The sequence below is a fragment of the Flagellimonas aequoris genome (assembly GCF_003584165.1).
Taxonomy (GTDB): domain Bacteria; phylum Bacteroidota; class Bacteroidia; order Flavobacteriales; family Flavobacteriaceae; genus Flagellimonas; species Flagellimonas aequoris.
In genome coordinates, this window is record NZ_QXFJ01000030.1 from 633541 (window position 1) to 690047 (window position 56507).

Genomic DNA, 56507 nt, shown 5'->3' on the forward strand with positions numbered 1-56507 from the left:
AAGAATATTTAATGTCAATTATGAAATATTTAATGTTGATTTTTCTTCAACCTGTTTCTATTCCTATTTCAAAAGGTATCTATATGGAGTGTGTTTTGAGGTAATTTTAAGCCTTAATTTTGCTGGGCATTATTATCGTATTACAAAATCACCTCTTTTATGTTTTTCCCCAGAGTAAAGGGTACCCTATAAAAAACCCCCACCCTCTTGTCTCGTTTTTCCCCTACCCCACCACATTTTACATGTGTAGATTTTCTGAGAACACAAACGGATTCTTACGATTTTTGATTAATATTTTAAAGGGTCTGCAGTGTACGCAAGAAAAAACTTCTAACTATAAGACCCACTACGGACTAAAATTAAAATCAATTCCCACTAAAAGCTTGAACAGCTTAATTTCTAATAAGTGTAAGCAAGAATTCGCTATTAGGTTATAAATTGAGCTAATTAAATAGCTTAAATACCGAAATCTAATTTATGTGGTATAATACAAGGGCGAAGGCGAATGCCTGAGCATATAAGCTTAAAAACCTTAACGAAATTGAGGCAATATAAAATATGTAAGGGATGGATACAGAAAGCCCCTAGGGACACCCCCAAAGTTTTGCGGTCAAACCGCTGCTCACGAAGAATTTAGTCCCGAAAGACGGGCAGTGGTCAATAAATCTCCTTTTTCGGGAACACCTAAGCTTTCATCTTCGTAAATCGCTTCCGCTTCGGCTATCTTACCTTCCAACTTGAATTATATCGCACCTCCTCCCTTTTACTCACTTGCTTTCACCTGAATCGTTTATCTCACCTTGCGGCAATTGTCCCGTTCCATACACTCTACCAGTGCGGTTAAGGTGGGTTAGCTAAATACCCACTAGACAGATCTTATGGCAAGCTTCTTTTTTCCGTGGATTTAACCTCATTCCCTATGTTAGATTGGGAACTACATACCCACCACATTCCGACCCTTTATACCTTATAAGTAATCGGATAGAGTGAAGCCCATTTAGCTGGACTTGGATTCTTAGTTGACCTTAATTGGATGTGTTACCTGTTATAAGGTGGTCTTTCTGGCAGGGACAACCAACCCTCGCTCTTGCGCTTATTCTTTGAAGAAGTGCAAAAGTACTAATTTTTAATGAAAAAAACAAATTTATTTACGGTAATTTCATTATAGAACACAATGCTGACACAATTTTACATCTGTTGAGATATTCCATATATTTGATTTATGTGCTTCTCAACCTCACTAAGAAAGGAAAAGCGGGTCATTGAAATGGTCAGGGCCACGGAGATCCAGTTCCACATTGAGTTCAAACCTTTCTTCCGTGCCAATGGCTTTGCCCATCCAAACCTTTGGATAGTGAAGCAGGATGAGCAGAACAAATTGTACCCAGCAACATGGGGATACGTTCCGCCGTTCGCATCCGATGACCCAAAGGGTTTTTATGCCAAATACAACACGTTAAACGCCAAGAGCGAGACGATCTTCACCTCAAACACATACAAGCACTCAATTTACGACAAACGCTGTCTGATCCTCGCTGATGGCTTCCACGAGCCTCATAAGGTCAAGAACGTTTCCTACCCTTACTTCTGCCGCTACTTCGATGATTCAATCTTTTGTTTCGCTGGGCTATATTCAGAACTGGATGACGGTAGCCTCACCTGTACCATCATAACGATGAATGCCAACGAGCAGTTTGGGAAGATCCACAACGTGAAGAAGCGGCAGCCGCTGATCCTGCAGTCAAACTTGGAGGATGACTGGCTGGATGACATACATGAGCCACACCTGAAGGATTTGATGAAGGAAGGTTTTACGACCAAGCCAATAGAGGCATACTCTGTGTCAAGGGACATTTACAAGAGGGACGTGGATTCAAATAACCACCTTGCGATTGACAGGGTGGACTACCCAGAACTGAATGAGCAAGCTGGCCTATTTTGATGAAGCATTCTCCAAAACCTCAGCTATCATCATGATAATTCCAGCCGCAACAAATAAAATGGACGCTATTATCTTTAGAATATTTACTGTTTGCATGACTTTTAGTTTATCGTTACATCGCAATATAAATTTGTGACCTATCCTTTTAGTCCAAAAAAATGGCATGTTATCAACAAATTAGTTAACAAAATTGAATTTTTTATGGAATATATCCTAATTTTGGGATTATATCCAAATATATGTACGCACTTATCGATTGCAACAATTTCTATGCTTCCTGTGAGAGGGTTTTCGACCCCTCGCTCAATGGTAGACCAGTAGTGGTTCTCTCCAACAATGACGGGTGTGTCATAGCCAGATCTAACGAGGCCAAGGCAATCGGAGTGGCAATGGGCGCACCATATTTCCATTTCAAAAAGCTTTTTAAACAATACAATGTCAAGGTGCTTTCCTCCAACTACGCACTCTATGGTGACATGTCATCTAGGGTGATGTCGATACTTGCGAGGTTCACGCCCGAAATCGAGGTCTATTCGATTGATGAGGCATTCCTTAAGTTCAACGGTTTCCACAGGTACGACCTCCACAGTTACGGATCAGAGATCAAGAGAACCGTGGAACGGTCTACGGGGATCCCGATCAGCATCGGTATGGCCCCTACCAAGGCACTGGCGAAGGTCTCCAACAAGATCGCAAAGAAGTTCCCCGTGCAAACCAAAGGTGTTTATGTGATGGAAGATGAGGGCAAGCGGCAAAAGGCCCTGAAATGGCTCCAAATCGATGATGTCTGGGGCATAGGAAGGCAGTACGGCAAAATGCTCCAATCCAACAATGTAAAGAACGCTTTGGACTTCACCAACCTACCCAATGAATTTGTCATGGAAAGGATGAGCGTGGTCGGCCTGAGGCTCAAACGTGACTTGGAGGGATTGGAGACATTGGCACTGGAACAGCCCGAAAACAAAAAGGCCATTGCATGCACCCGTTCCTTCGATACGATGTACACGGAGCTTGGTGATCTACAGGAGCGTATCAGTACGTTTGCCTCTGTGTGCGGGCGCAAGCTCAGGAACCAGAAAAGCAATTGCGAGCTTATCCAAGTCTTCATCAGTTCCAACCAGTTCAGGGAGGATCTGCCCCAATACCATGGCAGTATTTCGGTAAGGCTCTCCTACCCCACCAATTCCACCATACACCTGACCAAGGCTTCCCTTGTCGGTCTGGAAAGGATATTCAGAAAGGGCCACCACTACAAAAGGGCTGGGATAATGGTCATGGGCCTGACACCAGACACAGGGAGACAGCTGAACATTTTCAGGCCAATAGACCATAGACAGGGGCCGCTGATGAAGGCCATTGACAGGTTGAACCTTATGAACGGGTATGACCTAGTGCGCTTCGGCGGTATGGATCTGGAAAGGAAATGGAAGATGAACCGAAACCACCTATCGCCCAATTACACCACAAGAATAGATGACATCATTAAAGCTACTTCCTAACATCAACTGCGGCTTCCCCTCCCCAGCGGAGGACTTCACCGAAATGCGGATCTCACTCGATGAACATTTCATCAGGGACAGGGAGGCCACGTTCTTTGTCAGGGCCAACGGGCATTCAATGGAACAGGACGGAATCTCTGACGGCGACCTGCTAATAGTTGACCGTAGCATAGAACCTTTTGACGGATGTGTTGCAGTGTGCTATGTGGACAGTGAGTTCACCGTGAAGCGTGTGGTGAAGAAAGCTGATAAGGTATTGTTGGTGGGTAACAGGACTATCGAACTTGACGAGGGATCGGAGTTGTTTATATGGGGTATCGTTACCTATGCTATCAAGAAAATTAGCTGACAGGAAAATCAGCTATATTTGGATATGGGAGTAAAATTCATCAAGATCTTTATCGATGAAATGGTCACTTTGGAAAAAGTGGACGGCGAAAGTATCCAAGGCATTATCCAATCCTCTAAAAATGACATTCAACAAATAGAGGAGCTTTCAACTGACTTGCAGGATTTACATGAGATACTTTTCACCGTCAAGTTGGAGGGAAAGGGAAGGCTTGATTTGCCCATAAAATTGAAAGACATCCACTCCATTGAAAGAATGGATTAATTTGAAATAGAATCAGATACTTGGGTTTCCAACATCATTTCGGCCCTGTAAAGCTCTTCCTTCAGCTGACCGTTCTCTTTTTCCAATTGCTGAGTTCTGGTTTTGTCCTCCATGATCTTGACATCATAAGGTGGTACGGGGGATTTGCTGAAAGCAACCAAATCAATTATGATACTGAACAAACCAACGGCTGCACTGACCACAATGGCCCAAACGGCAAGTCTTATCGATTTAGATGCTTTCCGATTTGCCTCTCTGGAAGCTTCACGGGCATCTTGGGCCATCTGTCTGGATTCAACCAATTCTTGGTAATCGAGATATTGTTTTGCAGCGTGTCCGTCTAACCTATAAGGTTTATTAAGAATTGCCATCAGGGCTTTATATTTTCCAAATTCAGGATCTATATCATTGATTTCCTTGTCCTCCAAATAGCGCAAAATATCCCTCTTGAAATGGCTCATATTTAGTTTGCCTATGCCACTGCTGAAGTTGTCAATAAACCATTCAAAAAAGGAACTCTCTGCGCCTAGGCTAAACTCATATCCTAATTGAGCCTCAATTTGATTCAATAATTCAAAATAGCTTATCCCCTCCTTTTCATGAGCCAGACCTATTTCCATTGCCTTTATGTACCTGTTCATTTTATGGTGTCTTTGGTTGTTTTCAATGACTCCAATACGTTTTGGAGGGAATCCCTTTCCTTATCAAACTTTTCATCCATCTGTTCCTTGGTCACATATTCTTTAGGAGTAAATATCTGGTATATGGAGTATCCGCCACCAAAAATGCCCAGTAAGAACAAGGGCCAAAAAGTATATACTTGCCATTTTGCAAGCCTCGCTTCATACCTGTTCTTTTTTCTTTGAGTTACAATATCTTTAACTTCTTCCTGCTGCTTAATATTCAACTCATGAATCCTAGCTTGTTTATGTTTGTAAAGTGTCACAAATCCACCGTCATCAAGAAATTCTTGGGTAAATTCATTGGAACTAATAAAAATTGAACCACCAATACCTCTAGCACTTGACTCATCAATGTATTTTGGTGCAATAACAAGCATTTCTTCAACCAATTCCTTAAAATGCGCTTTAGATTTTAAGTCGTTATTTATAGTCTTATACAATTCATTTGTATCATAAATCATCCTTTTGGATATAATGAATTTTAATATCTCATTTTGCAACTTAGCTCTTTCCAATCCTTCCATTGAATTAACTTTTTATTATTCAGCAAGATAATCCATTTTACAGATTGTGGGAAAAGTTCCATACAGTGGTTGGTTACTGTAGCTATTTATGACCAATTATCATATATTTATGACCTCCCCCGATAAAATGAATGACCCTTTGGTAAAGCTAAAATCCAATTATGAAACAAACTATTACCCTATTGGCCTGTCTATGTTTTGTCTGTTGTGGAGTGCAGCAGAACCTGAAGGTATCTTATAAACTATCTTCAGGGATGACCAAGGCAGAGGTAGAAAACATTATGGGCGCACCTGCCAAGAGCGACTTCAAACAGAATGTTGAGGAATGGCACTATTGTAGAACTGGATTCAATTCAGATGAATTCCTAGCCCTGTTCTTCTATGAAGGTAAGCTTGTCGAAAAGTTGAACTATACGGTAACGTTGGCAGATACTAGGGGTGCTACTGGCTCTTGCTCAAAGTTCATTAAAATGGGTAATTATAGGGAGCCTGACAGGATAATCGAATTGAGAATGAGATAGAGTACCAAGTACGCCACCATTATGAACAAGTTTATTATTATTCCACCTAGGCATATTGGCTTAAACGATTGGTCTGATTTTAGCCCTGATTACTTTAACCACACTTTGATTTTGAAGGAAGATAAGAGATGTCCCATTCGGCATCAATGGATTGACTGGTCTAAAGGCTATGATGAAGAAAAGGATAAGGCAGGTGGTTTGTCAGGCCATTATCTAAAACCTCGTAGATGTAGTTTCGTGGAGTTTGATAAGTTCCAAGAAGCAAGGGAATTGGCCGATGTATTTGATGCTGAGTACAACGAATACAAGAAGGGAAATATCAAGTGGGCAGCGTTGAGTTTTAATAGTAATGGCAAACAATGGGTAAGCTGTTTCTAAGGTATGAGTAAATGCCCATTGTCCACCCAACATCAATAAATTCAATAACTAGATAATAAGAACATGTCAACCCCTTTGGACAACTTGGACTTTGAAACGGTAAAGCAACTCCGTAAGAGCTTGTTGATTACCTCCGTTATCGGTATTGCGATTTCATACATGATTGAGTACAGTACGGGTTGCGTTTCCTTTTTCGGATTTACTTTTGCAACATCAGGGAAAGTATCAATAATATCAAAGTTGTTGGGATGTATTGTGTTTTATTTTTGGATTTCGTTCATTATCAAGTTCTGGAAAGATGAGCTTCCCAAGATATACAAGAAGCGAATCAACAAGGAACTCGATGATTGGTTTGGATATGGGAATAATCCTGACAAAGAAAACTTAAAAAAGGAAATAGAGGAAAAGGTCAAGAAGGATATGAGGCACCATTTTAAATCAAGTGAACGGCTGATAAAAACAATTGATATTTACTTCCCCATAGCCCTAGGCATATATTCTATGGTTGTCTGTTTTAGAGGTGCAATAGTACTGTTTTAGAATACCCCAAAATACCCATCCTCCACCTTCCAATCTGTAACCAGATCCCCGATTTTAACATCATACGTTCACATTGGCCCTCCCCCTCCATTCACTTACTATTGATAACCAGTGGTTTAAGTTTCTACTTTACATAATAAATGTTATAGCACCAGTACAATTGGTCATTGAAAGATACTCAAAGAAATGGCTGTTTCATTGACAAGGCACGGGCAAAATCCCGTGGTTTTATCGATTCGGGATGAGGATAATGCAACAAAAACCTGATTTGGTTGAGGATCATAAAAAAGCCCCCTAAGTATGACCTAGAGGGCAGTCATCAAATTGTAAATTACCAGTTTTCAAACGATGACACTGGCAATATAATGAATTTGTAGGGGATTTCCTCCCGTGTGTGCGTTAGAGAGATCGGGATGGGGCCTCTACCTTTATCAAATCCCCCACTAACTTTGAATCAAAGTACTGATCGCTATTCCCCTATCCTATTGAGGATCAAGTTAAACGGGGGCCAGAATGGTTCCCCTAGCACTTTCTGCCCATAGATCCTTAGACCAAAGTCCTTGCTGTCCATCTCTGTCATTATATATCCCCCAAATGAGAGGTTTGGGTTGGAAATGTCCAGTTCTTCTGATTTTGATTTCCTGTATACGTCAAAGTGGAGGGTGAAGGGTTGGACATCATCCTTTAAAGATATTACTATGTCCTTGCTCTTGTCGATCTTGTTGTGGATGGGGAGTTTGTCGATCTGAACTGGTGCGCATACCATTACCAGCCTTGAAACCTCTATTTCATCGAAATTGATTCCCTTATTGCCATCGACCAGTTTATTGCCCTTTTTGTCCTTGGAGTGTATGGCCCCGCTGTGGTGGTGTGATAGGTGGTCACGTTTGAATTCCGAAATCTGATAGTCGTTGAAGTCTATTTTGCCGTCCCCCCTCTCCTGTAACGGGGTATTTGGGATTCGGACTGGTTCTTAGGCATCGCTGTAAAAATGGAAGTAGAAAGAATTGTCCCCCTCTGTATTGCTTATGGAGAAGTTCATGTACTTGTAGTACTTTCCCTTGTATTCAAATATTATCCTTGTGTAGTGTCTCTTCACTTATGGTTAGGGGTTGTCATTGAAAAGCTTTTAAGGTTTAGCCGCCCGATTATCAGTTTTTCATGTGGCTTGGTCTGTATTATCTCCCTTTTTCTGGTTGTCCTTATCCTCTGCAATGGCTGATATTGCCTTCAGCTTCAGTTCCCTCTCATGACGGTGTATATACCATTCCTCAAATAACATTTCTATCAGTTCTATCAAGAGTTTTGCTTCTTTGGGATCTACTTCTATAATTAGGTTGATGTCCTTCTCCATGTGTGCTCCGATATTACCGACCTTCCTTACCGCATCTATTGATTTCCAAGTTATAGGGTCAATTTTATCTTCCAGCGCATTTATCTCATCTACCAACCTCCCCTTTTTGATCTTCCAGAAATCTCTAATAATTCCTTGCAAGCATCTTCTGGACAATGTTGCCGAAGCCTTTGGACTTAGTTCTAGTATTGCACACGCCTCTTCATAGTCATCTATAAGTGGTTTGGGGATATAATCTGGAAAGGATTTTGCAAAGGAATTTGGCAATAAGTTCCATTCTTTTAACTTTTCTCCTAATACCCACCGACCTGTATTTATATTGAGAGACGTATCAAATAACTCAGCCCTTAGATTTATTCTTCCACACTCATCATTTGGACAAACAATCCATTCATGATAAAATTTTCTATTACCCTCGGCATTATTAATGGTAAATAGATCCTCTACCTTTTTATGTTTATCAGTATTAACTGTGGTTTTTGTTCCACAGTAAGGACATGTCCAATTAAACCCCATATCTGTATTGTTTTGAGATTACTAAGATGCCTAAAAACTACTTATGTTCCAAGCAATTAACCCCTGAAAACATCATAATGGATCTTTGGCCCACCAGTGACCGCCTCGAACTTCTTTCTGAACTTATGGTACTTCTTCAATATGTTCTGTCCCGATGGATATGGGCTGTAGTCAATCATTTCCTTTATCGGGAATATGGTCTTTGTTGCCGTGTTACCCGCAAAGTCCTGTAGGTCGTTGATGATATAGGTCTCATTGGGTATGGGGATGTTGAAGGCCACTTCTATTAGGAAGAACTTTCTGGCGTGGTCATATGTCACCTTTATCTGTTTGATGTACTTGCCGATGATTTCCTTCTTCTCTGAAAATGGGATCGAGCTGTCGATTATTTGTTTGTTGCTCTTCAGCTCGGCATTTGCCAGACTGTCCCTCCAAAGCCTTTCATTGTACTGCCTATAGTATTGGTCATTGCTGTCGCCCATCCATTCCTTTGGCAAGGGGATGTCCTTCTTGATCTCGGTGAGGAAGCGTTTTTCGTCATTCAGCAATTGCTGTTCCATTTCAAGGGCCTCCTGTAGCTCCATTTCCATCTGTAGCTTGGATTCCAAGCTGTTCTTTGTAGAGATATAGTTTTCCTTATCCACTAGCTCCTCGATCAGGTTCTGGTAGTTGCTGGTGATCTTCTTCTTGATGTTTTTGATGGATTTTTGGTTCTCTTTAAGCTTTAGGGCATTTGCTTTTGACCTTTCTTCACTGCCGCCCTTTTTAAAGGCTTCCTTGACCCTTTGGTACATTTCGCCGTTCCTGAAGAAATTGTCCCAGACAAAGTTCTCGAAAACCTCTAGGTTCAAGGCCCTGTTTCGGCAATCCTCCAACCTTGATTTTCTGCTGGCACATAGATAGTAGGCCCATTTTGTGTTGCTGTTCTTCCTTCCGAAATAGTTCTTGCCGCATACACCGCATACGATCATACCCTTGTTCAATAGATATTTGTGGTCGACTCCCCTGCCAGAAAAGATCCTGTTCTTCTTAAGGTTGTCGTTTACCTTCTGCCAATAAATCTCATCGAATATTGCGGGTACCTCGTACTCCACCCCGCCCTGAATCCTTACACCTTTATAGTATGGGTTCTTGATGATGTCCAACACAGTGTTGGAGGCCCAGAACTTTTTGTTTCTCTGGGTGGGGATGCCCTCTTCGGAAAGCTCGTTGGCAATTACTTTGGTTCCCTTCCCGTTCAACGAGTCCTTATAGATCCTTTTGATGAGCTTTGACTGCTCTGGATCGATCTCGACCTTGCCGTTCTCCCCTTTTCTATATCCTATTGGTGGTCGCCCCTGAACCATTCCGTTCTTTGCATTACGCTTCAGTACGGTCTTGATCTTCTGAGAGGTAAGTTTTGCGTAGAACTCGTCAAAAGCGGCCTTTTGGGTATAGAACATGTAAGTCTGGGGGTCGGAAAGGTCTATGTTCATACCATTGTCATATAGCACGACCTTGTTGTCCTTCAACATGTCGGCAAAGACAAGCCAGCTTTTTGTGTTCCGTGCGGCCCTAGAGGTTTCCCAAATGAATATTCCTTTGAGCTTGCCCTTTTCGATGTCGGAGATCATTTCCTTGAACTTGGGCCTTTCCGCCGAAATATCGGCTCCTGATACAATCCCCTCATTGTAGATTTCATAGCTTGAACCAAGCCTTTCAGCAAGTTCTATTCCAAGGAGTTCCTGCTCCCTGAGGGACTTCTGTTTGTCGTGGTCAACTGATTTTCTAATGTAGATTCCTAGCATAATTATTTGTTTTATCGTGCGCTTCAAGACGACGATAAATAAAAAATTTGCTGGGAAGATATATAGAAGTTTACCAACAGACAGTTAAGCCTTGGTGCCCCTTGGGTAAAAATTCTTAAGGTCCTGACGGTTCCATTTGGCACAGCCCACATATACATTGGTTTTCCCTCCAGACCCATATTTGGAAAGGACCACAGGCGTATCCGGATGGTCCTTCGGGATGGTAAAATCAATACGTTCGGGATGGTCTACTTTGCCGAATTTCATGCACTTTATAATTTGAGATTTTAAAGATATGAATTAATAAAAGCCTGTTCATAACATCGTTAAAAACTATTGCCGCCCCAAAAATTGTACGGTTTTTGAATATGTAACTTTAATAAAACTTACAGCCATGGATTCACGATCCAAGAGTCTTTTGGACATCCGTCCAGACATTCCACAATCACATTTCAACAACGCAATGGGTTTTGATGAACGTTTCCAGAACCAAACCTTGCGGCCCGTCATCAAGCTCCAGAACTTTTTATTGGTAGAAGCTTTCAAGAACTACATCGCTAAACACAAGGGGGCATTCCACGACCTTTCCCTTGACAAAAAACTGCAGTTCATAGAAGGGGCCATCCAAAAGGACATCAAGTTCAGGAATTCCCTAAAGGGAATGGTCATTGGCCAGTTTACGGTGGAAGAGTACCAAGAGTATATTTCCAATTCATCCGCCCTTAACAAGCGGATGATGAACATGGTCATCGAACGGTTGAAAGATCAGGTCCTGTTGTTGGACCATCAGGCTCTGTTACAGGATTGATTCCCCGTTCAGGTTGGTGGTAAGGACGTCGCTCATAAGATCAAAATAAGGCCTTATGGCGCGATACGATTGGTCCACTTCCTCCAAAAAAGAATCGGAAAGCACTTCCTTGTCGGTCAGGTCCCTGACAAATACATATTGTTTGTGCTTGATCAGGTCAATGTCAGGATGTTCCCTATCAAAACCTTTTGGGGCCGTTTTTACGGTATCACCCTTTAGGTCGCCCCAAATGGATTTCAAGGATTTTTGTCCGATGACCTCCCTAAATTCGGAAGCATCCATTTCCAGTTCTTTGCGTATACGGAAAAGGTCCTCTTTGTTCGGGTCCCAAAATCCGGTAGCCAAAAAAGACCCGCCCGGTTTTAAATGAAGATAATACCCTCCTCTCAAATGACTGCCCAATCGGGAAAAAGATCCTCCAAAGTGGGTCTTGTACGGGGTTTTGTCTTTGGAGAAGCGCACATCCCGATAAATGCGGAACATTTTCATTTTTTCGATTTCGTCGTGATGGTTCAGCTTGTCTTTTACCGCTTCATAAAACCCCTTCACGGCCGTTTCATGCTTTTTGAAAATCTTCTTGTTCGCTTCAAACCACTCTTTATTGTTATTCTTTTCAAGTTGCTTTAAAAAATCAAATACTTCTTTGGAAATCGTGTTGTGGGCCGCCATATACCGATAATATGTTATTTTTAAACTAAAGTTAGCCTTTTCCAATAGGGTATGGTAAGGATTTGTCTAATTTTAAGACAATAAAAGTAGTATGGACAAGGAAAAAATTATCTCAGAGCTGAACAGGCACAAGAAGTTGCCCTATCTGGATTTCAGATTGAAGCAAGAAACAGAAGATTTTACGGATACACTTTTTTATACCTTATTTGATGCCAATACCCCGGTTGCGGTGAATCTGGAGCTGTTGGAAAACAAGTTTAACGGGTTGATCGATATGGCTTGTTGGGAATTGGAACGCCCCAGCACACAATTATGGAACGACTATGTTTCCGAACTTCCAGGGATTTTGGAAAAATTAAACCTGGATGCGGAGGCCATTCTCAATTGCGACCCGGCTTCATTGTCCATACGGGAGATTTACATGGCCTACCCTGGTTTTTATGCCATTGCCATTTACCGATTGGCGCATGAACTTTATGTTCAGGATGTGCCGTTGATTCCAAGGTTGATGACGGAATACGCGCACAGACAGACGGGTGTGGACATTAACCCCGGTGCCAAAATTGGGAAATCGTTTTTTATCGATCACGCTACGGGTGTGGTCATTGGCGAAACCGCTATCATACACGACAATGTAAAAATTTATCAGGGTGTAACGCTTGGGGCGTTATATGTGGCCAAAAATCTAGAAAAGACCAAAAGGCACCCCACGATTATGAGCAATGTTACCATTTACGCCAATGCCACCATTTTGGGGGGCAAGACCGTTATTGGTGAAAATTCCATCATCGGTGGTAACGCCTGGGTGACCGCTTCGGTGCCGCCAAATTCCACAGTTTTCCACACACCTGAAATCAAAATAAAGACAGCTCCAAATGTCTAAAAGCATCCTAGACCTTATTGGCAACACCCCTTTGGTGGAGTCCAAAGTATTGAATCCCAATCCGAACGTCAAAGTACTTTTTAAGCTTGAAGGCAATAATCCTGGCGGAAGCGTAAAGGATCGTCCTGCCTACAATATGATCAAGAGTGGCTTGGAACGTGGTGATTTTACCAAGGCATCCAAATTGATAGAGGCCACCAGCGGAAATACAGGCATTGGTCTAGCCATGATCGCAAGTCTTTTCGGTTTGGATATTGAATTGGTAATGCCCGAAAATTCAACGAAGGAGCGCGTACAGACCATGCGTGCCTATGGAGCGAAAGTTACCTTGACTCCTGCCGATGTGGGTATTGAAGGAGCCCGGGATTATGCTGAATCCAAAGTGAAGAATGAGGGATTCATCATGATGAACCAGTTTTCCAATGATGATAACTGGAAAGCCCATTACAAAACCACTGGTCCGGAAATTTGGAGGGATACCGAAGGGCAGATTACCCATTTTGTATCCAGTATGGGAACCACGGGGACCATTATGGGCACTTCAACCTTTTTGAAGGAGCAAAACCCGAATGTTCAGATTGTTGGGGTACAACCCACCGATGAGTCCAAAATACCTGGTATCCGAAAGTGGCCCCAAGAATACTTACCCAAGATCTTTAATCCCAAAAAAGTGGATAAGGTCATGGAAGTTAGTGAATTGGACGCTACCCTAATGTCCAAAAAACTGGCCAAGGAGGAAGGAATTTTTGCCGGTATGAGCAGTGGTGGCGCCGCTACCGTGGCTTTTAGATTAGCAGAACTATTGGACAGTGGCACCATTGTTTCCATTGTCTGTGATCGAGGTGACCGATATCTTTCTTCGGACCTGTTCGATTAATCAAACCAACTGTTTTAATGACGAATAATTGGGGTTTTATATCAGATTTTTCTGATTATCCAACATTGCCCACTGTTTGTCGATTTGTTTGAAATAATATCATTTTAAACTCCGTTCTTTATATCAAATTAGACTCCCAAATCACAGTTTGATATGAATACAATTTCAAAAATCATCACATGGAAAAGAAACATACTGGCTTCTATGGCCGTTTTGTTGGTTTTGATTGTATTGAGCTTCTATGGCGTGTATACCAATAAGTTCTACTTTCTAAAACCGGACAATTATATATTTCCTATCCTTTCCATGGTGCATTTTTTATACCTGTATGTGGTTTGGTTCAAGATTTCTGAAGAAGAATTACCGGATCCCAAAATGCGGAACATTGAGTATGTGCTCTATGCTATCATGATTGTGTACGTGTTCAAGATTTATGACAGTATGACGGTGCTCAATTCCATTACGGAATATGGAGAGCATGTGATTCCGGCCACCTTTAAACCTGTTGCCACAGTTACCTTGGTGCTTTATAGCATATTGCCCATCCTGACCATTTACACTTTTTGGCTCAGAAAGCGATATGTGGGCATATACAACTTTGAAAACTACAACGACAACCTTAACATCTGGCAATAAAACTAAGGCTATAATCCGCGGATATAGCTGCCATACAGGTCTTTGAACTGAAATCCTTGTTCAAAGCGGTGTTTGCTGAGTTTTTTATGGACCACCAATCCCCAAAGCAACAATTCCTTTAGAAAATAAGAGTCCTCTTTGGAAATTTCGGGTTGGTATTGTTTGATGAGTTGATTGAGCGGGCCAATGGAGTCGAGTTTCGATTTATAGGAAGTTTCGGTTTCATCATCCAAAAGATCAAAGCCTTCACTGTCGAAAAACCAATTGACGAGTTCGTCGTATTCGGTTTCCTGTTCCTTGCGCTGTAGTTTGTCAATCTTTGGGAAAAAGTTGGGAAACAACGACTTGATGGCATCCTCGATCAAAGTTTCGGCCACAAAGCCTGCGCCCTCCTGCTCACCTTCATATACCAATTCTATTTTTCCGGTGATGGATGGGATAACTCCCATAAAATCACTCAAACGAACAGAAGTTTTAGAATCTCCGGCCAATACAGCTCTACGTTCTGCCGTGCTCAACAAATTTTCAAAAGCGGTAATGCTCATCCGTGCACTAACGCCACTTTTGGCATCCACATATTCACTTTTTCGGGCTTCAAAACTGATTTGTTCCAAAAGGTCCATGGCGATTTCTGGCACGTAAATGATATCCGATTGTCTGTTGTCCAATTGGGCCTCTTGTTTGGTGATTTTTTTGGCAATTTCCACACTTTCAGGATAATGCGTAAGAATCTGTGAACCGATTCGGTCCTTCAAAGGAGTCACGATACTTCCCCTGTTCGTATAATCTTCGGGATTTGCCGTAAACACAAATTGAATGTCCAAGTGCAGCCTCAACTTAAAGCCACGGATTTGGATATCCCCTTCCTGCAGGATGTTGAAGAGTGCCACTTGAATCCGAGCTTGCAAATCGGGCAACTCATTGATGACAAAAATGCACCGGTTGGCTCTTGGGATCATCCCAAAATGGATTACCCGATCATCTGCATAGGAAAGACGAAGATTTGCCGCCTTGATGGGGTCCACATCTCCAATCAGATCGGCTACGGTAACATCGGGTGTTGCCAGTTTTTCAAAAAAGCGCTCATCCCGATGAATCCACTCCACTGGGGTATTATCCCCTTTTTCCTTGATGAGCTCTATGGCAAATCGGGAAATGGGGTTCAACGGATCATCATGGATTTCGGAGCCTTCCACAACAGGCATCCACTCGTCCAACAATTGTACCATCAAACGGGCCAATCGGGTCTTGGCTTGTCCACGTAATCCCAATAGATTGATGTTATGTCGGGATAAAATCGCTCGTTCCAATTCAGGGATTACCGAATTTTCATAACCCCAAACCCCTTCAAATACTTCTTCTTTTTTAGATATTTTGGCCAAGAGGTTTTCACGCAACTCATCTTTGATGCTTTTGCTTTGGTATCCAGCTGATTTTAATTCCCCTAGTGTCTTTATTTTGGTATGATCCAATTTCATATGGTCTTTATCCTTTAATTCTTCTTTTCCTGTTTTGTTCATAATCTTCAAAAATCATTTCACCCAATCCCTTCAAACCGGTATAAAAAGCCTTGCCTTTGTTTGCCTTGGTAAATTCTTGCACAAACTTCATCAAGTAAGGGTCTTCGGCAATCATAAAAGTGGTGATGGGAATGTGCAATTTTCTGGCCTGTTGTGCCATGGTGTAGCATTTCTCAACAATATATTCGTCAAGTCCAACACTATTTTTATAATAGTTTCCATCAGGAAGTCGGATGCAGGAAGGCTTCCCGTCCGTGATCATGAAAATCTGCTTGTTGGTGTTCCGTTTTCTGCGAAGCATGTCCATAGCCAACAGTAATCCGGCAACGGTATTGGTATGGTAGGGCCCTACTCTTAAATAAGGCAAATCTTTGATGGGAATGGGCCAGGCATCGTTCCCAAAAACCAAAATATCCAAGGTGTCCTTGGGATACCGGGTAGTTATCAATTCAGCCAATGCCATGGCTACCTTCTTCGCCGGAGTGATTCGGTCTTCACCATACAAAATCATACTATGGCTGATATCGATCATCAGTACGGTGCTCATTTGCGCCTTGTACTGGGTATCCTCCACCACCAAATCTTCTTCGCTCATGGAAAAAGTGTCCAACCCGTGGTTGACTTGGGCATTTTTCAAGCTTTCCGTCATGGAAATATGTTCCAAGGAATCCCCGAAACGATATTCCCTAAACTCTCCGGTATGCTCGTCTCCCCTACCCGATTTTCCGGTGCGATGGTTGCCGGAGCCACTCCGTTTGATCTTACCGAAGATTTGGTCCAAGGCGCGTTGACGCAGCATGCGTTCCAACTTAGCCGTCATGGACAGGCCTCCACCTGCCGGATTTTCATCGCCTTCTTCCCCATCATCGCCGCCCTTTTCGCCATCCATGTCAAATTCTTCACGGATGTAACCCTTGGCCTTCAGGTCTTCTATAAAATCGTCTATGGTGTAATCATCATCGCTAAGTTCGTATTCCTTGTCCAGTTCGCGGAGCCAGTCCAAAGCTTCTTCTACATCACCCGAAGTGTGGGTAATCAGTTCTTGAAAAATCTCGAAGAGTTTTTCAAACGGGGTTTGGTCCGGAGCTTCGTACCTTGTAAAACGAAATCCTTTTCTTGTGTTCATAGCCATTACATAAAATTAAGGCATTTCCCTGTAATGGCTAGGGCTTTAGAAAAAACTTAACGCTACGGACAGGAAAAGCGCCGAGCCCTAGAAACCCGACGCTTGGCATCAAACCAACCTAAACTATTCTTCTACAAAGGTGTAACTCGTTTTTACAACCTGTGTTAACCTGAAGTACCCAAACGCATAGTTATCAGGATTTGTAGTATTGATACAGTTGCCTTTTACGGCTACTGGGGTAGACTCAAAAAGACCAACACCGCCCAATTGGGAGATCAAAATCTTGATATAATCGTAATAGGCCCTTGAAATCCCATACATTTCAATATTCACTACATCGCCGGGTTTAAAAGGTTCTGTATGGGTATCCTCATCCTTCTCAATTTCATACCACCAGTCAATCTCGTTACCGTTCACGAATTCATCCTCCCCTTCTTCCAAATCAGGCAGCAGATCACCTTCCCGCTGAAATTTTAACAGGTAGTTGTTCCCTTCTTCCTCAGGGTCGGTAAACACTACGTGGACTTCCAATACCTCGTCGTCAAATCCATCTTCCCGGTCTTGAAAAACACGGGTGATGTCGGTCACGGGGGTCATGGTTTCGGTTGCGGTATACACCTCCCCATTGTATTCGATCCTAAGGGAATATGTCTGTTCCAGAACGGGTTCAAAATTCGTGGTCAGGTACTCGCCATTGCCCTGATCGGCAAAAATATAGCTGTCACCACTACTATCATTCGTTACCACTACGGAGGCGCCTATGACCCCAGTGTCGGTATCGGTACTAAAAAATGGAGTGGATTCGCGCAAGCGGATGGTCTGAATATTTCCTTCGGTTCCCTTTTCCCAATCCAAGGATGCCTCCACTACCAATCGTTTTGGACCTTCTTGGACTTCAACATCCACTATATCTTCACATGAGGCAAAAGCAATGATAATAATGGCCAATATGATTTTCTTCAATGTTTTCATGATTTAAAATTTAAAGTTGTAGGTCAATGAGGGTACAATGCCAAAAATGGCAGTTCGGGTGGCTTCGTTGGCCCCGGTTTCCAAGTTTTGTCCAAAGGAGATGGATGCCGCATTTTTTCTACTGTACAGATTATAAATACTGAGAACCCATTCTCCTTTGAATCGTTTGTTCTGATATTTTCTTGGTTTGTAATTGACCGAAACATCCAAGCGATGGTAAGCTGGCAAACGATCGGAATTACGGGGGGCATAACTGGCTATGGACAAATCTTCGTATACGTATTGCCCATTGGGATAAGTTACAGGTCTACCCGTTTGAAAAACGAGATTGGTCCCAAAACTCCATTGGTCGTCCAAACGATAGGCTCCCGATACGGATATGTCGTGGGTCCTATCAAAAGATGTATTGTACCACTTGCCATTGTTGATGCCTGGCCCACCAGCCGTTCCCCCCAAGGTCCTTTGTTCCGATTTGGAAAGGGTGTACGCAATCCATCCCGTAAAGTCGCCCTCATTCTTCCGAAGGAGGAGTTCCAATCCGTAGGCCCGCATTTCGCCATTCAAAACTTCGGTCTCAATGGTATTTTGACCGATCAGATCGGAGCCATCTATGTAATCAATTCTATTGTCCACGGTTTTATAGTAAGTCTCTACTTCCAGTGAATACATCTTGTCCGTAAAATTGCGAAAGTACCCCAACGCATATTGGTTGGACAACTGGGGCTTGATAAAGGGGCCGCTGGGAGTCCAAACATCCAAGGGGGTTGCAGACGATGTATTGGACAACAAATGGATGTACTGTGCGGTGCGTGAAAAACCTGCTTTTAGGGACGATTCCTCATCCAGAAGGTAAGCCAATGAAACCCGGGGTTCAAGATTACCAAAGCTTTTGATAACATCACTTTTAGCGAAATGGGTCTCCCCTGTTGCTTCTCCCCTTTCATAAATGCCCAATTCAGGATTGTACACCACGGGCTGATCGTTTGCGTAGGTGTTGATGGGTTGTCCGCCCAATCGAGAGAAAGCACTGTATCGCAATCCGTACTGTACCGTGAGTTTAGGGCTGAGTTTGTGCTCCGCACTTAGATACAACCCACTTTCAAAGGCTTTTTTCTGGTCCAGTTTTAACGGATTCACGGGTGATGTTTCGGCGGTGGGACTTACTTCCCCAGGATTGAAATCATAATAAATACCGTTGATGCCAAAATCCAATTTGAAGGCGTCGCTTAAATAATATTTAAAGTCATACTTGAGGTTATAATTGGTAATGGAAGACACCCAATCAAATTCCTCCTGGGCAAATTCCAAATCGTAGTCATATCGACTTAGGATGGCCGAAAGATTGGAAAACAACCGGTCGTTGAATATGTGGTTCCAACGCAGATTACCCGTGGAATTCCCATAACTACTGTCAAAAGCGTTCCCCAGTTTAAAGGCATCGCGGCCAAAATAACCACTCAAAAAAAGCTTGTTGTTACGATTGATACTGTAATTGGTCTTGAGGTTCAGGTCGTAGAAACTGACGCTGTTTTCTTCTCCTGTGGCTTTGAGCAATAAATCAACATAGGACCGGCGACCGGCGACTAAAAAGGAACCGTTGTCCCCAAAAATAGGCCCTTCTGCCGTCAGTCGGCTCGAAATAACCCCGATACCCCCGTTCAGTTCAAAGTTTTTGCTGTTCCCATCTTTTTGTCTAATGTCCAATACGGAAGATACCCTGCCCCCAAAGCTGGCCGGAATACCTCCTTTGTAGAGTTTCATATCTTTAATGGCATCCGCATTGAAGACCGAGAAGAACCCAAACATATGCGAAGTGTTATAAATAATGGCCTCGTCTAGCAGCACGAGGTTCTGGTCCTGCGCACCGCCCCTTACATGGAACCCTCCAGTACCCTCTCCATTATTGGTAACGCCGGGTAACATTTGAAGGGATTTCAACACATCCAATTCCCCCAATACCACGGGCATTTGTTTAACGGTACCTATATTCATCTTCACCACGCTCATTTCAGGTTTTCGCAATATGGCTCGTTCCGGTTCGTCTGCGGTGACGACCACTTCATCAAGCTCGGTCGAGAATTCGGAAATTTCCACATCGTTTTTAATGTCGCGGTCCAAATGGATCTTCATTCGGATTTCGCTATATCCCATGTATGAAATGCTCAACACATACTCGCCTTCCGGTGCTGTAACGGAATAAAATCCATATTCATTGGTGACCCCACCAATGGTAGTGCCGTCCAAGAACACGGAAGCACCGAATAGGGTCTCCCCATTGCTTTTGTCGGTAATGGTGCCACTAATGGTGTGACTGGTCTGGCCTATGGCTAGGATACAGCCCAAAAAGAAAAACCACAGCAACCAAACGGTACATTTGATTGCTGGGTCCAATTGTGATCTACTGTTCATTTTTTGATGTTTTGATGGTTGTACTTGAAATTTTCACCATCATAGACAGGTCAAAAAAGGAAGGGTTGCATACACGGGCTTTTTTATGGGATCTTTCTTTCCATATTTTACAATCGATAGATTTTTACAAGTTTTTTTTCTTCATGGTGCAACCCTTTACTTTTGTGTTTGTCTTTAGCAAGAGACAAGGCATCAACCTAAACCATTGGAAACCGACATCCGATTTACGCATAAGGCCATAGTGGAGCAATGCAAAGCCGGCAATAGCAACTCACAATACGAGCTGTATTCCTGCTATGTGGATGCTATGTACAACGTGGGGTTCCGCTTTTTGGGCAATGCAGAAGATGCGGAGGATATTGTACAGGACAGCTTTGTGGATGCCTTTAAAAACCTGGACAGCTTTAAGTATGAAAGTAGTTTTGGTTCATGGTTGAAGCGAATTGTCATCAATAAGAGCATCAATCACCTAAAAGCCAAACGTATACCCGTGGTACCGATGGAAGCACATGAGTTCCACTTGACGGATGACGAACCTGTGGAGGCTGAGGCCACGGATATAAACAAAGTAAAGAAGGGTATTGCCCTACTCCCGGATGGTTACCGGGAAATCATCAATCTGTATTTGATTGAAGGATATGACCATGTGGAAATTGGGGAGATTTTGGGTATTTCTACCAGTACTTCAAAATCACAATACCACAGGGCCAAGAAAAAATTATTGGAAATCATCAATGAACTGTAATGGACAATTTTGAAAAGCATATTAGGGACCATGCAGCCCAATTCAACGAACGAAGGGCGGACAAGGACAAAATGTGGGCCAAGATTTCAGAAGAACTGCATCAGAAGAAATCCAAGGTAATCCCTCTCTGGAAAAGACCCGTGTTTCGCGTGGCTGCTTCGGTGTTATTATTGTTGGGCATTGCTTCGTTTTTTGGACTGGCGGTGTTGAACAACAATGCCAACAAAACACAGTACGCCTCCAAAGAATTGATGGAAATAGATATGTATTACAAGGATTTGGTCTCCTACCAAGTGCAGTTGGTAAAGAATAACCAGTCCCTTTCCGAAGAAAACAAAGCAGAGTTTCTGTCCTTTATGGATGAACTCGACGCTGAATATGAAGTCCTTAAGAAGGAAATGCAAAAAAACCTTGACAATGAGCAAGTACTGGAAGCCATTGTGGGCAACTACAAGAAGCGTATCGAGCTCATTGAGAATTTGTTACACCAATTAAACGAATCTAAAAAACCGGATGAAGATGATTATGGATACACGTTATAGAAAGGTCCTATGGATGGCCTTGCTGCTGATTTCGGTGCATTCTGCCAGGGCACAGGAAAAGGTATATAAAACCATTGAGAAGAGTTTCCCGTTCACGAACTCGGGCGAGTTTCAATTGGAGAACAAATATGGGAACATTACGCTTAAAGGATGGGACCAGAACAAAGTTCTGGTGAACATTTCGGTTACGGTAAACCATCGTAAAAAGGAGAATGCAGAGGATTTGTTGGAGCGTATCAACCCAAAGATCAAAACCAGTAATGGCTATATTTCCATTGTTTCGGAAATCGCCAATAAAAATACAGGATGGTTTGCCGATATTTTAAATAAGGCCAACCCCATTGACTTTGATCGCAGTCATGTACAAATAGATTATGAGGTCTATCTTCCTGTAAAAGCCGGGCTCAAGATCACCAATCGTTTTGGGGATGTGGTCATTGAGAATTGTATGGGTACTCTTAATACCTTGATCGAGCATGGTGATTTGTGGATCGGAGAAAATCTGAACAAGGCAGATATTGTTTTGAGATATGGGAAAGTCCGCGCCAAGGATTTGAACTATGCGGATATAGACTTGAAAATAGGGGAATTGAACATGGAAAATTCAAAAAACCTACGCTTGCGAAGTGATGGTACGGAAATCCATATCAATTTGGTGAATTCCTTGGAAGTGTATTCGAACAAGGACCATATCGCTATAAACGAAGCAGGGTCACTATTTGGAAACCTGGAATTCACCACATTCAAATTGGAACGGTTGACGGGTGATGTTGACTTGAATATGAAGATTGCGGATTTTCAAGTGTTTGCCATCACAAACCCATCTGCTGCAATAGGCATACAACAAGAATCTGCGGATATTACCCTAACGGTTACCAATTTCTCCCACCGCTTTACGGCAACCTTGGAGCAAGGTGTGGTGCGCTTGCCCAAATCTTTTGAGAACGTCAGCTCCGAAATGTTGGACAAAGGCCGCAGGCTTCGAAAAATTGATGCCACTTATGGAAAGGAACGTAAAGGGAGTATTTCCATACAAGGGGAAAAGGGAATTGTAACCATAAACAATTAAAAAAACACGAAATGCAACCCTTTGCCAAATACATTGTCTTTAAAACAAAATCAATCAGAAAACCAATAAAAATGAACAATCAAAAAACAACTTCCTTACTTTTTTTCCTATTGCTTGGCATGATGGGGTTCGCCCAAGATGATGACGGCCAATACATTACATTCAATGACCGAAAGAATGTGGTGCACGGTGTCTATCTGGGGTTATCCACCTACTTTGGCGAAATCGAGGGAGAGGATACCTATATCGGAGGATTAAAGGTGGCCTACGTGGCCAACAGACAGTTTGAAGTAGGTTTTATGGCCAACATACTGTATTCTGAACAGAACATCTTCAATCCGAGAACCAACAATAACGATGATATTGTTGCCGTGTACGGAGGGCTGCATTTGGAACCAATATTGTTTGGCAAGAACAGGGTAAGCCTATCCTTTCCCATATTGATCGGTGGCGGTGGTGTGGGCTACGTGGATCATAACGCTGTGGTGAATGATGAGAATGTTGATTTGGACGACGATGATATTGATGCCGTGTTTGTATTGGAACCGGGTATGAATGTGTTGTTCAACATTTCTAGATATGTTCAATTGGAAGCTGGTTTCAGGTATAGAGTCTCCAGTAGAATAGAGTTGGCGCAAAGCCCGGTGGATAGGATCAATGGTTTTTCCGGAGGTATTGGGGTCAAGCTGGGTGTTTTTAATATGGGCCGTAATCGCTACAAAAAACATTTGGACTGATGAAAAAGAAAAATGTAAAAAGAGAACCCATTGAAATCCAACTGGTTTACACCCAAAACAATCAGGTTTTTACAAAAAACGACCAAGAAGAATGGTTGCCGGTTTCATTTCAGTGGGTTACGATTCCATTTTCAAAATGATTGGGCCGACCAATGAGTGTCTCACACTAGTGCCTCCTTTCTAGGACTTGGGCAATATCATCCAATTTGTATCCCTTGGCCTGCAACAAGATCAAATAGTGGAACAATAGGTCGGCACTCTCGTTCAAGAAAAGGTCATCATTGGTGTCTTTGGCCTCAATGACGGTTTCCACGGCTTCCTCCCCTACTTTTTGGGCTATTTTGTTGATGCCTTTTCGGAATAATGAAGCCACATAACTTTCCGGATTTTCCTGATTATTTTTTCGGGATTCGATGATGTTTTCCAAGGTGGACAGAAAGCCATAAGCCTGTGCATTTTCTTCGGCCCAACAGGTATCGGTTCCTTTGTGACAGGTGGGCCCAGCGGGATTCACAGTAACCAAAAGGGTATCGTTGTCGCAATCTACTTTTATATCGACCAGATTCAGGAAGTTTCCACTTTCCTCACCTTTGGTCCAAAGTCGTTGCTTGGATCGACTAAAAAAGGTCACCTTTCTACTCTTTTGCGTTACGTCAAAAGCTTCTTGGTTCATATAGCCCAGCATCAATACGGTTTTGGTCTTCGCATCTTGAATGATGGCAGGCACAAGACCTTCTGGGTTTTTGTCGAAATCTATTTTCATACTTTATTGTTTTTTGATTGTTAAATCTCGATAGCTCCTTCGACTGCGCTCAGGATGACAGCTCGATGTGACCATCAACTATAATCTAACAGGGATCCCTTCTTCCCTTAGTTCGTTCTTTAAATTGTGTATTTCAATTTCCTTAAAATGAAAAACACTGGCCGCCAGGGCAGCATCAGCCTTCCCATCTATGAAGGTATCGGTAAAATGGGAAATGGTTCCGGCACCCCCTGAGGCAATGATGGGAATGTTCACCAATTCGGACAATTGTGCCAAAGCTTTGTTGGCAAACCCATTTTTGGTTCCATCATGATCCATAGAGGTGAACAATATTTCCCCTGCTCCCCTTTCTTCTACTTCTTTGGCCCAATCAAACAAGTTGATTTCAGTTGGCACTTTACCGCCTACCAAATGTACTTTCCAAACACCATCAATCTGTTTGGCATCAATGGCGACCACAATACATTGGGAACCAAATTTGGCCACCAACTCGTTGATGAGTTCCGGTCTTTTTACCGCTGAGGAGTTGATGGACACCTTATCGGCACCGTTCTTAAGCAAGATATCGACATCCTCCACCGAAGAAATGCCCCCGCCCACCGTAAATGGAATGTTGATGGTCTCCGCTACGTGATAGACCAATTCCGCCAAGGTCTTTCGTTTTTCCTCGGTGGCCGAAATATCCAAAAAGACCAATTCGTCCGCCCCTTCTTTAGCATAAATAGCAGCCAATTCTACCGGATCACCAGCATCGCGGAGATCCACAAAATTGACACCTTTCACAGTGCGTCCGTTTTTGATATCCAAACAGGGTATGATTCGTTTTGTAAGCATAATTTGTCGTCACCCTAGCATAATATAGGGATCTTGTTTGATTTTAATTTATGTTATGCGATGCCGAAACAAGTTCGGCATGACGTTTTCTTCGAAAACCATCTTTGAATTTTAATCGTCACCCTGAACTTGTTTCAGGGTCTCATTTTAATAGTCCAGTGCTTCTAATGTTGGATTCTGTTCTTTAATCAAGTTAACTTTCCAGTCGTGGTGCCAGTTTTTCAATTGTTTTTCTCTTGTAATAGCCTGATTAATATCAGAATAAACTTCAAAGTACACCAAATCAATAACATTGTACTTCTCTGTAAATTTTGAGGCAATTCCTTCTTTATGTTCCCCATTCTTTTGGCCAGATCTGAAGTGATTCCAATATAGAATGTTGTTCTGAACTTGTTGGTCAATATGTAAACAAAACTCTGATTCATCATTTATGATGTCCAAACAAGTTCGGCATGACGTTATTCGTTCTTCACATTCAGGTCTACCCCATCATAAAACCCCAAATCTTTATTTTCCAAAAGTTTGGTCCAAAGGGCAATCTGTCCAGTGTGGTACGATAGGTGCTCTGTAACATGGATAATGTTCCCAACCCCTGAAAAATTAAACCCCTGAACGGAACGTTTCCGGAGCAATTCCTGCAACGGAGCCTCATAAAAGGTTCGTTTGGCCTTATCCACGGTATCACTAAGTTTTTTGAACAATTCCTCTTTTGAAAATCCAGAGGTTGCTGAAAATTCCTCGTCTCGTTTGCGATTGTCCTCTTCATTTTTGATGGAAGCAATCCCGTATTGAGTGATATTTCCACATAAATGCAGCATCAAATTTCCAATGCTGTTGCTGGATTCGTTCGGTTTCTGCCAAATTTTGTCTTCGGGTAATTTGTCCAAACAAATTTTGATCATGCGAAGGCTTTCGTTCATCCGATAGCCCACGTTCCAAGTCAGTTCATCCTGAAGTTCTTTTTCCTTATCCATTTTCAAGAATATATTGTTCCAATTGTTTTAAACTGATTCTATTTTCATAAATGGCCTTACCAATAATGGTGCCCTCACAACCAATTTCAGCCAGTTTTGGGAGTTCGTCAAAGGTGGAAATACCTCCACTGGCAATCAATTTCAATCCCGTTGCGGTTTGGGACAGAATCTTTCTGTATAAATCGAAAGAAGGTCCTTGTAACATCCCATCTTTACTGATATCGGTACAAATGACATACTGAATGCCTTCCTTTTGATAAGATTGTATAAAAGGTACTAGATTTTGCTTAGATTCTTCCTGCCATCCTGAAACGGCCACCTTTTCGTTATGGGCATCGGCTCCCAAAATGATTTTTTCTGGACCATAAGCCTTTAACCATCCCAAGAAAGTTTCCTTATCCTTCACAGCAATGCTTCCCCCGGTAATTTGGGAAGCCCCACTTTCAAAGGCAATTTTTAAGTCTTCGTTCGACTTAAGACCTCCGCCAAAATCGATTTTAAGGCTGGTTTGGGAAGCAATGCTTTCCAAAACCTTATGGTTTACGATGTGCTTTGATTTTGCACCATCCAGATCTACTAAATGAAGGTATTGAATGCCGTGTGCCTCAAATTGTTTTGCAACTTCCACGGGATTTTCATTGTATACTTTTTTGGTCCCGTAATCTCCTTTGGAAAGTCGGACACATTTCCCTTCAATGATGTCTATGGCAGGAATCAATCTCATACGTTAATCATATTTGGCGCGGTCAATGGCCAACCACATTTCTGAATTTCCAACTCTTTTAAAACCGAATGCTTCGTAAAAACTATGGGCATCCTTCGTCTTTAAGGCTACCGTTTTAACCGTTAGAATATCGGGTCGTTCCAAGATATGTTTCACCAACATTTTACCCAATCCTCGGCCTTTATACGGGTCAAAGATCACCACATCCATAATGTAGGCGAATATCAAGGAATCTGTCAATAATCTGGCAAAACCAACTTGTTCATCCTTATCGGCGTAAACACCAAAACAGATGCATTTGTCAATGGTCATCAAGGTTTGATCTATGGTCCTGCCACCACCCCAATAGGTGGATGTAACTTCTTGGTGAATCTTTGGAACATCCAATTTACCTTTGTCCTCTGAAATATAGAATTCCATCTAGATAACCGTTAAGAAATTATTCAAAATTATACTTCCAATGTCACTGCTCTTTTCTGGGTGAAACTGAACCCCATAAAAATTATCCTTTTGCAGGGCAGCACTGTATTCCAATCCATATTCGGAAGTAGCAATGGTTTCCTTGCCCTTTGGGGCATAAAAACTGTGTACCAAATAGATGTAGGACTTATCGGGAATACCCTTGAACAAATCTGTTTTTAAATCCGTGATCTGGTTCCAACCGATTTGGGGCACTTTCACCTGATTCGAAAATTTCTTCACATCGAGGTCAAAAATACCAAGTCCACGTGTATTGCCCTCTTCTGATGAATGGCACATAAGCTGCATACCTAGGCAGATTCCCAAAACCGGTTGCTCCAATTCCGGGATGAGGGTATCCAATCCACTGGTTCTCAATTTTGCCATGGCTGAACTGGCCTCTCCTACACCTGGGAAAATCACCTTGTCCGCTTCTTGGATTTCTGTGGCATCATGGGACAACACCGCATCATATCCCAACCGTTTCATGGCAAAGATGATGCTTTGAATGTTTCCTGCACCGTAGTCGATAATCACTATTTTCATTACAGCATTCCCTTTGTTGATGGCAAAACCATTTTTTCCACATCCCGTTTTACCGCCATTTTGATGGATTTTGCAAATGCCTTGAAAATAGCTTCAATTTTATGATGCTCATTGGTGCCTTCTGCCTTGATATTCAAATTAGCCTTGGCCCCATCAGAGAACGATTTGAAGAAATGTAAAAACATCTCCGTAGGCATTTCACCAATTTTTTCCCTGTTGAATTCGGCATCCCAAACCAGCCAGTTCCTTCCTCCAAAATCTATGGCTACTTGAGCTAAACAATCGTCCATGGGTAAACAAAACCCGTAGCGTTCAATGCCCAATTTGTTACCTAAAGCTTTGGAAAACACTTCGCCCAAAGCAATGGCGGTATCCTCAATGGTATGGTGTTCATCTACTTCCAGATCACCGTCTACCTTTATAGTAAGATCCATTTGTCCGTGGCGGGCCAATTGGTCCAACATATGGTCAAAAAAGGCCAATCCAGTTTGGATGTCACTTTTACCGGTTCCATCCAGATTTAACTTGATTTGGATATCCGTTTCATTGGTTTTTCTAAAGATTTCAGCAACACGATTTTCCAGTTTCAAAAACTCATAAATCTTTTCCCAATCGTTGCTTTCTAAAGCAATATAGGAATCCAACTCTTCTCTCTTAACCGTGATTTCTCCGGTTCCCAAATGGGTTTCATCATTGATATAGATGCCTTTGGCCCCTAGGTTTTTGGCCAATTCCACATCGGTCAATCGGTCACCGATCACAAAAGAGTTGGCAAGATCATACGCTTCCGAAAAATAGGATGTGAGCATTCCGGTTCCCGGTTTTCGGGTCGGGGCATTATCCTTCGCAAAAGTTTTGTCGATAAAGACATTATCGAAAACAACTCCTTCAGCTTCAAATGTGTTGACAATGAAATTATGTACGGGCCAAAACGTGTTCTCGGGAAAAATGTCGGTTCCCAAACCATCTTGATTGGTTATCATCACCAGTTCATAATCCAATTCCTTCGCAATTTTCGCCAAATAGGTGAAAGCCTTTGGATAGAAGATCAATTTTTCAAAAGAATCAATTTGTTCATCAATGGTTTCCTTGATAATGGTTCCATCACGATCAATGAATAATACTTTTTTGCCCATGTTTATAGTTGCTTTAAAATGGCTATCAATGCTTTGTTTTCGGTTGGTGTCCCAACTGTAAACCTTAAGGTGTTTTCACATAGTGGTTGGGTGCTGCGGTTTCGCACCACCACATGTTTATCGAGTAATTGCTGATAACGCTTATCGGCATTATCAACCTTGGCGAGTACAAAATTGGCGTCTGAAGGATATAGTTTTTCCACGAATTCCAAGTTTTGTAAAGCCTTTTCCAAATTGGAACGCTCCTCCAAAATTTGAACGACTTCCTGTTGCACGGCATCCTCATTCAAAACCCTTTGCAAAGCTTTTTGTTGGGTCAATTGGTTGACATTATAAGGAGGTTTTATCTTATTCAAAATGGAAATAATCGCTTCCGAAGCATAACAAACACCTAACCGGATTCCCGCCAAACCATAGGCTTTGGACAAGGTTTGGGTTACGATCAGATTGGGAAATTTTTTCAAGTTGTTCAACCAACTTTCCTGATTTGAAAAATCGATATACGCCTCATCAATGACCACCAATCCGTTGAAGGATTCCAAAAGCTTCTCAATGCTTTCCTTTTTAAAAGAATTACCAGTGGGATTGTTGGGTGAGCATATGAAAACCAGTTTGGTTTGTTCATCCACAGCTTCCAAAATCGCTGGGACATCCGGTTCAAAATCGGTAGTCAACATAACTTCCCTATTTTCCACGGCATTGATTCCTGCCAGTACTTTATACATGCCATACGTAGGCGGCAAAGTGATCACATTGTCTTGATTGGGTTCACAAAAGGCTCTGTAAATCAAATCCAAAACCTCGTCGCTACCATTTCCTAAAAGCATATTTCCTTCGGAAACGCCCTTCTGCTTTGCTAAAAGAGCCTTTAGGCTTCTTTGGTAAGGATCGGGATATCGGTTGACCCCATTATCGAAGGGATTTTCATTGGCATCCAAAAAAATCATGGTTGACCCATCGGAAACATATTCGTCCCGAGCCGAAGAATAGGGTTTTAACACCGCAACAGATTTCCTTGTTATTTCATTTAAATTGAACTTCATTTTAATTTTCTTAAAATGTATTCTACTATATACAAACAGATAGTAATTGACCCAAATAAAACAGTAGCTCTATCAATGTTTTCAATTTTTCTATCCATAACTCCAACTATTGTTAATAAATAATCCAAAAGAATGAAAATGTCTACTACTACAAAAAGAGTGATTAAATACACTATAAAGTTGTATAGATAGTAGTTCAACTTCTTCATTTTAAATATTTCAATCGAAGCGTTACCGCATTTTTATGTGCCTGCAAACCTTCGGCTTCCGCCATCAACTCAATGGAAGAGCCAATGGTCTTCATTCCTTCTTTAGATATTTTTTGAAAGGTCATGCTCTTCATGAAACTGTCCAGGTTCACGCCACTATACTGCTTGGCGTAGCCGTTTGTGGGAAGGGTATGATTTGTTCCCGAAGCATAATCCCCGGCACTTTCAGGAGTATAGTTGCCAATGAAGACGGAACCTGCATTTTGAATGTTTTGAAGGTAAAACTCCTTATTTTCCACACAAACGATAAAGTGTTCCGGGCCATACTCATTGATCAAATCCATGGCCGACTCATCGTCTTTCATCAAGATCAGTTTGCTGTTTTGGATCGATTTCTCTGCAATGGCTACTCTTGGCAACACTTTTATCTGAGCTTCGATTTCCTTTTCAACAACATCCACCAATTTTTCGGAAGTAGAAACCAAGATCACTTGACTGTCAACCCCATGCTCTGCTTGACTCAACAAATCCGAGGCAACAAAAGCAGGATTGGCAGAATCATCAGCGACGACTAGGAGTTCGCTCGGCCCGGCGGGCATATCGATCGCAACTCCATATTTTGTTGCTAATTGTTTGGCGACCGTAACAAATTGGTTCCCAGGTCCGAATATTTTATACACATTGGGGATGGTTTCCGTGCCGAAGGTCATCCCAGCAATAGCTTGAATACCCCCTACTTTGAAAATTTTGGTTACCCCACAAAGTTGAGCGGCGAACAAAATGGTCGGGTTTACGTTACCTTTTTTATCTGGTGGCGTGCACAAAATAATTTCCTCACAACCCGCCAGTTTTGCCGGAATAGCCAGCATTAAAATGGTCGAGAATAAGGGAGCTGTACCTCCCGGAATGTAAAGCCCCACTTTTTGGATGGGCCTTTTTTCCTGCCAACACAACACCCCGGGCATCGTTTCCATTTCCACTTTGGCCGTTTTCTGGGCGGCATGGAATTTTTCAATATTGGATTTTGCCAAGGAAATGGCTTTTTTTAATTCGCTTGAAACCGAATCGGCCGCTGTTTGAATTTCCTCGTCTGTTACCAAAATAGAATCCAGTTGTACCCGGTCAAACTGGTCTGTATACTTTTTGATGGCCAAGTCCCCTCCTTTTTGAACCGCTTCAAAAATGGCCTCCACTGTTTGCTCTATGTCGGCAACCGTTTGGGTAGGTCGTTTGACTATCTCTGGCCAATCCTGTCTATTTGGATAATAAATCTTGTTCATTTCAATATATTTTGATCAAGTGTATGCCCAAGGCTTCATATCCTTGATTCTCCCAGAATTTCTTTCCTCTTACATTTTTGGCATAACAATTCACTTCGGCTCGGTCGCAACCCATCTCTTTGGCATAGTCATCCAAAAAATTCAACATTAGTTCACCTATACCCTTTCCTTGATATTGAGGTGAAATGATAACATTATCAGGCTCCACGTGTTTACCGGAATATAATTTGTTCAATATCCATACTCCACAAATACCTATCAATTCTTCTTGGTCATACACCCCGATGCATTGATAACCCATGGGTATCATTTCATTCAAACGGGTTTGCAATATATCCATGGGGATGGTCTCCCTGTTCAAAATATAGGCTAGTGGAAGAATACTACTCAGATTTTCCGTTGGTATCCATTTTATGGTAAATTGAGATTCCATTGCCGATTACATTACCATTTTTTCGATAGGACAAACCAAAATTCCCTCAGCTCCTGCTTGTTTCAAGGCATCGATCACTTCCCAAAAAGTGTCCCTTTTGATGACGGAGTGCACAGAACTCCACCCTTCTTCCGCCAAAGGCAAAACAGTGGGGCTTCGCATCCCTGGCAAAATGGAAATGATCTGATCTAGTTTTTCATTGGGGGCATTCAACAAAATATATTTGTTCTGGCGGGCCTGAAGTACCGATTGGATCCTGAATTGGATTTTCTTCAGGATTTTCCTTCGTTCTTCGGAAATCTTTGGGGAAACGGCCAAAACCGCTTCACTTTTTAAAATCACTTCTACTTCCTTCAAATTATTTTTGAACAAAGTGCTTCCACTGGACACAATATCACAGATACCATATGCCAAGCCGATGTTCGGTGCAATTTCCACCGATCCATTGATTAAGTGTAGGTCGGCCGTAACGCCTTTGGATTTGAGGTATTCATTGACGGTATTAGGATAGGAAGTGGCAATTTTCTTTCCTTCAAAGTCCTTTACTGAATCATACTTTACTCCTTTTGGAACAGCCAGAGAAACTCGGCATTTGGAGAAATTCAATTTTTCGGCCACAGCAATGTCCTTCCCTTTTTCAACCAAAACATTATCGCCGATTATGGCAATATCCACTACCCCATCCCTTAAATATTGGGGGATGTCCCCATTGCGCAGATAGAAAACTTCCAAAGGAAAGTTGGCGGCTGTTGCCTTTAGTTGGTCTTTTCCATTATCGATGGAAATACCACAATCCTTGAGGATTTGAAGGGAGTCTTCATTTAAACGACCGCTCTTTTGTACAGCAATCCGAATTTTTGTCATGTGTTCAACTTTTTTGTTCGAAAAACCAAATGGGTACAAAAACAAAACCCGTTTGATTTCTCAAACGGGTTAGAATATATTTTATATACAACAATACATTTCTATCTCGCTTGAGGGCAAGTATAAAAATGGTGGTGATGTACGTTCTTATTTCTCATTACAGTTCAAATGTAGAACATATTTTTTTATCAAAAAAGGGTTATTTAGTTATTTCCCAAAATTAGCGGGAGTCCGTCATCACCCGATCCTACTACAACTACTTTGGCATTTGGGGACTGAGCCAGTTTTAAAGTAGCTTCAATACCCTTGTCCTGTAGAATTTTGTCAGTTAGGGAAGCACTCAAAATTTTATTGGCATCCGCTTTACCTTGAGCTTCTATTCTTTGGCGTTCCGCTTCTTTTTGTGCGGTCACTAACCTAAACTCATATTCAAGGGATTCCTGTTCTTGTTTCAACTTGCGTTCAATGGCATCTTTGATGGTAGGAGGCAAGGTTACATCCCTTACCAATACTTCGTTCAATTGAATGTATTGGTCGGCCACTATCTTTTGGGTTTCCTCAAATATTTCTTGTTGAATGGCATCGCGCTTGCTGGAATATAATTGTTCTGGCGTATAGCGCCCCACTACACTACGGGCAGCAGAACGGATGGCGGGCAGTAAAACACGATCGATATATTGTTCACTTTTTTCCTTGTGCAATTTTCCAAGTTCATCATAGCTTGGTTGAAACCAAACAGATGCTTCCAATTTAATATCCAATCCATTGGAGGACAATACGTTCATTTTTTCCAGTTTTTCTTGTTGACGCACCTCATAGACGAACACTCTGTTCCAAGGAGCCACCAAATGAAATCCTTCTCCCAATGGCGGTTTGTCAGTTACAACGCCATCCCCAAAGGTTTTATAAAGCACACCTGCCTCACCGGAACCGATGGTCACCGCTGATTTGGAAATGATAATGATCAAGAAAATGATAGCCGCTATTGCCGGTAGGGCAATTTTTGGTAATCTGTCCATATATGTGGTTTTAAATTAATCCGTTGTATTTTCTGATGAACCATTCCAAGGCCAAGGTCAAGGCCATCAGTCCAAGTAAAATACGGAAATCTATTAAAGATACAACATTCTGCCTGCTCTTTTGGACGGGCAAAAATTGTGTTGAAGTGGCCAAGTCTTCAATGAGGGAATCAACCTGATCAAAATAGTACAATTTTCCTTGGTTTTTTTGTGCCAATCGGTCCAATTTCCGGTAATTGGCTGAAGATAATTGTTTCTCAGGATTGAAATCCAAAATTTTAAAACTACCAGAACGCTTGAGGTTTTCCCCTGTAACGGTCACCGTGAAATCATATACCCCAGAAGCCAAATCGCTTAGATCCACTTCAAAATAAGATCCTTTTAATAACATGGGAGCTTCGCGGACCAATTGATTTTCCTTACCCTCTACTCTAATGACGATTCTTGCATTGGTATCGAACTGGTAACTCTCATCAAAGTAGGAAGTCCTTATTTTTGCCAAACCAGCATTGTCGAACACTAGGGAATAGTCCAGTTCCAACCTGCTCCTTTGATTGTTGGAACCCAAATAGACCATAAGGTTCCCCATAAATTCATCAAACTTTTGAAAACTTTGGTCATTACGATACACCTGTGCCCTCCATCGCCAGAGATTTTCCCCAAACAGCGCTGCTTCCCGTTGCTTGCCTTCTGTGATAATGGTGAACAAAGGCTTGTCCAAATCAACCCCTCGAATTTGTTGGAACATCAATGGAGATGATTCCTTCAAAATGGATATTTCCCCAAGACTTCCGATAAGTGGTGGAAAGCTGTCCACCGTAAAATCACCCAAATTGAAAATGCCAAACGCATTGTTCAAAACAGGTAGAATATCTTCTGTTTGATTGTTGTTATCCTTGGAAAAACTACCCTGTGCTTGGTTCAGAAAATTCCAATCCGTTTTGCTACCCGTAATCGTAAAATAATTGAGCCCAGTTTTTTGTATAAAGGCGTAAACTTCACTAAAGCTTCGGGTGGGTTGGTACAAGATCAAAATATCGGTATCTTCTAATCCCTTGGTGGCAACACTTGGTTTTACTATAGAAACGGAACGTTGCTCATTGGCTTCAATGGATTTTTTGAGTGCCCCGATATCAGGGTGCAGCATATCGGAAATAATCACCACATTGGTTTGTTCATCAATAACCTCGATGGCCGATTCTTTGAAATTATTCGAAGTGTTCCTTTCATTTTCCAGTGTACCCACTTCAACTTTAATGGTTTTAATGCCCACGCTTTCCGCCTCGATCAAGGTGTTCAAGGTCTGGCTGTTTTTTGTTGCATTTAAGTTGACTTGCTCCTGATGCACCCTTTTTCCATTGATGGAAATGGAAACTGTTCTGGAAACTGGCCTAGCTCCCCGATAAAGAATGGTCGTTTCAACTGGGAACTTATTTTTTAGGAAAGCATATTTGTTGACATTGATCAAGCCGACCGCCAAATCTTCATACTGGGTGGTGTCGCCTACCACAACTGGGGCAACGGTCAGATGGTTCAAATGGAGATATTCGTAATCCCTTCCTAAGGTTTGGTTTCCATCCGAAAAAAGGACCGCGGCATTAGTGCCATTCAGAAAAATTTGATCTACCGTGGAAAGGGCCTTGGCAATATCGGTGTTGCTTTGATCAAACCGAATGGAATCCGTTGCCTCCAAATTGGAACCAAAGGCATATTGATGCATGGTAAACCGATCGTTCAGTTGTGGATTTGAACGAATCTGTTCCACTACTCCGGCAAGGTTGTCTTTTGAGGTACTTTCTTCCATAGAGGAGGAATCATCCACCAATAGCACCAGATTGGTCTTTTCCAAATAATAGTCGTTGTTGACAAACTTTGGATTGATCAGAAGCAAAAGGCCGCAGAATAAGGTCAGGAACCTCATTGCGGCCAATATGAATTTTAGATTACCCTTTTTTCGTGGGTTTTTATAGAAGTATTGATAAAAAACTAGACTGAGCGCGGCAACCGCTGCAAGAACAATAAGGAGTACCGTGCGCAATTCCATCCATTCTATGTTAGCATGCCACCATCAACGTTCAACACCTGGCCGGTAACATAATCAGAAAGATCGGAAGCCAAGAACAAACAGGCGTTGGCCACATCTTCCGGAGATCCACCACGCTTCAACGGAATGGCATCCCTCCAACCTTGTACAGTTTTTTCGTCCAATTTATCGGTCATTTCGGTTTCTATGAAACCAGGGGCGATGGCATTACAACGGATATTCCTAGATCCCAATTCAAGGGCCACAGATTTGGTGAAACCGATCATCCCTGCCTTTGATGCAGCATAGTTGGTCTGTCCGGCATTTCCCTTCACCCCAACCACACTACTCATATTGATAATGGAACCTTTACGCTGTTTCAACATGGTGCGCTGTACGGCTTTGGTCATGTTAAAAACGGATTTCAGGTTGATTTCGATCACGGAATCAAAATCCTCTTCGCCCATACGCATCAAAAGGTTGTCCTTGGTGATACCTGCATTGTTAATCAACACATCGATTCTACCGTCAAAATCCTCCAACACTTGGGCCACAAGTTCTTCTGAGTCTGCATAACTGGCTGCATTGCTCTTGTAAGCTTTGGCTTTTACACCCATGCTGGTCAACTCTTTTTCCAGCTCTAAAGCTGGTGCTTCACTGGAACTATAAGTGAAGGCCACATTGGCCCCGTGTTTTCCAAATACTTCGGCAATCCCTTTTCCAATTCCGCGACTAGCTCCTGTAATGATTACATTTTTCCCTTCCAAAAGTTTCATAAGATGATTGTGTTTGAATGGTTATCCACCAAATATAGTTGTTGTTTTAGGTTTAGACGAAAAAAAATCCCGCTAAAAAACGGGATTTAGAATAGATTTAACGGTCAGTTATCCCGCCACTTCTTTTACTTTGGCGCCAATTTCAGCTGGGGAATCCACTACGTGGATACCACATTCGCGCATGATTCTTTTCTTGGCCTGGGCAGTATCATCGCTACCTCCTACAATAGCTCCGGCGTGACCCATGGTACGACCTGCAGGTGCAGTTTCACCGGCGATGAACCCAACAATAGGCTTTTTGCTACCGCTTGCTTTGTACCATCTTGCTGCTTCGGCTTCCAATTGCCCACCGATTTCACCGATCATTACCACGCATTCAGTTTCAGGGTCGTTGATCAAAAGTTCCACCGCTTTTTTGGTTGTGGTTCCGATGATGGGATCCCCACCAATACCGATGGCCGTTGTGATTCCCAATCCTTGACGTACTACTTGATCAGCGGCCTCATAGGTAAGGGTTCCTGATTTGGAAACAATCCCCACTTTTCCTTTTTTGAAGACGAAACCAGGCATGATACCTACTTTGGCCTCTCCAGGGGTGATGACACCAGGGCAGTTTGGACCGATCAAAGTACAGTCTTTATCTTGAATGTAATCGTAAGCTTTTACCATATCAGCCACAGGAATACCTTCGGTGATGGTAATGATCACCTTGATTCCGGCACTGGCAGCCTCCATAATGGCATCTGCAGCAAACGCTGGCGGTACAAAAATAATTGTGGTGTCGGCACCAACTTCCTTAACGGCATCCTCCACCGTGTTGAAAACAGGTTTCCCCAAGTGCTCTTGGCCACCTTTTCCCGGGGTAACCCCGCCAACCACATTGGTTCCGTATTCAATCATTTGCTCGGCATGGAAGGTTCCTTCGCTACCGGTAAATCCTTGTACAATTATCTTTGAATCTTTGTTTACTAAGACGCTCATAGGTTTAACTTAATATAGGTGCAAAAATATGGTTTACTAAAGTTTTTATCTATTGATTTTTTAATTCTTTTTCAGTTTTTGCAGGATTTCTGGAATCTGCTTAACCGATGCCATTTGTTTTAGTTTTTCACGCGCTTCTTCAGCTGGACTACCAAAATAGGTTTTGCCGCCTTCCAAGGATTTGGCCACTCCCGTTTGGGCCAGAATAATAGCTTTTTTACCGATAGTGGCACCACTGGTAATCCCCACTTGGCCCCAAAGGGTCACTTCATCTTCGATGACCACACAACCGGCTATCCCTGTATGGGAAGCAATCAAGCATTTTTTGCCGATTACCGTGTCATGCCCCACCTGGATCTGGTTGTCCAATTTGGAACCTTCCTTGATGGTAGTGGCTCCCGTCACTCCTCTATCTATGGTACAGGATGCACCAATGTCCACATTGTTTTCAATGATCACGGTACCTCCCGAGAGCAATTTATCGAACCCTTCGGGCCTATTTTTGTAATAGAATGCATCTGCTCCCAGTACGGTATTCGCATGAATGGTCACGTTATCTCCGATAATGCAGCCATCATAAATGGTAACATGTGGATGGATGACGCAGTTCTTTCCAATTTTCACATGGTTTCCAATGAAAACTCCAGGTTGTATGATGGTACCCTCCCCTATTTCCGCAGTGGCGGAAATGATACTGTTGGAACTTACAAACGGTTTGAAATGCTTTGTCAGCTTATTGAAATCCCTAAAAGGGTCGTCCGAAATGAGCAAGGCCTTGCCTTCAGGGCAATCCACCTTTTTGTTGATGAGTACAACGGTGGCTTTGGAATTCAGGGCTTTGTCGTAATATTTGGGATGGTCCACGAACACAATATCGCCTTCTTCCACTACATGGATTTCGTTCATGCCAAAAACCGGGAAGACCTCGCTGCCGACAAATTCGGAACCAATGATATCCGCAATCTCCTTTAAAGTATGGGCTTTCGGAAATTTCATTTTTCCTTACTCTTTAGCGCGTTCCAAATAAGCTCCCTTTTCCGTATCGATTTTAATCTTATCCCCTTCGTTGATGAAAAGAGGTACGTTGATTCGGGCACCTGTCTCCACAGTTGCAGGTTTGGTGGCATTGGTGGCTGTGTTGCCCTTAACCCCTGGTTCCGTATGGGTCACTTCCAAGATAACGCTGGCAGGCATTTCCACGGAAAGAGGCATGTTGTCCTCGGCGTTGAAAATGATGGTGACCACTTCTCCTTCCTTCAATAAATCGGGAGCGTCCAAATTATCCTTTGGTAAAGATATCTGGTTGTAATCCTCCGTGTTCATGAAATGGAAGGTGTCTCCCTCAGGATATAAATATTGATAGGTACGGGTCTCAACACGCACATCCTCAATCTTGTGTCCGGCAGAAAAAGTATTGTCCAAGACCTTTCCTGTGGTCACACTTTTCAATTTGGTACGAACAAAGGCTGGGCCTTTTCCTGGTTTAACATGAAGAAACTCTACAATCTTGTAGATATCGTGGTTGTATCGGATGCACAACCCTTTTCTAATATCAGAAGTATTTGCCATAAAATTAATTTGAACTAAAATAGCCTTTCATGATACCCCTTTGCGAATCCCTGATGAATTGAAGAATCTCATCACGTTCTGGGGTTGCCTCCATTTCTGCTTCTATAATGGATGCTGCTTGTGTGTTATTGTAATTTTTTTGGTACAGGATACGGTAAACATTCTGGATTTCCCTGATCTTATCGGCATCGAACCCTCTTCGTCTCAATCCTATTGAATTGATACCGACATAAGATAGGGGCTCCCGTGCTGCCTTAACATAAGGGGGGACATCTTTCCGTACCAAGGAACCTCCCGTTACAAATGCGTGGTTTCCTATGGATACAAATTGATGTACGGCCACCATCCCCGCCAAGACTACATTGGTGCCAATGGTAACATGGCCCGCCAACGTGGAATTATTGCTGAAAATACAGCCATCTCCCACGACACAGTCATGGGCAATATGACAATAAGCCATGATCAAACAGTTATTTCCGATCACGGTCTTCATGCGGTCTGCCGTACCCTTGTTGATGGTGGCACATTCCCGTATGGTCGTATTGTCTCCAATTTGTACGGTAGTTTCTTCGCCTTGATATTTTAGGTCTTGGGGCATTGCGGAAATGACAGCTCCTGGAAAAATGTTACAGTTTTTTCCGATACGGGCCCCTTCCATAATGGTTACGTTGGAACCAATCCAGGTACCTTCACCAATGGTGACATTGTTATGGATGGTCGTAAAGGGTTCGATTACCACATTCTTGGCAATCTTGGCCCCTGGGTGAACATATGCTAAAGGTTGGTTCATTTACGAATCTGTGTTTTTTGTTTTAACGATCTGTGCCATCAGTTCAGCTTCGGAGACCAATCTTCCGTTGGCGTAAGCATAGGCTTGCATGTGGCAGATTCCCCTTCTGATGGGTGAAATCAAATCGCACTTAAAAATTAAGGTATCCCCTGGAACCACTTGCTGCTTGAACTTTACGTTGTCAATCTTCATGAAGAAGGTCAAGTAATTTTCTGGGTCTGGTACGGTGCTTAACACAAGGATTCCCCCTGTTTGGGCCATTGCTTCTACCTGAAGAACTCCAGGCATTACGGGTGCTCCAGGAAAGTGCCCTACAAAAAAGGGCTCGTTCATGGTAACGTTTTTGACCCCAACCACGTGGGTGTCTGACAGTTCCAAAATTTTATCCACCAATAAAAATGGAGACCTGTGTGGCAGCATTTTCATGATTTGGGTCACATCCATCAAGGGCGTTTGGTTCAAATCGTAGGTGGGGACTTTGTTCCGCTTATCAATCTTGATGATTTTGGAAAGCTTTTTGGCAAATTGGGTATTCACAAAATGCCCTGGTTTATTTGCAATCACTTTACCTCTTATACGGGTCCCCGCCAAGGCCAGATCTCCAATCACATCCAACAACTTATGGCGTGCCGCTTCATTGGGATAATGTAGCGTCAGGTTATCCAAAATACCATTGGGCTTCACGGAAAGTTTTTCCTTGTTGAAAGCCTTTTCCAATTTTTTCATGGTAGACTCGGAAATTTCCTTGTCCACATAAACAATGGCATTGTTCAGGTCACCACCTTTGATGAGACCATGTTCCAACAACATTTCCAGTTCATGGAGAAAACTGAACGTACGCGCATCCGCTATTTCTTCCTTAAAATCGGACATTTTCTCCAAAGTGGCATTTTGGGTGCCCAACACTTTTGTTCCAAAATCGACCATGGTGGTCACTTGATAATGATCCGCTGGAATAACGGTGATTTCACTTCCAGTGGTCTCATCTTTATAGGAAATAACATCTTTTACAATGTATTCTTCACGCTCTTGGTCCTGTTCCACAATGCCTGCTTCTTCCAAAGCCTTTACAAAAAACTTGGAAGAGCCATCCATGATCGGAGGTTCGGGAGCATCCAATTCTATGAGGACATTGTCGATCTCAAGTCCGACAAGTGCAGCCAAAACGTGCTCAGAGGTATGGATCTTGACACCGTTCTTCTCCAAATTGGTGCCCCGTTGGGTATTCACCACATAATTGGCATCGGCCTCTATAATGGGTTCGCCCTCCAAATCTATTCTTTTGAACGCGTATCCGTGATTTTCCTTTGCAGGCAAAAAACTCATGGTTACATTTTCGCCCGTGTGCAACCCTACTCCCTGTAGCGTTACTTTCTTTTCAATGGTGCGTTGCTTATTGCTTATTTTGCTCACCTTCAACCTTTTTTTCTATGTTGGAGATTTGATTTACCAGTTTTGGCAAATTTTTGAAATGTACGTATGATTTGTTGAAGTCCCCGTAATTTAAAGCTGGCGACCCTTGGAGGACTTCGTCGCTTTTAATGTTCCTGCCAATACCGGATTGGGCCTGTATTCTGACCCTATCCCCTATGGTGATATGGCCAACGATGCCCACTTGACCTCCGATAAGACAATTTTTTCCAATTTTGGTGGAACCTGCAATGCCGGTTTGCGCAGCGATGGCCGTGTGTTCCCCAATTTCCACATTATGGGCAATCTGAATTTGGTTGTCCAGTTTGACACCTCTTCTTAATATGGTAGAGCCTAAGGTTGCACGATCTATGGTAGTTCCTGCCCCAACATCCACGTTGTCCTCCAGGATTACGTTACCGGTTTGCGGTACCTTACTATATTCCCCATTGGAATTGGGCGTAAACCCGAACCCATCGGCACCGATAATGGCGCCACCATGGATTACACAATTGTTCCCGATAATGGTTTCCGAGTAAATTTTGGCCCCGGCAAATACAATCACATCGTTACCGATGTTCACGTTGTCACCGATAAAGACATTGGGATAAATCTTTACATTGTCCCCGATCTTTACATTTTCCCCCAAATAGGAAAAAGCTCCTAAATAGAATCCTTCCCCGTACGAAGCACTTCCAGATATATAGGAAGGGTTTTCAACCCCTACCTTATTATTCTTCACCTGGTTGTAATACGCCAATAGTTTGGAAAACGATTTATAGGCATCCTCTACCTTGATCAATGTGGTGGACAAGGTCTGTTCCGGTACAAAGTCTTTGTTCACAATGGTTATGGAGGCCTTTGTAGAGTAGATGTAGGCTGTATATTTTGGATTGGCCAAAAAGGTCAACGAACCTTTTTCACCTTCTTCGATCTTGGATAATTTATGGACAGCGATTTGAGGATTCCCCTCAATTTCCCCCTCTAATATTCCGGCAATTTGGGTAGCTGTAAATTTCATTGGTGCAAAAGTAACAAAATTTGTTAAACAGCTTCCTTAGGGTAACAGCTGTAATATTTGGTAACTGTTTTGGAAAGTGCCTTCAGGCTTAGCTGGTCAGATTCCTTGAGCACGTCCGTAATCCTGCCATTCTTTTTAAGAATGTATATGGCCTGCTGTTTTTGATTGTAGGCCTTGTTCGAGATTTCGCCCTGAAACACAAAGTTAGCGGCTTCTTCAGCTGAAAGATCGTATTTTTGAATGACTCCCGACAACTTTTCATTCATTTTTTGTGGTTCAACGGGCTGTTTTTTGATCTTGATGTGCAAGAGTCTGCGATCCAATATCATACTACACAATTTGGACAGTACAAAATCCTCGTGAGACCGCCAGCCTTTCAATGCGCCAAGAATATCCACATCATCCAGTTGGGCAAATGTTTCAAGAATCTCTTTATCAAACGATATGGGTTCATTTTGTTTCAAAAAAAACAATAAAGGCTTACTGGCTGGTAACATTGTTCCTTGAGCCAATAACAATCTGGCGCGTTGCATAATGCGGACCAACAATTGTTCCGCAACCAGTCCCGTTTTATGAAGGTAAACCTGCCAGTACATAAATCTCCGGGCCATCAAGAATTTCTCCACCGCATATATGCCTTTCTCTTCCACCACCAAATTACCATCGACCACATTCAACATGGAGATGAGCCGTTCGGAATTGATGTTGCCTTCGGTCACTCCGGAGTAGAAACTATCACGTTTTAAGTAATCCAATCGGTCCATATCCAATTGACTGGACACCAGTTGGTTCAAAAAAGGTTTAGGATAATCTCCCTTGAAGATTGAAATGGCTACGTCCAACTGTCCATCAAACTCTTTGTTCAATTCCATCATAAACTGGAGGGAAAGTTTTTCATGACTCAAATCCTTCACCACAAAACCTTCCAAGGCGTGGGAAAAAGGTCCATGGCCAATATCGTGCAGCAAGATGGTACAGAGTAGGCCATTTTCCTCCTCTGGGGTTATCTCAACCTCCTTAACTTTGAGTACTTGAATGGCCTTGGTCATCAAATGCATACTTCCCAAAGCATGGTGGAACCTGGTATGATGGGCTCCCGGGTACACCATATAGGACATGCCCATTTGGGATACCCGCCTCAACCTCTGGAAATAAGGATGGGAAATCAGCCTAAAAATTAGTTCGTTTGGAGTTCCAATAAAACCGTAAATTGGATCGTTAAAAACGTTAAGCTTATTGGTTTTTACCAAGGATTTTTGTTTTAATGCCACAAAGATAACTACTATATGAACAAGATTACAATTCTTTGGGTCGATGATGAGATAGACCTATTAAAACCCCACATACTTTTTCTAGAAAGTAAGAATTACAAAGTAGTTACCAGTCAAAGTGGCCAGGATGCGCTGGAAGAAATCAGGGGGAATTTTTTCGACATTGTTTTTTTGGATGAGAACATGCCGGGACTTTCGGGTCTTGAGACCCTCAACGAGATAAAAAAATATGAACCTTCCATTCCCGTGGTGATGATCACCAAAAGTGAGGAGGAGTACATTATGGATGAAGCCATTGGGTCTAAGATCGCCGACTATCTCATAAAACCCGTCAACCCCAATCAAATTTTATTGTCGCTGAAGAAAAGCTTGGACAATTCCCGTTTGGTTTCGGAAAAGACCACCGCCAACTACCAGCAGGAGTTTCGTAAAATAGCCATGGACCTTTCTATGATCAATACCCATGAAGAATGGGCCGAACTCTATAAAAAACTGATCTATTGGGAGCTGCAATTGGAGCAGATAGAGGATTCTGGAATGTTCGAGATACTGGAATCCCAAAAGGTGGAGGCCAATTCCCAATTCAGCAAGTTTGTGGACAAGAACTACAAAAGTTGGTTCAAGGATGGGGATGCCCCCATCATGTCCCATACGCTTTTTAGAAATAAGGTTCAACCTGAGTTGGAAGGCAACAAGACCTTGATGGTGGTCATAGATAACCTAAGATATGATCAATGGCTGGCTTTTGAGGAGACCCTTTCCATACATTACAAGAAGAAAAACGAATCTTCCTATTATAGCATCTTGCCCACCGCCACCCAATATGCCCGTAATGCCCTTTTTTCGGGATTGATGCCCTTGGAAATGGAAAAACGCTATCCCAATTGGTGGAAAAACGATACGGATGAAGGCGGCAAGAACCTTTTTGAAGCCGAATTCTTGGGAGAACAATTGAAACGTTTGGGACTTAACCTAAAATGGGAATACCATAAGATCAACAACTTAAAACAAGGGAAACAGCTGGCCCAGAATTTTAGGTCGCAAAAAGAGAACGATCTTACCGTGGTCGTATACAATTTTGTGGACATGTTGTCGCATTCCAAGACTGAGATGGATGTAGTGAAGGAACTTGCTTCCAACGACAAGGCCTACCGATCGCTCACGTTGAGCTGGTTCAAGAATTCCCCTTTGTTGGAGATTATTCAACAGGCGCAGAGTTTGGGAATGAAATTGATATTGACCACAGATCACGGTACCATCAATGTAAAACAGCCATCCAAAGTGATCGGCGATCGGGAAACCAGTCTAAACCTTCGGTACAAAACAGGACGCAGCCTAACCTATGAGGACAAAGAGGTGTTGGCCACCAAGAATCCCCAAGAGATACATTTACCCAATATTAATCTGAGCAGTAGTTTCATTTTTGCCAAGAACGACCTGTTCTTTGCATATCCCAACAACTTTAATCACTATGTAAGTTATTATCGGAATACGTACCAACATGGTGGGGTTTCTTTGGAAGAAATGATTGTTCCTTTTGTAGTTTTGGAGCCAAAATAGTTCATCTTGAAAACAACCTTTCAGTTATCGGGAATAGATGAAGTGGCCAAAACCTTGTTGGCTTCCGTTCCCAATAAGACCATTTGTTTGTACGGGGAAATGGGTGCAGGCAAAACCACTCTGGTAAAACAATTGATACATCAACTGGGTGCCGCAGACATTGCCAACAGCCCTACTTTCGGTTTGGTCAATGAATATCATGACAAAAAAGGGAAGCCATTGGCCTATCATTTTGATTTCTACAGATTGAACGATGAAATGGAAGCTTTGGATATTGGCTTTGAAGATTACCTGAATTCGGAGGCATGGCTTTTTATAGAATGGCCGGAAAAAGTCAAGTCGCTGCTCCCTAACGACGCTGTAAGTGTTTTATTGCACTTTATCGATGAAAATACACGCTCAATCGAGTTAAATATTTCTTAACGATTGATCCCGCTATCTTGAACTCATTCTTTTGCAAAGCAAGTCCGATTCGATAAACCGTTCGGTTTTTACGTTAAAAAACCAATTTTATCGATGAAGTGTAGGTAGAGTTGAAATATTTTCCTACATTTGTCTTGTGAATGAATTCATTTATTAACCAAAAACTCTTTTACGATGAACACTAAAAAAGTTTTTTTTGGATTACTTGCTGTTGCTTTTTTGGCAATGACCGCTGTTTCTACAATATCTATTGACAAGAAGCAAACAGTAAGTATTGAAAAGTCTAAAATCGTTAAGGTTTAATTAGACTTTCATCCTACAAGTATGAATCCCTTTTTTCGAAAAGGGATTTTTTTTTACAATAATCCCAGATTTTTTGAGTTAACAAAGTGATGAGCAAAAAATCTACGATAAGAAAGCGTTTCATTATAGAAGGGGCTATTGCATTATTTATCGCGATATCTCCCATAATGTTTTATAGCTATAAATACTTACCACAAGACGCTACAACTTTAAACATACTGGGAATCACTGTAAATGAAAACAACTTTGGAGACGTAAGCACGGCAATTTACTTTTACTTGAGTAAGGTTGTTCCATTGCTTCTATTGGTCATTTGGTTCGTAACCTCTAAGAACTGGTGGTATCATGCCATTTTGATTCCAATTTCCATGTACAGTTTTCAGCTGTATACTGTTTTGAACTATTCCAATAGCAATCGCATCGATGAAAATGAAATTTTGTATGTGATTGCGGTTACCATGGTGGTGATACCTGTGGTGTATTTCATTAGGATAAAACTTGTGGATAAACACGTGCATGGGATCGATCTTGATGCCATGGACACCGAACTGCAGATATTAAAGGAAAAAGAGGAGTTGAGAAAGGAAAGGGAGAAATTGGAGGAACGCCAAAAAACCCTTTCGAAAAAAATGTAAATTTGTTCCATTACCAATTTCGGAATGTTGAACACTTTTGCCATATATGAACCAACCGTCCTCCCCATTTAGCAAACAGCAATTGTTGCCCCAAGAAGAAACCTTGGAGGTCATCAAACAAAAAGGGGAACTCTACATAGGCATTCCCAAAGAAAACCAATATCAGGAAAAACGAATTTGTCTTACGCCGGATGCCGTGAACGCTATTACGGCACATGGCCACCGTGTGTTGATAGAATCTGGTGCAGGGGATGCCGCCAATTTTTCGGATATTGAATATACCAATGCTGGGGCCGAAATCACCCGGGATACCAAAAAGATATTTTCCTGCCCCATTATACTAAAGGTAGAACCCCCTACCCTCACCGAAATAGATTTCATCAACCCACAGACCATTGTCATTTCTGCCCTGCAGATCAAAACACAACGGAAAGAATATATTGAGGCCCTTGCCAAAAAACGGCTTACTGCCATTGCATTTGAGTTTATAAAGGATGAGGATGGCAATTATCCTGCTGTTCGTTCCTTGAGCGAGATTGCTGGGATTTCCTCGATTTTGATTGCCTCGGAATTGATGGCCAACACCAATAAAGGCAACGGTTTGATGTTTGGCAACATCAGTGGGGTTCCACCTGTGGAAGTGGTCATCATCGGTGCGGGCACCGTGGGTGAGTTTGCCGCACGTTCGGCATTGGGGTTAGGAGCCAACGTGAAAGTGTTTGATAACTCCATCAGTAAGTTGAGGAGTTTGCAGACCAATTTGAACCGAACCCTTTATACCTCCACCATTCAACCTAAAAACCTGATTAAATCCCTAAAACGTTGTGATGTGGCCATTGGTGCTACCCGCGGCAAGGACCGGTCCCCTGTGGTGGTTTCCAATACCATGGTGGAACACATGAAAAAGGGGGCGGTGATCATCGATGTGAGTATCGATATGGGCGGTTGTTTTGAAACTTCTGAGGTCACTACGCATACGAAACCGACGTTTGAAAAATATGGGGTTACACATTATTGTGTTCCCAATATTCCCTCCAGATACCCCAGGACTTCATCCGTATCCATCAGCAATATCTTCACTCCGTATCTATTAAAAATTGGTGAAGAGGGAGGTTTGGAACATTCCCTACGGTTCGATAAAGGTCTACGCAATGGACTGTATATGTACCACGGTATCTTGACCAATAAATCGGTTGGTGATTGGTTCGGGATGAGTTATAACGACATTAATTTTCTTATTTTTTAGGGTAGATGGAGTTTTTAAAGCGATTGGGATGGTACTTGGTAGGATTGTCCATTGGATTGGTATTCTTGGTTTTCTTCTTAAAGAAAAAGTCTGGTGAGGAAGGCATCGATTTTTGCTACCTGCCCAACTGTAGGGTACTCAAGAACATGAGGTCTAAATCTTTGACTTTTGGAGAGGCATTGCCTGAAGCCTACCGGGACACAACGCTAATCTTAAAATTCTTGACGGATGGTGATGTGGATTTTGGCAAGAGCGATACCAAATCTGAACCTTGTAAAACGTATGTGGTTTCACATGAAGTGGATGGAAAACCATTGGTACTTCAAATCAAAAATTGCAAAGAATCCATAGTTGTGGAAAATATAGAAACTTTGGATTAATCCTCCAACTTCCTACGCTTCCGTTCCTTTTGCAGCAAGGCCAGTTCCCTAGAGGTTTGCCCTGCTACGGACGTGTTCTCCTCTGCCCTTCTGATCAAATAGGGCATTACATCCTTCACCGGACCGTAGGGTACATATTTAACTGCATTGTATCCGGCGGCGGTTAAGTTGTAGGTGATATGATCGCTCATCCCGAACAATTGCCCGAACCAAACCCTTGGATCATTGGGTTCTAGTCCTTTATTTTCCATTACATCAATCAACTTATGGCAGCTTTGTTCGTTATGGGTTCCCGCAAAAACATTGAAACAGTCCAAATGGTCCATGAGGTAGGTGATGGCTGCATCGAAATTTTGATCGGTTTCCTGTTTATTATTGCAAATAGGGGTTTTATATCCTTTTTCCTGTGCACGTTCGTTTTCCTTTTCCATATAGGCACCGCGAACCACCTTGGCCCCTACTTTAAAGCCTTCTTCATTGGCAAGGGCATGTAATTTTTTAATGTAATCCAGTCTATCCCATCGGTACATCTGGAACGTATTGAAAACAATGGCCTTTTCTTTGTTGTATTTGCGCATCATCTCCAAGGCAAGGTCATCGGCAGCTTGCTGCATCCAACTTTCCTCGGCGTCGATCAATAAGGCCACATCAAGATCATGGGCCTTTTTGCAGACTTTTTCATATCGGTTCACGATCCTGTCCCATGCCTCGGTTTCTTCACTGGTCAAATCAAGACCAATGCTCATTTTTTCGAACAATTTCATGCGTCCAAAACCGGTGGGTTTGAATACGGCAAAAGGGATAGCGTCCTTTTCCTTGACAAAATCCAAGATTTCCAGCGTTTTCTGCAATGCAAAATCAAATTGATTATCCACTTCCTTGCCCTCTGCGGAATAATCCAAAATGGAACAGACTCCTTTTTCGTACATTTTATCTATGATCGGCAGACAGTCTTCTTCATTCACTCCCCCGCAAAAATGGTCAAAAACAGTGGCCCTGATCAATCCATCAACAGGTAAATGGGCCTTGATGGCAAAATTGGTCACGGCGGTACCAATCCTGACCAAAGGTTCACTGGCGATCATTTTGAACAAAAAGTAGGCGCGCTCCAGTTGGGAGTCGGATTTCAGCTCAAAAGCTATTGCGGTATTCTCAAAATTAGGTTGCATTATTTGTGTTCCAATTAAAGATTCAAATATAAGTACGGAATCCATAACCTTATCCATAAAATAATCTTTATTTAGCAGTGAAATTTGAATTATGGAATCGGTCAAAGCACAATCCTATGACGTTCATATTGACGAGCTAGCACAAGCCGCACTGAACCAGCATATTGCCAAAAATGATTATTCTAAAACCTTCGTATTGGTTGATACCAACACGAAAAAATATTGCCTGCCGGCCTTTGAAAAAAAGTTTGAAGAACCCATTGATTCCATTTTTGAAATTGAACCGGGGGAAGAGAACAAGAACATACAGACCTGCCTGCAAGTTTGGGAACAGCTTTCCAACTTTGATGGTGACCGAAAGAGCCTCTTGATCAATCTGGGAGGCGGTGTCCTTACCGATCTTGGCGGCTTTGTGGCCTCAACCTTTAAAAGAGGGATCGACTTTATCAACATCCCCACTACCCTATTGTCCATGGTAGATGCCTCCATAGGAGGAAAAACGGGGGTTGACCTGGGTTCCCTGAAAAACCAGATCGGGGTAATCAACCAACCCCAAATGGTCCTCATCTTTCCAGAATTCTTAAAAACGTTGGATCCCCGACAAATTAAAAGTGGTTATGCCGAAATGCTGAAACACGGCCTCATCAAGGACAAGGAGTACTGGGATGACCTACGGCGCGAAAACATTTTCGAGGTCGCTTCAAGTATTCAGAAATCCATTGCTATCAAGAATGATGTGGTGATGCAGGACCCCACTGAAAAAGGACTCCGTAAAATCTTGAATTTTGGACATACCTTGGGTCATGCCATAGAATCCTATTGTTTAGAGAACTATGACAAAAAAACATTGTTGCACGGGGAGGCCATTGCCATAGGGATGATCATGGAAGGTTTCTTGTCGCACAAGCTTACGGGATTGTCAAAACTATGCCTCAACGAGATCAAAGAGACCTTTTTGCAACATTTTGAAAAGGTGGACTTTGATACCAACGATATGGATGCCATTCTAAAACTGCTCAAATACGATAAGAAGAATTCACACGGCAATATCAACTTTGTGCTTTTGCAATCCATTGGTGTTGCCCTAACCGACATCAAGGTACCGGAAAATCTTTTCGAAGAGGCTTTCTCATACTACAAAGAATAAGCGATACATATACTATTTTTTTGCGTTGGCAACTCTTTACGTTGGTCATTTCCAAAAAATCCTAGCTTAGGATTACTTTAATAACTAACCATTATGAAACGGATATTGATTGACTACAAAAAGTTGGACCACAAGGTGGCGGCTGTTTTAATCGACTCTTACCCAGATGGATATGGGGATGATGACATCATTACATTCAGAAAACCGAACGGTGATATCATTGAAGCTGTTGAAGTGCGTACCGAGGATACCATTTACCTGGTAAAGATCAGTAATAGTCTTAGCCATTTCATTTCGAGCTTTGAGGAAACCATGGAGAGGGAATTGGACAAGGACCTAGAACCAGAAGAAGTGGCCGAAACGAATGTGGATGCTCTTGAGACACCTGAATTTGAAGCAGACGATACGGACAACGAAGGTCTGTTCTGATTACACCAAATACCGCTCGTTAATAATTCTGATGTGGTGCGCCTGATGGCCATTGATGATAAATCCTAGAGCCCTGACGCTCATAGGAAAACCGTTTGCCTTCCCTACCCTTTTCAACATATCTTGATCAAAAGACCTGAAGAGTGTTATGGTGGAGTCCCTTACCGCAGTGTACTCTTCCACTAAGTCACTTTTGGTCCTGCTCCCGGCATTGGAATTGGGAACATAGTTGTCCTGTTCAAAACCTGGCAGGTCGGTTTTATCGTTCCTTGCAAAACGAAGGGCCCTGTATTGGAAAATACGCTCCGTATCGATCATATGCACCAATGCTTCCACCAAGGACCATTTGTCCTCGGCATAGGCAAAGTGTAATTTTTCATCGGGAAGATGTTCCATAAGGGACAAAAAATCCTTTTTACCCTGTCCCAATTCATTCATCAGGTCAACATTGCCCAATGCATTGATATAGGTTTGGTAAAAAGGATTGTATTCCGAAATTGATAAATCCGAAACCAGCATCTATCTAAAATGAATTACATCTCGTTAAAGATGGTGTGCATCAAACGTTTTTTATCGTTGATGCTCTCTTCCAAGGAAATCATGGTTTCCGTTCTGCTGATACCATCAATATCGTCTATTTTGAAGATGATGTTTTTGGCATGTGTGGTGTCCTTGGCCCTGATTTTACAGAAAATATTGAACTTTCCTGTTGTGATGTGCGCAACGGTCACATAGGGTATTTGGTTCAGTCGCTCCAACACAAACTTGGTCTGATGGGTTTTCTCAAGAAAGATACCCACGTAAGCTATAAAGGAATAGCCCAGTTTAACATAATCCAAGGTAAGGGATGAACCTTTTATGATACCAGATTCCTCCATTTTCTTTACACGGACATGCACCGTACCTGCTGAAATCAACAGCTTCTTGGCAATATCTGTAAAGGGAGTACGGGTGTTGTCGATCAACATGTCCAGTATCTGGTGGTCTATTTCGTCTAGCTTAACTTTGCTCATTACATTGAAATTTTCAGCTAAATTAGTTAAAAAAGGAAATTTACGTAATAAAAATGGTTCTTTTTTAAATAAAACGCAAGACCACGGTGTAAATACTTCATTTTTCGCTGATTGGCAAAAACAAATCCATCACCGCTTTGTGGGAAGTGTTAAAGTCAAGGTCCAGTATATCAGCATCTTCTATTATTTTGTGTGCGTAAAACCCTTCAAGTTCTCCGACTTCGGCAATCTCTGGGACAAAATTGATTTTAGAGCCCTCCAACACCTCTTTATAACGCACACCGATCTTCTCCCCTTCCTTATATTCTTTATTGATGACTCTTGGGTTCTTCACCAAAACATCGAAAAACAATTTTTCGTTCTCAGGAATCTCAAAATAAGCGTTTATGGTAAAATCGGAGATTTTATCCGTTGCTATGGTTCGTAATGCTTCCACCATGGCAAGAAAAATAAATTCCCTTGTTTTTTCCCTTTCATAATCGTTCGGGTAGTGTCCTGCTTCAAACAACACGGTTGGCACTTTCAGCATCTGGAAGGTATCCCCCACACAATTGTCGTTAAACCCATCATCGTATCTTCCCACCTGTCCCGGAATCAGTTTTTGTAAAAGGGAATTCATGGCTCCGATCAATTTCATGGCTTTTTCACGGGAAGGTGTAATGTCCCTTTGGTCATTACTTGCAGGGGATAAAAAAGACACGGTGGCCGGCTTGTTGGTGCTTCCTGCGCTAAAGAGGGTACGTTGGTCGTGTAAGTTAAAACAGAAATCAGGTTCGAATTTTTGGAACAGTGTTCTTAAGGCAACACTTTCAGGCTGGCTTAAATTTTTGGCGTCCCTATTCAAATCAATTTGGTTGCTATTTACTCGAGTATACGCTTTTGCACCATCTGGATTCAACATGGGAACGATCATAAGAGTACAGGCTTCCTTTATGATTTTCGCGATTTCATGCCGGGACTGAATAAAATTGACCAAATCCCAAACCGCTTTGGTGGTCGTGGATTCATTGCCGTGCATTTGGGACCACATCAAAATTTTATGCTTTCCCTGACCTATGGTAAATGCCGGGATAGGAATCCCTTGTACGGAGTTTCCAATGATAATGGTATCCACTTTAAGTTTTGGAAAGCAATTTTCCTGGAGTATTTCCATCGTAATGTAACGCCCGTATATGGAATCTTCCCTGTATTCTGAATAATCAATCATGTAAAATGCAACTTGAGAATACAAAAGTAAACATACCTCATTTTACATTTGTAACCGTTATTGAGATACAAGTGTAAATCAAAAATGATGCTGACTTTAACTCAGTTTAGGCTTATGGTCACAAATGTAACAGGCACAAAGTAATTATTATACAACATACTACATATGAGTGAATTAATTCATATGTATTGAATTAAAAATTTAAACATCATCAAGCTTAATGATGTTATTTTGTCGCATTTCCCATAACTTGCACTAACTTTGAAATATTATAATTTACAATTGTGAACGAAGAGATTGTTTCTAGGATACAGGCTGTTATCGATTATCATAACCTGACCGTATCGGCCTTTGCTGATAGGATTGGTGTGCAACGTTCCAGCATCTCCCACCTACTAAGCGGCAGGAATAAACCCAGCTTGGATTTTGTAATGAAATTGGTACATGCTTTCCCTGATGTAAATCTATATTGGCTTTTAAAGGGGGAAGGAAATTTCCCTTCTGATCCCGATGCTCCTGCCCTTGGTCCGTCAAAACATCTTGATGTGGATACCGAGCCCGCGCAGCCCATTCAAACTGAACTGCCATCGCCTGTCACAAGGAATATTGAAATGAAGAAGGAGCCCTTCAAAATCGTGATATTCTATCCTGACGGAACTTTTGAATCATTCCATCCAAAAAATGATTGACCCTTTCAAGTACTTTCCGTTATTTTGTTGTCATGGTAAAATATCTTCTTTATGGGAGCTTTTTTGTGCTGTTCATGGCCTGTAAACAACCTCCCCAACGAAACTGCAGTGATTTTAAAACGGGTAAATTCTCATTTACCACAACCATTAACGGAGAAGAAAAGAAGACCGTTTTTTACCGTACTTTGAAAATGGAAGTGGATGAATTTGAAGGAAAAAAGGATTCATCCAGTATCCGATGGATCAACGATTGTGAATATGTGCTCAAGAATTTGAACCCTAAAAATATGGCCGAGGAAAAATCCATCCATATTAAAATATTGACCACGACCGATTCTTCATATACTTTTGAATACAACGCCATTGGCGACAAACGAAAATTTAAAGGAACCGCACACAAAATACACTGACCATGTTTGATATCTTTTCTAGCCCCGATGCCTGGATGGCACTGCTTACCCTTACTTTTTTGGAGATTGTATTGGGTATAGACAACATTATCTTCATTTCCATTGCTGCGGGCAAGTTGGAAAAGAAAAACAGAAGAAAGGCCACCAATATCGGTTTGGTCTTGGCCATGGTCATGCGAATCCTGCTGTTGTTTGGAATCACCTGGCTCACCAAAATGAAGAAGCCTTTTCTGGTGTTGAATGAATCTTGGGTTACCGGGGGTATTAGCTGGCAGGCCGTAATATTGTTCGGCGGAGGATTGTTCTTGCTTTACAAGAGTACTAAGGAGATCCATGAGAAGATTGAAGATCGTGGTCATGACGAGAGGGAAGTTGAAAAATCTAGGTCCTCTTCGTTGATGAATGCCATTGTTCAGATAACCGTGATCAATATTGTGTTCTCTTTTGATTCCATTCTGACGGCCATTGGCATGACCAATGGAATATCTCCAAACCCAACGGATGCTCTGATTTTAATGATTACGGCTGTTGTAATTTCCGTTGTCATCATGATGTTGTTCGCCAACCCCGTTGGAGAGTTTGTCAACCGCCATCCTTCCATTCAAGTATTAGGGTTGTCCTTTTTGATATTGATTGGGTTCATGCTGATCGCCGAGTCCGCACACCTTTCCCATTTGGTAGTGTTTGGCAACGAGGTAGGTGCCATACCAAAAGGGTATCTTTATTTTGCCATAGCCTTCTCCCTGATGGTGGAATTCTTAAATCTAAGGATTAGGAAAAATCCACAACCAAATGAAGGTCAGGAAATTATTGAAGAACATTAACAACTCAATTCGGCCTGTGATAAGCCAGTGTCGGGTTGGTTTCTTTGTGCTCTTCGCAAAGTCGTTGCTGTTGTTTTACGGTAAGGGTACTGCCATCATGGCTCCATCCCGGTGGGCCAAAAATGTACATTAATTTGTGTGAGAACTTCTTTACCTTCTTCACATCATTCCAGATATCCTTGAATTCGTGAGTCAAGATAACCACTGGATTATAGGAATCGGGGGAATGGATAACACCGTATTTCACATCGATATCATCATCAAGTTCTTTCCAGGTACCGAACACTTTGTCAAAAATGTTCAAGAATCCTCCATGGTTTTTATCCAAGTATTCCACGTTTTGGGCGTGGTGCACTTGGTGCATGGTGTGGGTGTTCATGAACTTTTCCAAAAAGCCCAATTTTGGGATATACACTGAATGCAGCTGAAATTGCCAAAGGGCTTCAATGCCCAGGCACACCACCACCATTTCTGGTGGAAATCCAATGGCAGGCATCCATGCATAGAAAAAGGGTTTGTATAGAATGGTAAACCAACCGTTCCTTACTGCGGTCCCAAGATTATAATTGTCGGAGGAATGGTGAACGATATGCGCTGCCCATAGAATGCGGATTTCATGATTGGCACGATGGAACCAGTAATAGGTAAAGTCATCTGCCAATTGGCACAGAATCCAAACATACCAAGCATAACTAAAGGATTCGAAACCCAAGAAATTGGTGCGCACCCCATCAACCATGGGGTTGCAAAGTTCGTAAACACCTTCAAATAGTACAATGGCGAATGCCACTTTGAACAATGGGCCCAAAATGGCCGAACCAATCCCCATAAAACCACTGGCGGCCAAATCCTTCCAATTATAGAGGTGGTCGTCCCCATGGGTTTTACTATAGGTTAATTCTACTAAGATAAAGGCAATAAAAACTGGTACGCCGTAGACCAGCGGGTTGGTGAAATCCATATAGATGTATTAAGCAATCTTGTTTAGGTGTGTCTCTTGGGCGAGAATATAGGCAGAAAAAGACTCAAAACAAAGAAGTTTGATCGGAACCTTCATCTTTTGTCCCTATATCAGTATCATCGTCATCTATACTTTCTTCATCTACTACCTCAATGTCCTCAGTTTTAGTCTCTTCGGGCTCTTCATAGGGTAAAGAGTCCAAGACATTGATGTTCTTGATTTTTTCCGCCGTCAGTTGATTGCCCAAAGCCTTTATGCCCTTAACCGCAATAAATTCTTCTACATTGACTTGTTGATTGGGTTTGGCGTCCTTTCCGCGTGGTTTTACAAATTCTAGTTCAATCATGGGTCTCCAATCTGTGGAAACGAGTTCTAAATGGGATTTTGGACTTTCGGAAATAACCACTTCCTCCTTGTTGGGGTTTTCCACCAAAAAGCGTTTAAGGAAATATCGGTCTTTTTCACCGTCATAGTGCACTACAGAAATCGGCTTGTTCGGATTCCATTTTTCCAGAACGATCATATCGTCGTTGAACCTTGCGAGCAAATCGGGCACAATCGTCTTTACAATGCCTTTTTGGTCAATGACCAGTAACAGATCGTCCCCCTTGAATTCCCCGAGCAACTCCCCTCTTC

General features: G+C 42.2%; 65 protein-coding genes and 1 pseudogene (1 of these 66 running past the window's edge). 27 read left to right on the forward strand and 39 right to left on the reverse strand.

Going from position 1 to position 56507, the window contains the following annotated elements:
* Nucleotides 1-1222 precede the first annotated feature (1222 nt).
* The 4 genes from D2U88_RS16405 (at nucleotide 1223) to D2U88_RS16420 (ending at nucleotide 4054) form a co-directional block, all read left to right on the forward strand.
* Nucleotides 1223-1942, forward strand: coding sequence for an SOS response-associated peptidase (locus tag D2U88_RS16405; protein WP_119641601.1), 720 nt, complete (start codon nucleotides 1223-1225; stop codon nucleotides 1940-1942).
* 239 nt (nucleotides 1943-2181) lie between these two features.
* Nucleotides 2182-3441 carry a Y-family DNA polymerase gene (locus tag D2U88_RS16410; protein WP_119641602.1) on the forward strand — a complete coding sequence of 420 codons (1260 nt, stop codon included), beginning with the start codon at nucleotides 2182-2184 and terminating at the stop codon, nucleotides 3439-3441.
* On the forward strand, nucleotides 3416-3790 hold the full coding sequence (locus tag D2U88_RS16415) for a LexA family protein (RefSeq protein ID WP_119641603.1): 375 nt from the start codon (nucleotides 3416-3418) through the stop codon (nucleotides 3788-3790). Before D2U88_RS16410 ends, D2U88_RS16415 begins: the two co-directional genes overlap by 26 nt.
* Nucleotides 3791-3814: 24 nt before the next feature.
* Complete coding sequence (locus D2U88_RS16420; protein ID WP_119641604.1) at nucleotides 3815-4054, forward strand: hypothetical protein; 240 nt, start codon at nucleotides 3815-3817, stop codon at nucleotides 4052-4054.
* Here D2U88_RS16420 and D2U88_RS16425 read toward each other — a convergent pair.
* Together D2U88_RS16425 and D2U88_RS16430 are read right to left on the reverse strand one after the other, a co-directional pair.
* Nucleotides 4051-4695 (reverse strand): hypothetical protein, encoded by a 645-nt coding sequence (locus D2U88_RS16425; RefSeq protein ID WP_119641605.1) that lies wholly within the window; start codon nucleotides 4693-4695, stop codon nucleotides 4051-4053. The two genes, D2U88_RS16420 and D2U88_RS16425, sit on opposite strands and share 4 nt — an antisense overlap.
* A complete protein-coding gene (locus D2U88_RS16430; protein WP_119641606.1) occupies nucleotides 4692-5261 on the reverse strand; it encodes a hypothetical protein in 570 nt (189 codons plus the stop codon). Before D2U88_RS16430 ends, D2U88_RS16425 begins: the two co-directional genes overlap by 4 nt.
* A 161-nt stretch (nucleotides 5262-5422) precedes the next feature.
* Here D2U88_RS16430 and D2U88_RS16435 point away from each other — a divergent pair, with 161 nt between their 5' ends.
* The 3 genes from D2U88_RS16435 (at nucleotide 5423) to D2U88_RS16445 (ending at nucleotide 6700) form a co-directional block, all read left to right on the forward strand.
* Nucleotides 5423-5782 carry a hypothetical protein gene (locus D2U88_RS16435; RefSeq protein ID WP_119641607.1) on the forward strand — a complete coding sequence of 120 codons (360 nt, stop codon included), beginning with the start codon at nucleotides 5423-5425 and terminating at the stop codon, nucleotides 5780-5782.
* A 21-nt stretch (nucleotides 5783-5803) separates the two neighbouring features.
* The gene (locus D2U88_RS16440) at nucleotides 5804-6160 is read left to right on the forward strand and encodes a hypothetical protein (RefSeq protein ID WP_119641608.1); all 357 of its coding nucleotides are present in this window, start codon (nucleotides 5804-5806) and stop codon (nucleotides 6158-6160) included.
* A gap of 84 nt (nucleotides 6161-6244) precedes the next feature.
* A complete protein-coding gene (locus D2U88_RS16445; RefSeq protein ID WP_119641609.1) occupies nucleotides 6245-6700 on the forward strand; it encodes a hypothetical protein in 456 nt (151 codons plus the stop codon).
* Nucleotides 6701-7169: 469 nt separating this feature from the next.
* Here the strand turns inward: D2U88_RS16445 and D2U88_RS16450 are convergent, their stop codons facing one another.
* From D2U88_RS16450 to D2U88_RS16465, 4 genes and pseudogenes are all read right to left on the reverse strand, one after another.
* Nucleotides 7170-7466, reverse strand: a complete 297-nt coding sequence (locus D2U88_RS16450) for a hypothetical protein (RefSeq protein WP_119641610.1) — start codon at nucleotides 7464-7466, stop codon at nucleotides 7170-7172.
* 393 nt (nucleotides 7467-7859) lie between these two features.
* Nucleotides 7860-8570, reverse strand: coding sequence for a DUF4145 domain-containing protein (locus D2U88_RS16455; protein WP_119641611.1), 711 nt, complete (start codon nucleotides 8568-8570; stop codon nucleotides 7860-7862).
* A 56-nt stretch (nucleotides 8571-8626) separates the two neighbouring features.
* Nucleotides 8627-10357 carry a recombinase family protein gene (locus D2U88_RS16460; protein ID WP_119641612.1) on the reverse strand — a complete coding sequence of 577 codons (1731 nt, stop codon included), beginning with the start codon at nucleotides 10355-10357 and terminating at the stop codon, nucleotides 8627-8629.
* A 90-nt stretch (nucleotides 10358-10447) separates the two neighbouring features.
* A pseudogene (locus D2U88_RS16465) lies at nucleotides 10448-10624 on the reverse strand (DUF72 domain-containing protein); the annotation flags it as partial.
* Between the two features lie 127 nt (nucleotides 10625-10751).
* On the opposite strand from D2U88_RS16465, the gene D2U88_RS16470 reads away from it, so the two are divergent.
* The gene (locus D2U88_RS16470; protein ID WP_119641613.1) at nucleotides 10752-11165 is read left to right on the forward strand and encodes a glyoxalase; all 414 of its coding nucleotides are present in this window, start codon (nucleotides 10752-10754) and stop codon (nucleotides 11163-11165) included.
* Here D2U88_RS16470 and D2U88_RS16475 read toward each other — a convergent pair.
* Nucleotides 11154-11834 (reverse strand): DUF2461 domain-containing protein, encoded by a 681-nt coding sequence (locus tag D2U88_RS16475; RefSeq protein WP_119641614.1) that lies wholly within the window; start codon nucleotides 11832-11834, stop codon nucleotides 11154-11156. The genes D2U88_RS16470 and D2U88_RS16475 overlap by 12 nt on opposite strands.
* 91 nt (nucleotides 11835-11925) lie before the next feature.
* Here D2U88_RS16475 and epsC point away from each other — a divergent pair, with 91 nt between their 5' ends.
* The 3 genes from epsC (at nucleotide 11926) to D2U88_RS16490 (ending at nucleotide 14230) form a co-directional block, all read left to right on the forward strand.
* Nucleotides 11926-12717: a serine O-acetyltransferase EpsC gene (gene epsC / locus D2U88_RS16480; protein ID WP_119641615.1), complete on the forward strand. Its 792-nt coding sequence runs from the start codon at nucleotides 11926-11928 to the stop codon at nucleotides 12715-12717.
* Nucleotides 12710-13594, forward strand: a complete 885-nt coding sequence (cysM, locus tag D2U88_RS16485; RefSeq protein WP_119641616.1) for a cysteine synthase CysM — start codon at nucleotides 12710-12712, stop codon at nucleotides 13592-13594. Before epsC ends, cysM begins: the two co-directional genes overlap by 8 nt.
* Nucleotides 13595-13747: 153 nt before the next feature.
* On the forward strand, nucleotides 13748-14230 hold the full coding sequence (locus D2U88_RS16490; RefSeq protein ID WP_119641617.1) for a hypothetical protein: 483 nt from the start codon (nucleotides 13748-13750) through the stop codon (nucleotides 14228-14230).
* An 8-nt stretch (nucleotides 14231-14238) separates the two neighbouring features.
* On the opposite strand, the gene D2U88_RS16495 is transcribed toward D2U88_RS16490, so the two are convergent.
* The 4 genes from D2U88_RS16495 to D2U88_RS16510 form a co-directional block, all read right to left on the reverse strand.
* On the reverse strand, nucleotides 14239-15708 hold the full coding sequence (locus D2U88_RS16495) for a magnesium chelatase (RefSeq protein ID WP_119641867.1): 1470 nt from the start codon (nucleotides 15706-15708) through the stop codon (nucleotides 14239-14241).
* 7 nt (nucleotides 15709-15715) lie between these two features.
* Entirely contained in the window at nucleotides 15716-16882 is a 1167-nt protein-coding gene (locus D2U88_RS16500; RefSeq protein WP_119641618.1) for a vWA domain-containing protein, read from the reverse strand.
* A 117-nt stretch (nucleotides 16883-16999) separates the two neighbouring features.
* On the reverse strand, nucleotides 17000-17848 hold the full coding sequence (locus D2U88_RS16505) for a DUF4249 family protein (protein WP_119641619.1): 849 nt from the start codon (nucleotides 17846-17848) through the stop codon (nucleotides 17000-17002).
* A gap of 3 nt (nucleotides 17849-17851) precedes the next feature.
* Complete coding sequence (locus D2U88_RS16510; RefSeq protein ID WP_119641620.1) at nucleotides 17852-20257, reverse strand: TonB-dependent receptor; 2406 nt, start codon at nucleotides 20255-20257, stop codon at nucleotides 17852-17854.
* A gap of 205 nt (nucleotides 20258-20462) precedes the next feature.
* On the opposite strand from D2U88_RS16510, the gene D2U88_RS16520 reads away from it, so the two are divergent.
* The 5 genes from D2U88_RS16520 to D2U88_RS19595 all read left to right on the forward strand — a co-directional run bounded on the left by D2U88_RS16520 (nucleotide 20463) and on the right by D2U88_RS19595 (nucleotide 23490).
* The gene (locus D2U88_RS16520; RefSeq protein ID WP_235855386.1) at nucleotides 20463-21002 is read left to right on the forward strand and encodes an RNA polymerase sigma factor; all 540 of its coding nucleotides are present in this window, start codon (nucleotides 20463-20465) and stop codon (nucleotides 21000-21002) included.
* Nucleotides 21002-21544: a hypothetical protein gene (locus D2U88_RS16525; protein ID WP_119641622.1), complete on the forward strand. Its 543-nt coding sequence runs from the start codon at nucleotides 21002-21004 to the stop codon at nucleotides 21542-21544. Before D2U88_RS16520 ends, D2U88_RS16525 begins: the two co-directional genes overlap by 1 nt.
* Nucleotides 21522-22613 carry a hypothetical protein gene (locus tag D2U88_RS16530; RefSeq protein ID WP_147378605.1) on the forward strand — a complete coding sequence of 364 codons (1092 nt, stop codon included), beginning with the start codon at nucleotides 21522-21524 and terminating at the stop codon, nucleotides 22611-22613. The genes D2U88_RS16525 and D2U88_RS16530 overlap by 23 nt, the downstream gene beginning before the upstream one ends.
* Nucleotides 22614-22684: 71 nt before the next feature.
* Nucleotides 22685-23350, forward strand: coding sequence for a hypothetical protein (locus tag D2U88_RS16535; protein WP_147378606.1), 666 nt, complete (start codon nucleotides 22685-22687; stop codon nucleotides 23348-23350).
* Entirely contained in the window at nucleotides 23350-23490 is a 141-nt protein-coding gene (locus tag D2U88_RS19595) for a hypothetical protein (protein WP_182859204.1), read from the forward strand. Before D2U88_RS16535 ends, D2U88_RS19595 begins: the two co-directional genes overlap by 1 nt.
* Before the next feature lie 26 nt (nucleotides 23491-23516).
* Here the strand turns inward: D2U88_RS19595 and hisIE are convergent, their stop codons facing one another.
* From hisIE to D2U88_RS16650, 22 genes are all read right to left on the reverse strand, one after another.
* Entirely contained in the window at nucleotides 23517-24113 is a 597-nt protein-coding gene (gene hisIE / locus D2U88_RS16540; protein ID WP_119641625.1) for a bifunctional phosphoribosyl-AMP cyclohydrolase/phosphoribosyl-ATP diphosphatase HisIE, read from the reverse strand.
* Nucleotides 24114-24191: 78 nt separating this feature from the next.
* A complete protein-coding gene (hisF, locus tag D2U88_RS16545; protein ID WP_119641626.1) occupies nucleotides 24192-24947 on the reverse strand; it encodes an imidazole glycerol phosphate synthase subunit HisF in 756 nt (251 codons plus the stop codon).
* Between the two features lie 147 nt (nucleotides 24948-25094).
* A complete protein-coding gene (locus tag D2U88_RS16550; protein ID WP_470295074.1) occupies nucleotides 25095-25388 on the reverse strand; it encodes a GIY-YIG nuclease family protein in 294 nt (97 codons plus the stop codon).
* 17 nt (nucleotides 25389-25405) lie between these two features.
* Nucleotides 25406-25921, reverse strand: a complete 516-nt coding sequence (locus D2U88_RS16555; RefSeq protein WP_119641627.1) for a DinB family protein — start codon at nucleotides 25919-25921, stop codon at nucleotides 25406-25408.
* Complete coding sequence (hisA, locus tag D2U88_RS16560) at nucleotides 25914-26645, reverse strand: 1-(5-phosphoribosyl)-5-[(5-phosphoribosylamino)methylideneamino]imidazole-4-carboxamide isomerase (protein ID WP_119641628.1); 732 nt, start codon at nucleotides 26643-26645, stop codon at nucleotides 25914-25916. Before hisA ends, D2U88_RS16555 begins: the two co-directional genes overlap by 8 nt.
* Nucleotides 26646-26648: 3 nt before the next feature.
* Nucleotides 26649-27065 carry a GNAT family N-acetyltransferase gene (locus D2U88_RS16565; RefSeq protein ID WP_119641629.1) on the reverse strand — a complete coding sequence of 139 codons (417 nt, stop codon included), beginning with the start codon at nucleotides 27063-27065 and terminating at the stop codon, nucleotides 26649-26651.
* Nucleotides 27066-27650, reverse strand: coding sequence for an imidazole glycerol phosphate synthase subunit HisH (gene hisH, locus D2U88_RS16570; RefSeq protein WP_119641630.1), 585 nt, complete (start codon nucleotides 27648-27650; stop codon nucleotides 27066-27068). It abuts the gene before it with no gap.
* Nucleotides 27650-28786 carry a bifunctional histidinol-phosphatase/imidazoleglycerol-phosphate dehydratase HisB gene (hisB, locus tag D2U88_RS16575; protein ID WP_119641631.1) on the reverse strand — a complete coding sequence of 379 codons (1137 nt, stop codon included), beginning with the start codon at nucleotides 28784-28786 and terminating at the stop codon, nucleotides 27650-27652. The genes hisH and hisB overlap by 1 nt, the downstream gene beginning before the upstream one ends.
* A gap of 2 nt (nucleotides 28787-28788) precedes the next feature.
* Complete coding sequence (gene hisC, locus D2U88_RS16580; RefSeq protein ID WP_182859205.1) at nucleotides 28789-29829, reverse strand: histidinol-phosphate transaminase; 1041 nt, start codon at nucleotides 29827-29829, stop codon at nucleotides 28789-28791.
* Between the two features lie 205 nt (nucleotides 29830-30034).
* Complete coding sequence (hisD, locus tag D2U88_RS16590; RefSeq protein WP_119641634.1) at nucleotides 30035-31318, reverse strand: histidinol dehydrogenase; 1284 nt, start codon at nucleotides 31316-31318, stop codon at nucleotides 30035-30037.
* 1 nt (nucleotide 31319) lies between these two features.
* Nucleotides 31320-31751 (reverse strand): GNAT family N-acetyltransferase, encoded by a 432-nt coding sequence (locus D2U88_RS16595; RefSeq protein ID WP_119641635.1) that lies wholly within the window; start codon nucleotides 31749-31751, stop codon nucleotides 31320-31322.
* Between the two features lie 6 nt (nucleotides 31752-31757).
* Nucleotides 31758-32615, reverse strand: coding sequence for an ATP phosphoribosyltransferase (gene hisG / locus D2U88_RS16600; RefSeq protein ID WP_119641636.1), 858 nt, complete (start codon nucleotides 32613-32615; stop codon nucleotides 31758-31760).
* A 203-nt stretch (nucleotides 32616-32818) separates the two neighbouring features.
* Nucleotides 32819-33634 carry a prohibitin family protein gene (locus tag D2U88_RS16605; RefSeq protein ID WP_119641637.1) on the reverse strand — a complete coding sequence of 272 codons (816 nt, stop codon included), beginning with the start codon at nucleotides 33632-33634 and terminating at the stop codon, nucleotides 32819-32821.
* Between the two features lie 10 nt (nucleotides 33635-33644).
* Nucleotides 33645-35678 carry a vWA domain-containing protein gene (locus D2U88_RS16610; protein ID WP_119641638.1) on the reverse strand — a complete coding sequence of 678 codons (2034 nt, stop codon included), beginning with the start codon at nucleotides 35676-35678 and terminating at the stop codon, nucleotides 33645-33647.
* A gap of 5 nt (nucleotides 35679-35683) precedes the next feature.
* Nucleotides 35684-36433 (reverse strand): 3-oxoacyl-[acyl-carrier-protein] reductase, encoded by a 750-nt coding sequence (fabG, locus tag D2U88_RS16615; protein ID WP_119641639.1) that lies wholly within the window; start codon nucleotides 36431-36433, stop codon nucleotides 35684-35686.
* Between the two features lie 108 nt (nucleotides 36434-36541).
* Nucleotides 36542-37414 carry a succinate--CoA ligase subunit alpha gene (sucD, locus tag D2U88_RS16620; RefSeq protein ID WP_119641640.1) on the reverse strand — a complete coding sequence of 291 codons (873 nt, stop codon included), beginning with the start codon at nucleotides 37412-37414 and terminating at the stop codon, nucleotides 36542-36544.
* Nucleotides 37415-37474: 60 nt separating this feature from the next.
* A complete protein-coding gene (locus D2U88_RS16625) occupies nucleotides 37475-38410 on the reverse strand; it encodes a UDP-3-O-(3-hydroxymyristoyl)glucosamine N-acyltransferase (protein ID WP_119641641.1) in 936 nt (311 codons plus the stop codon).
* Nucleotides 38411-38416: 6 nt separating this feature from the next.
* Nucleotides 38417-38983, reverse strand: a complete 567-nt coding sequence (gene efp / locus D2U88_RS16630) for an elongation factor P (RefSeq protein WP_119641642.1) — start codon at nucleotides 38981-38983, stop codon at nucleotides 38417-38419.
* A 4-nt stretch (nucleotides 38984-38987) separates the two neighbouring features.
* Nucleotides 38988-39773 (reverse strand): acyl-ACP--UDP-N-acetylglucosamine O-acyltransferase, encoded by a 786-nt coding sequence (gene lpxA, locus D2U88_RS16635; RefSeq protein WP_119641643.1) that lies wholly within the window; start codon nucleotides 39771-39773, stop codon nucleotides 38988-38990.
* Nucleotides 39774-41186 (reverse strand): bifunctional UDP-3-O-[3-hydroxymyristoyl] N-acetylglucosamine deacetylase/3-hydroxyacyl-ACP dehydratase, encoded by a 1413-nt coding sequence (locus D2U88_RS16640; RefSeq protein WP_119641869.1) that lies wholly within the window; start codon nucleotides 41184-41186, stop codon nucleotides 39774-39776.
* Nucleotides 41167-42204 (reverse strand): UDP-3-O-(3-hydroxymyristoyl)glucosamine N-acyltransferase, encoded by a 1038-nt coding sequence (gene lpxD / locus D2U88_RS16645; RefSeq protein WP_119641644.1) that lies wholly within the window; start codon nucleotides 42202-42204, stop codon nucleotides 41167-41169. The genes D2U88_RS16640 and lpxD overlap by 20 nt, the downstream gene beginning before the upstream one ends.
* A 23-nt stretch (nucleotides 42205-42227) precedes the next feature.
* Nucleotides 42228-43454 carry an HD domain-containing protein gene (locus D2U88_RS16650; RefSeq protein WP_119641645.1) on the reverse strand — a complete coding sequence of 409 codons (1227 nt, stop codon included), beginning with the start codon at nucleotides 43452-43454 and terminating at the stop codon, nucleotides 42228-42230.
* A 36-nt stretch (nucleotides 43455-43490) separates the two neighbouring features.
* On the opposite strand from D2U88_RS16650, the gene porX reads away from it, so the two are divergent.
* The 6 genes from porX to D2U88_RS16675 all read left to right on the forward strand — a co-directional run bounded on the left by porX (nucleotide 43491) and on the right by D2U88_RS16675 (nucleotide 48022).
* The gene (porX, locus tag D2U88_RS16655) at nucleotides 43491-45035 is read left to right on the forward strand and encodes a T9SS response regulator signal transducer PorX (protein WP_119641646.1); all 1545 of its coding nucleotides are present in this window, start codon (nucleotides 43491-43493) and stop codon (nucleotides 45033-45035) included.
* A gap of 6 nt (nucleotides 45036-45041) precedes the next feature.
* Nucleotides 45042-45458, forward strand: coding sequence for a tRNA (adenosine(37)-N6)-threonylcarbamoyltransferase complex ATPase subunit type 1 TsaE (gene tsaE / locus D2U88_RS16660; RefSeq protein ID WP_119641647.1), 417 nt, complete (start codon nucleotides 45042-45044; stop codon nucleotides 45456-45458).
* Between the two features lie 174 nt (nucleotides 45459-45632).
* Complete coding sequence (locus D2U88_RS19795; RefSeq protein WP_262696607.1) at nucleotides 45633-45761, forward strand: hypothetical protein; 129 nt, start codon at nucleotides 45633-45635, stop codon at nucleotides 45759-45761.
* Between the two features lie 278 nt (nucleotides 45762-46039).
* Complete coding sequence (locus tag D2U88_RS16665; RefSeq protein WP_235855809.1) at nucleotides 46040-46396, forward strand: hypothetical protein; 357 nt, start codon at nucleotides 46040-46042, stop codon at nucleotides 46394-46396.
* Nucleotides 46397-46442: 46 nt separating this feature from the next.
* Nucleotides 46443-47642, forward strand: coding sequence for an alanine dehydrogenase (locus D2U88_RS16670; protein ID WP_119641649.1), 1200 nt, complete (start codon nucleotides 46443-46445; stop codon nucleotides 47640-47642).
* 5 nt (nucleotides 47643-47647) lie between these two features.
* On the forward strand, nucleotides 47648-48022 hold the full coding sequence (locus D2U88_RS16675) for a DUF4258 domain-containing protein (RefSeq protein WP_119641650.1): 375 nt from the start codon (nucleotides 47648-47650) through the stop codon (nucleotides 48020-48022).
* On the opposite strand, the gene D2U88_RS16680 is transcribed toward D2U88_RS16675, so the two are convergent.
* A complete protein-coding gene (locus D2U88_RS16680) occupies nucleotides 48019-49191 on the reverse strand; it encodes a proline dehydrogenase family protein (protein WP_119641651.1) in 1173 nt (390 codons plus the stop codon). The two genes, D2U88_RS16675 and D2U88_RS16680, sit on opposite strands and share 4 nt — an antisense overlap.
* Nucleotides 49192-49282: 91 nt before the next feature.
* Between D2U88_RS16680 and aroB the strand changes: the two genes are divergently transcribed.
* Entirely contained in the window at nucleotides 49283-50338 is a 1056-nt protein-coding gene (gene aroB / locus D2U88_RS16685; RefSeq protein ID WP_119641652.1) for a 3-dehydroquinate synthase, read from the forward strand.
* A 93-nt stretch (nucleotides 50339-50431) separates the two neighbouring features.
* Nucleotides 50432-50767: a hypothetical protein gene (locus D2U88_RS16690; RefSeq protein ID WP_235855810.1), complete on the forward strand. Its 336-nt coding sequence runs from the start codon at nucleotides 50432-50434 to the stop codon at nucleotides 50765-50767.
* Here D2U88_RS16690 and D2U88_RS16695 read toward each other — a convergent pair whose 3' ends face one another.
* The 3 genes from D2U88_RS16695 to D2U88_RS16705 form a co-directional block, all read right to left on the reverse strand.
* Nucleotides 50768-51286, reverse strand: coding sequence for a DinB family protein (locus tag D2U88_RS16695; protein WP_119641653.1), 519 nt, complete (start codon nucleotides 51284-51286; stop codon nucleotides 50768-50770).
* 14 nt (nucleotides 51287-51300) lie between these two features.
* Nucleotides 51301-51780 carry an Lrp/AsnC family transcriptional regulator gene (locus D2U88_RS16700; RefSeq protein WP_119641654.1) on the reverse strand — a complete coding sequence of 160 codons (480 nt, stop codon included), beginning with the start codon at nucleotides 51778-51780 and terminating at the stop codon, nucleotides 51301-51303.
* 97 nt (nucleotides 51781-51877) lie between these two features.
* Entirely contained in the window at nucleotides 51878-52987 is a 1110-nt protein-coding gene (locus D2U88_RS16705) for a M14 family metallopeptidase (protein WP_119641655.1), read from the reverse strand.
* A gap of 284 nt (nucleotides 52988-53271) precedes the next feature.
* Between D2U88_RS16705 and D2U88_RS16710 the strand changes: the two genes are divergently transcribed.
* The 3 genes from D2U88_RS16710 to D2U88_RS16720 are packed head-to-tail and all read left to right on the forward strand — an operon-like array spanning nucleotide 53272 to nucleotide 54910.
* On the forward strand, nucleotides 53272-53676 hold the full coding sequence (locus D2U88_RS16710; RefSeq protein WP_313782457.1) for a helix-turn-helix transcriptional regulator: 405 nt from the start codon (nucleotides 53272-53274) through the stop codon (nucleotides 53674-53676).
* A 32-nt stretch (nucleotides 53677-53708) separates the two neighbouring features.
* Entirely contained in the window at nucleotides 53709-54086 is a 378-nt protein-coding gene (locus D2U88_RS16715) for a DNA topoisomerase IV (RefSeq protein WP_119641870.1), read from the forward strand.
* Between the two features lie 2 nt (nucleotides 54087-54088).
* Complete coding sequence (locus D2U88_RS16720; protein WP_119641657.1) at nucleotides 54089-54910, forward strand: TerC family protein; 822 nt, start codon at nucleotides 54089-54091, stop codon at nucleotides 54908-54910.
* 4 nt (nucleotides 54911-54914) lie between these two features.
* On the opposite strand, the gene D2U88_RS16725 is transcribed toward D2U88_RS16720, so the two are convergent.
* On the reverse strand, nucleotides 54915-55871 hold the full coding sequence (locus D2U88_RS16725; RefSeq protein WP_119641658.1) for a sterol desaturase family protein: 957 nt from the start codon (nucleotides 55869-55871) through the stop codon (nucleotides 54915-54917).
* Nucleotides 55872-55935: 64 nt separating this feature from the next.
* Nucleotides 55936-56507: the 3' end of a DNA gyrase/topoisomerase IV subunit A gene (locus tag D2U88_RS16730; RefSeq protein ID WP_119641659.1), read on the reverse strand. The gene runs 2056 nt beyond the window's last position; 572 of the gene's 2628 nt are visible here — the last part of the coding sequence; the start codon falls outside the window, past its right edge; its stop codon occupies nucleotides 55936-55938.

Coding starts and splice junctions, on each gene's coding strand:
- D2U88_RS16595 (WP_119641635.1), bottom strand. CDS start 31,751: ATGGAATCTCAATTTACCATAAAATGGATACCAACGGAAAATCTGAGT.
- hisB (WP_119641631.1), bottom strand. CDS start 28,786: ATGGGCAAAAAAGTATTATTCATTGATCGTGATGGAACCATTATCAAG.
- aroB (WP_119641652.1), top strand. CDS start 49,283: ATGGAATCGGTCAAAGCACAATCCTATGACGTTCATATTGACGAGCTA.
- D2U88_RS16690 (WP_235855810.1), top strand. CDS start 50,432: ATGAAACGGATATTGATTGACTACAAAAAGTTGGACCACAAGGTGGCG.
- D2U88_RS16495 (WP_119641867.1), bottom strand. CDS start 15,708: ATGAAATTGGATCATACCAAAATAAAGACACTAGGGGAATTAAAATCA.
- D2U88_RS16450 (WP_119641610.1), bottom strand. CDS start 7,466: ATGGTATGCGCACCAGTTCAGATCGACAAACTCCCCATCCACAACAAG.
- D2U88_RS16410 (WP_119641602.1), top strand. CDS start 2,182: ATGTACGCACTTATCGATTGCAACAATTTCTATGCTTCCTGTGAGAGG.
- D2U88_RS16505 (WP_119641619.1), bottom strand. CDS start 17,848: ATGAAAACATTGAAGAAAATCATATTGGCCATTATTATCATTGCTTTT.
- D2U88_RS16670 (WP_119641649.1), top strand. CDS start 46,443: ATGAACCAACCGTCCTCCCCATTTAGCAAACAGCAATTGTTGCCCCAA.
- D2U88_RS16705 (WP_119641655.1), bottom strand. CDS start 52,987: ATGATTGATTATTCAGAATACAGGGAAGATTCCATATACGGGCGTTAC.
- D2U88_RS16510 (WP_119641620.1), bottom strand. CDS start 20,257: ATGAACAGTAGATCACAATTGGACCCAGCAATCAAATGTACCGTTTGG.
- hisF (WP_119641626.1), bottom strand. CDS start 24,947: ATGCTTACAAAACGAATCATACCCTGTTTGGATATCAAAAACGGACGC.
- D2U88_RS16725 (WP_119641658.1), bottom strand. CDS start 55,871: ATGGATTTCACCAACCCGCTGGTCTACGGCGTACCAGTTTTTATTGCC.
- D2U88_RS16470 (WP_119641613.1), top strand. CDS start 10,752: ATGGATTCACGATCCAAGAGTCTTTTGGACATCCGTCCAGACATTCCA.
- D2U88_RS16405 (WP_119641601.1), top strand. CDS start 1,223: ATGTGCTTCTCAACCTCACTAAGAAAGGAAAAGCGGGTCATTGAAATG.
- D2U88_RS16440 (WP_119641608.1), top strand. CDS start 5,804: ATGAACAAGTTTATTATTATTCCACCTAGGCATATTGGCTTAAACGAT.
- D2U88_RS19795 (WP_262696607.1), top strand. CDS start 45,633: ATGAACACTAAAAAAGTTTTTTTTGGATTACTTGCTGTTGCTTTTTTG.
- D2U88_RS16535 (WP_147378606.1), top strand. CDS start 22,685: ATGAACAATCAAAAAACAACTTCCTTACTTTTTTTCCTATTGCTTGGC.
- D2U88_RS16425 (WP_119641605.1), bottom strand. CDS start 4,695: ATGAACAGGTACATAAAGGCAATGGAAATAGGTCTGGCTCATGAAAAG.
- D2U88_RS16455 (WP_119641611.1), bottom strand. CDS start 8,570: ATGGGGTTTAATTGGACATGTCCTTACTGTGGAACAAAAACCACAGTT.
- sucD (WP_119641640.1), bottom strand. CDS start 37,414: ATGAGCGTCTTAGTAAACAAAGATTCAAAGATAATTGTACAAGGATTT.
- D2U88_RS16555 (WP_119641627.1), bottom strand. CDS start 25,921: ATGGATAAGGAAAAAGAACTTCAGGATGAACTGACTTGGAACGTGGGC.
- fabG (WP_119641639.1), bottom strand. CDS start 36,433: ATGAAACTTTTGGAAGGGAAAAATGTAATCATTACAGGAGCTAGTCGC.
- D2U88_RS16675 (WP_119641650.1), top strand. CDS start 47,648: ATGGAGTTTTTAAAGCGATTGGGATGGTACTTGGTAGGATTGTCCATT.
- hisG (WP_119641636.1), bottom strand. CDS start 32,615: ATGACAAAAATTCGGATTGCTGTACAAAAGAGCGGTCGTTTAAATGAA.
- D2U88_RS16720 (WP_119641657.1), top strand. CDS start 54,089: ATGTTTGATATCTTTTCTAGCCCCGATGCCTGGATGGCACTGCTTACC.
- D2U88_RS16435 (WP_119641607.1), top strand. CDS start 5,423: ATGAAACAAACTATTACCCTATTGGCCTGTCTATGTTTTGTCTGTTGT.
- D2U88_RS16500 (WP_119641618.1), bottom strand. CDS start 16,882: ATGGCTATGAACACAAGAAAAGGATTTCGTTTTACAAGGTACGAAGCT.
- D2U88_RS16530 (WP_147378605.1), top strand. CDS start 21,522: ATGATTATGGATACACGTTATAGAAAGGTCCTATGGATGGCCTTGCTG.
- D2U88_RS16475 (WP_119641614.1), bottom strand. CDS start 11,834: ATGGCGGCCCACAACACGATTTCCAAAGAAGTATTTGATTTTTTAAAG.
- D2U88_RS16460 (WP_119641612.1), bottom strand. CDS start 10,357: ATGCTAGGAATCTACATTAGAAAATCAGTTGACCACGACAAACAGAAG.
- D2U88_RS16415 (WP_119641603.1), top strand. CDS start 3,416: ATGACATCATTAAAGCTACTTCCTAACATCAACTGCGGCTTCCCCTCC.
- D2U88_RS16430 (WP_119641606.1), bottom strand. CDS start 5,261: ATGGAAGGATTGGAAAGAGCTAAGTTGCAAAATGAGATATTAAAATTC.
- cysM (WP_119641616.1), top strand. CDS start 12,710: ATGTCTAAAAGCATCCTAGACCTTATTGGCAACACCCCTTTGGTGGAG.
- D2U88_RS16420 (WP_119641604.1), top strand. CDS start 3,815: ATGGGAGTAAAATTCATCAAGATCTTTATCGATGAAATGGTCACTTTG.
- efp (WP_119641642.1), bottom strand. CDS start 38,983: ATGGCAAATACTTCTGATATTAGAAAAGGGTTGTGCATCCGATACAAC.
- hisC (WP_182859205.1), bottom strand. CDS start 29,829: ATGAAGTTCAATTTAAATGAAATAACAAGGAAATCTGTTGCGGTGTTA.
- D2U88_RS19595 (WP_182859204.1), top strand. CDS start 23,350: ATGAAAAAGAAAAATGTAAAAAGAGAACCCATTGAAATCCAACTGGTT.
- D2U88_RS16700 (WP_119641654.1), bottom strand. CDS start 51,780: ATGAGCAAAGTTAAGCTAGACGAAATAGACCACCAGATACTGGACATG.
- D2U88_RS16605 (WP_119641637.1), bottom strand. CDS start 33,634: ATGGACAGATTACCAAAAATTGCCCTACCGGCAATAGCGGCTATCATT.
- hisH (WP_119641630.1), bottom strand. CDS start 27,650: ATGAAAATAGTGATTATCGACTACGGTGCAGGAAACATTCAAAGCATC.
- D2U88_RS16680 (WP_119641651.1), bottom strand. CDS start 49,191: ATGCAACCTAATTTTGAGAATACCGCAATAGCTTTTGAGCTGAAATCC.
- hisIE (WP_119641625.1), bottom strand. CDS start 24,113: ATGAAAATAGATTTCGACAAAAACCCAGAAGGTCTTGTGCCTGCCATC.
- porX (WP_119641646.1), top strand. CDS start 43,491: ATGAACAAGATTACAATTCTTTGGGTCGATGATGAGATAGACCTATTA.
- epsC (WP_119641615.1), top strand. CDS start 11,926: ATGGACAAGGAAAAAATTATCTCAGAGCTGAACAGGCACAAGAAGTTG.
- D2U88_RS16490 (WP_119641617.1), top strand. CDS start 13,748: ATGAATACAATTTCAAAAATCATCACATGGAAAAGAAACATACTGGCT.
- D2U88_RS16525 (WP_119641622.1), top strand. CDS start 21,002: ATGGACAATTTTGAAAAGCATATTAGGGACCATGCAGCCCAATTCAAC.
- D2U88_RS16715 (WP_119641870.1), top strand. CDS start 53,709: ATGGTAAAATATCTTCTTTATGGGAGCTTTTTTGTGCTGTTCATGGCC.
- hisA (WP_119641628.1), bottom strand. CDS start 26,645: ATGAGATTGATTCCTGCCATAGACATCATTGAAGGGAAATGTGTCCGA.
- hisD (WP_119641634.1), bottom strand. CDS start 31,318: ATGAACAAGATTTATTATCCAAATAGACAGGATTGGCCAGAGATAGTC.
- D2U88_RS16625 (WP_119641641.1), bottom strand. CDS start 38,410: ATGAAATTTCCGAAAGCCCATACTTTAAAGGAGATTGCGGATATCATT.
- D2U88_RS16695 (WP_119641653.1), bottom strand. CDS start 51,286: ATGCTGGTTTCGGATTTATCAATTTCGGAATACAATCCTTTTTACCAA.
- lpxD (WP_119641644.1), bottom strand. CDS start 42,204: ATGAAATTTACAGCTACCCAAATTGCCGGAATATTAGAGGGGGAAATT.
- lpxA (WP_119641643.1), bottom strand. CDS start 39,773: ATGAACCAACCTTTAGCATATGTTCACCCAGGGGCCAAGATTGCCAAG.
- D2U88_RS16610 (WP_119641638.1), bottom strand. CDS start 35,678: ATGGAATTGCGCACGGTACTCCTTATTGTTCTTGCAGCGGTTGCCGCG.
- D2U88_RS16565 (WP_119641629.1), bottom strand. CDS start 27,065: ATGGAATTCTATATTTCAGAGGACAAAGGTAAATTGGATGTTCCAAAG.